Below are 57671 nucleotides of genomic sequence, written 5' to 3' on the forward strand. Positions count from 1 at the left end.
ATTTCAAGCCGGTGCCGCGCGAAATCAGGGTTTCGTCGCGCGAAATCGTATGAACATCGCGCGATTTAAGATGTATTTCGCGCGAATCAGCATATTTGCCGGGCATGCCGTACTGTTCTCCAAAATAAAAAGACTAATATGATGTTCTGATTGCATCACATTAGCCCTTTCCTTTTTCTGAATCTTATTTTGGCTCTTCACCAAAATCTATGGTTGACAAACTAGTTGTAATTATGAATTTAAGTGACCGTTGCGGAAAAACACTACGCTTTCCGCGGGCCCCGAGCTCAGCCTCCTCGAAAAAAAGAAGTTCGCTTTTTTTCTGCGGGGTCTTCCCACTGCGCTTTCCCGCAGGAGTTATCATGAACGAAACTAGCCCCTTAATCGTAAGAACGTAGATTAATTTGGTCATACTGTATTACTAGTAAAGCCAAACCAAATCAGAGCTATAATACGAAAGGAGCTAGTATGATGGAGTATATCACAAAATATGTGGGATTAGACGTGTCAAAGGAAAAAATTGCAGTCGGTGTTGCGGAAGAAGGGCGCTCAAAGGCAAGGTATATTGGAATGATTCCTTATACAGTAGAGGCAATCAGGAAATTAATAAGCAAATTAGGGATGCCGGAACAACTTCAATTTTGTTATGAAGCTGGCCCAACCGGGTATGGACTTTATCGTCTCCTGAAGAGTATGGATATTGAATGTGACGTGGTTGCACCATCGTTAATTCCTCAGAAGCCCGGTGATCGTGTTAAGACAGACAAGCGGGATGCCTTGAACTTAGCGACGCTTTATCGTTCGGGAGAGTTAACACCTATCTATGTACCAACAGAAGATGATGAAGCTTTGCGCGACCTGGTTTCGGGCACGTGAGGATGTGAAGGAAGATGAATTAAAGAGCTAAACAGCGGATTGATCAAATTTCTTTCTCAGAAAAGAGATTAAAACGCCTCAAGGTACGAAAAGGTGGACAGTAAAGTATTGGGATTGGCTGGATAGTTTAAAAATTGAACGCTCTGCCTCTCGCGTGGCATTCCAAGAATATTTGCAGCAGGTGAAGGAATGTCAGCAACGATTGAAAGTGTTAGAACAGGAGATTAAGGAACAAGCCAACGAAGGCGTCCATGCGCCAATGATTCAAAAACTCATGACTTTACGAGGTGTGGCAGTCATTACAGGCTACCAGTTTTGGTTGCGGAAATCATTGTCATTTGAACGGTTTCAAAACGCCCTAACCAATTTATGGCCTTACAATGGGAACTTGGTCCCCAGTGGAAAGTTCCAGTGGTTGACTTACGCAATTAGGAAATATCACCAGGCCAGGAAAATCGTCATGTACGGAAATTATTAATAGAGCGGCGTGGAGCTATCGTACCAGCCTGCCGTGAAAGGTTGAGCTAAAAAGAGGGCAACAAGGGACAGCCAACGAATATCCTGAATATTTCATGGAAAGCACAAAACCGCCCTGCACAAAAAATTACTTTCCGCCTATTTAGGACGTGGGAAGGGAAAGCGGAAAAGCCATCACGGCCGTTGCAAGAGAACTGGCAGGATTCATTTGGGCCATAGCCAATGAATCGGATACTGAAACTCAAGCGCATTAAGTTACGTATAAAGGCATATTATTCGGAAACTGAACTGCAGGATAATGGGAAAAGGAAAGGAATATAGGGCTTGGAGGCAAAGATAAAAACCGTAAAGGATAACGCACGACGGAGACTTGTGCTAGCCAGCCATTGGTGAACGCACGCCAGGAGTTCGTGACAGATCCTTATACGGAAAGATATAATGTGAGAACCCACGGATATCAGTCTCTTAACCGGAGCAGAGATTTTTGCCTTCATGCCGTGTATTTCTCTTCTTCACAACCTATGAAGAAAGGAGGAACTTCCATTCTTCTTAGCTTTGTATGAGTATCTCCTATATCTGAAGGATCGTCAAGGAGAGCACTTGACAATCCTTCAGATATAGGAGGAGGGTTTGGCAAGCTAAGAAGAAGGCATTAGTTTGCACATTTCTGCTTATGGCATATTACTTATTGAACAAAGGGCCCAATTCAGACCCTTCGCTTAAAGTTGTCCAAAAATCACATTCAAAAAATTGTGCGGAGGTCCTTGACAGTTTCGTTCATATCAGTCTCCGTGTTTTTCCTCGCTAGTCAGTCTTGTTACCATAGTTATCCACTAATATCAACCATAGATTTTAGTGTTGACCCTTATTTTTTCGCTTTTTTTGCCTTTATCTTTTTCTTGTTTTTCTTTTTTGGCTGTTCAGCTGAAACGAGCTCAAAATCAACGGAACGCTCGTCAATGTTCACTTTGACAACACGGACATCGACTTCTTCACCTATCCGGTACATATTGCCTGTGCGTTCACCGATCATCGCGTGGTTACGGTCATCATAATGATAATAATCATCGGTCAGATAGCTGACATGTACAAGCCCTTCGATGGTGTTTTCCAGTTCGACAAACAAGCCGAAATTAGTGATCGAGCTAATCACACCAGTATATTCTTCACCGATTTTATCCTGCATGAACTCAGCTTTTTTCAAATCATCTGTTTCCCGCTCCGCATCAACTGCTGTACGCTCCATTTCAGATGAATGACGGGCGATTTCAGGCATCCGCTCTTTCCAATGACTGATCGTCTCGCCATCTGCTTGCTTGTCAACGAGGTAAGTCCGAATCAGGCGATGTACGGTCAAATCCGGGTACCGCCGTATGGGCGATGTGAAATGGGTGTAGAACTCGGATGCCAATCCAAAATGTCCAACACTCCCAGGATCATATTTCGCCTGCTGCATCGAACGGAGCATCAATTTTGATACAATCATTTCTTCAGGCTTCCCCTTCACTTCTTCAATCACTTTTTGCAGTGCCTGAGGATGGATTTCATTAGCTTTCCCTTTAACACTGTAACCCAGACCCGCTATGAATTCGAAAAAGTGCTGGAGCTTGCTCTCATCCGGGTCCTGGTGAATCCGGTGAATGAACGGGACATCCATCCAATGGAAATGTTCAGCAACGGTTTCATTCGCTGCCAGCATGAATTCCTCAATCAGTCGCTCAGCAACCGACCGTTCGCGCAATACCACATCTTCCGGTTTACCTGTGTCATCAACAAGTACTTCCGCTTCTTTAAAATCAAAATCGATAGCACCGCGCCCCATACGTTTCGCGCGGAGTATTTCAGCCAATTTTTCCATGTTTTCAAACATCGGAACTAATGGCTTATACCGCTCACGGAGTGCCCCGTCCCGCTCAGTCAAAATTTTATTGACATCATAATACGTCATACGCTCATCTGTCTGAATCACACTCTGGAAAATTTCATGGTCCACCACTTCACCTTTCGCGTTGATTTCCATCTCACATCCGAGTGTAAGTCTGTCCACATTTGGATTTAACGAACAAATACCATTTGACAGCCGGTGCGGGATCATCGGAATCACCCGATCAACCAGATAGACACTGGTCCCGCGTTCCAAGGCCTCTTGATCGATCGGAGAATTTTCTTCCACATAGTAACTGACATCAGCAATATAAACACCCAGTTTATAATTGCCATTATCCAATTGTTTAACAGATACCGCGTCATCCAGATCCTTGGCATCCGCCCCATCAATCGTGACAATCTGTTCATCCCTTAAATCACGGCGATTTTCCAGTTCAGATGGATCGATTTCTTCAGGTGTATTAGCTGCCTGATTAAGCACCTCTTCCGGAAAGTCAACTTTGATGCCATGTTTATGAATAATCGATATGATATCAATGCCTGGATCATTCTTGTGCCCAAGGATATGAACAATTTCACCTTCCGCACTCATACGGCCTTCAGGATACTTTGTAATATGGGCAATGACCTTATGGCCGCTCACCGCACCACCATTCATGCTTTTAGGAATGAAAATATCATTCGGAATCCGTTTATCATCGGCTACAACAAAACCGAATGATTTATTGTCCTCGAATGTACCGACTACCTGATGGGTGGCGCGCTCCAGAATACGGATAACAGTGCCCTCAGGTCTGCTCCCATCAGCATTTCGCTTTTCAATTCGTACCATAACCTTGTCATTATTCATAGCAGATGCCAGGTCAGAATGATGTATATACACATCTGATTGTGCTTCATCATCCGGTATTAAAAAAGCAAATCCTTTGGCATGCATTTGAATTCTGCCACGGATCAGATTCATTTTCTCAGGCAGTCCGAAGCGATTTTTGCGGGTACGAACAAGTTCGCCCGCCTCTTCAAGTGCATTCAGCGCTTTAACCAGTTCTCTGAATTCAACCGCATCCTGTAAATTTAGCGCTTCTTCCAGTTCATCAACTGCCAATGGTTTATCATTATGTTTCTTAAAATAATCATGTAAACGTTCCTGCATTGCTTCACTCATTCTCTCACCTTCTTTCTACTGCTTATTATTCACGTTTTCCCCGTTTTATAATCATTTATTCCAGTCAAGTGATTCCAAAAATTGATAGATATCTTCAAAGAGCTCCTCTTTTTCCTTACCCATTGTAATCACATGGCCTGACTCTTCATACCATTTAATGTCTTTTTGATTGGATTCGACATTTTCATAAATATACGTCGCACTGTCTGTGTTGATCATTTCATCCTGGCGTGCCTGTACAACAAATGCCGGCGTATAAATCGTATCAATATTCCGGTTCACTTCCGTAATCAAGTCCGCCAGATCCGAGAACATATCACTGGAATTGTCAACCAATTCCTGCACTTCCTTTTCAATGGTGTCCTTATCTTTGCCTTCCAATTGTTTAAATTCTCTTGCTTTAAACTTATACCCTTTTGTCAATTCTTCCTCGTTGTCAAAAAACATCGGTGCGCACATTGGGATGATGCCTTTCACCTGTTCAGAATAGGCAAGCCGCAGCCCGAGCACACCGCCGAGCGATAAACCGGCAACCGCAATTTCCTTATATCCCAGTTCTTTCAGGTGGTTGAATGCATTTGTGACATCTTCCCACCATTCATCCGCACTCGCCTTCACCAGCTCTTCAGGCTCTTTTCCATGCCCGCGATAAATGGGGGCATGACTGGTGTAGCCTTTTTTCTCCAAAAAACGCCCAAGCATACGCACATCTGCTGAATGTCCTGTAAACCCATGTAATAACAATACCGCACGAGAACCTGCTTCAAACGTAAAAGGTTTTGGCAATTTAATTTTCACTGTAACCCATCTCCTTCTGTTATTCCTGATTCATATATTATACCTTACCCGATTATGTAGCTTCTGAAAATCAATAAACCCTTATCACTGCCCGCGATAAGGGTTTAACATTACTGCAGAATATATGCACTAAAAAATGCCAGAATAAAGAACAGTACGCCGGTGACGATTGTCGCCCGATGTAAAAAGTAGTCTGCTCCGCGTGCTTTTTGTTTACCGAAAAGCTGCTCTGCACCGCCTGAAATCGCTCCGGAAAGTCCTGCACTTTTTCCCGATTGCAATAAAATCAATACAACCATCACAATGGCGTCAATCAACAATAATATATTAATCAGACTTCCCACTTGAAATCGCACCCCCAGTTAAAAACACTGTATACCTATAGACACTTTAGCATAACCTTGTACTCTGCCGCAAGTTATCTTTTGCTTATGTTTGGTTGTATATTTTTATTTCAACATATAACTTGTAATTTGGTTAGAAATGAATGATAGCACATGGAAAAAATATTACGGCTGACTGATCATATTCGTTAAGATCGGCGGCATCAATGAATTGAACCGGGACGAAATTTATCAAACCCTTTTAGACTGGGTACATGGTTTGACAAGCAGGATTCCTTGATTTGCCCATGATTAAACGTGTAAAATGTAATGTGGAGCAAAATTTATCGAAGGGTTGGTTAAGTATATGATTCAAGGAATTGCCGCATCACATGGCATAGCAATCGCCAAGGCGTATCAGCTTGTGACGCCTGAATTAACATATGAAAAAAAATCAATCGATGATCCAAATAAAGAAACCGAGCGTCTGGAAAAAGCGCTCGCAACTGCAAAAGGCGAACTGGAAAAAATCCGGGAACACACCCGAAAAGAGATGGGCGATGAACACGCCGAAATTTTCTCAGCCCATTTACTTATTTTGGATGACCCGGAAATGATAAACCCAATTAAAGATAAAATTAAAAGCGAAAATGTTCTCGCTGAAGCCGCACTTGAAGAGACGACCAATATGTTCGTCGACATGTTCAAAAATATGGACAATGCCTATATGCAGGAACGTGCCGCTGATATTCAGGATGTGACAAAACGCGTACTGGCACACTTGCTTGGTGTCACCGTTCCCAACCCTGCACTGATTGACGAGGAAGTTATTATCATTGCCAATGATTTAACACCCTCCGATACCGCACAATTAAACCGGGAATTTGTCCGAGGGTTTGCAACGGACATCGGCGGAAGGACATCACATTCAGCCATCATGGCCAGGTCTCTGGAAATTCCTGCTGTCGTCGGTACAAAGGAAATCACTGGCTCAGTCAAACAGGATGATATGGTTATTATCGACGGGATTGAAGGCAATGTCATCGTGAACCCTACTGACGGTCAGATAGACGAATATAAAGAAAAACAAGCAACCTTCGAACGACAAAAAGAAGAATGGGCTAAATTGAAAGGCGAACCGACCATCACTGAGGATAAAGAGCAAGTAGAGCTGGCGGCAAACATCGGGACTCCGGATGATGTCGAAAGTGTGCTCACAAACGGCGGTGAAGGAATCGGATTGTATCGCACCGAATTCCTGTACATGGGCAAAAGCCAATTACCGACAGAAGATGAACAGTTCGATGCCTATAAATCCGTGCTTGAAAAAATGGAGGACAAGCCGGTTGTTGTCCGCACCCTTGATATTGGCGGTGACAAAGAATTAAGCTACTTGGACTTGCCTGATGAATTGAATCCATTTTTAGGCTTCCGGGCCATCCGTTTCTGTCTGGAAAATGAAGATGTATTCCGCACACAATTACGAGCACTGCTGCGCGCCAGTGTATATGGTAACCTGAAAATCATGTTCCCAATGGTGGCTACATTGGAGGAATTCCGCCAGGCAAAAGGCGTTCTTCTGGATGAAAAAGAAAACTTGAAAGATGAAGGCAACAGCATATCTGATAATATAGAAATCGGCATCATGGTGGAAATTCCATCAACTGCCGTCATTGCCAGACAGTTTGCAAAGGAAGTCGATTTCTTCAGTATCGGCACAAACGACCTGATTCAGTACACGATGGCAGCTGACCGGATGAATGAACGTGTTTCCTATCTCTATCAGCCATACCATCCGGCAATATTAAACCTTATCAACACAGTGATTGAAGCTGCACACCATGAAGATAAATGGGTTGGCATGTGCGGGGAAATGGCCGGCGACTCAATTGCAATCCCGGCACTGCTCGGACTGGGTCTTGACGAATTCAGCATGAGTGCCACGTCCATTTTGCCGGCCCGCACACAAATCCGCGGACTGTCCAAGGAAAAAATGTCTTCTTATAAAGACAAATTTTTATCAATGGGCACTGCTGAAGAAGTTGTCGAATTTGTGAAGGAAAAAACCGAATAATCAATACTTCAACGCTCGGAATCTTTTCAGGTTCCGGGCGTTTTTATGAGGCAGGAAAGCATAATGCTTCTTCTCATACTCACTCCGAAACAAACTCGAGCTTATCGCTAATAGACGTCCGCCCCTTATCATGGGGGATTTTCTTTGGATAGCCGATCTGCATAACGGCAGCAATTTTATCGGTGTCCTTATTAAGCCCGATATCTTCAGCAAACTTTTGATCATGCATATAGGGCGTGATTGTCCAGAGCATCCCGACTCCATACTCCCAGGCGGCAAGCTGTGCATTTTGAATAAACGCACAAACACTTGCATATTCTTCCTCATACCGGACGGGATCCTCTTCTTTTTTAAAATAAATTAATGCGTGATGCGGGATTTGTAATAAAAATTGTTTCATGGATGCTATCATTTTTTGCGACTTCGGACCATCGCCGGATTTCAACATACCAATCCGCTGATAGCTTGCTATAATGGCATCAACAAAATCTGATTTACCACCCTTCTCAAAGAGTTTTATATTCCACGGTTCTTTCATATAATGTGTTGGTGCATAAGACCCATATGCGAAAATTTCCTGCAAAATGGCTCGACTTACTTCCTCACTTTTAAAGTTATGAATGGACCTGCGTGCTTTGATGGCTGTTAGAATATCGATGGGGATCACCTCGTATCACATTTCTTCCATTATGCCATCTACTGATAAACCTGCCCAGTCATATTCGACATGAAATAATGATAGAATTGCCAATAATCAATTTCCAGTGCAATGCGGTGATGCTTTTCTTCCTCAGCCTCATTTTCCAGCACATCAACATACGGCCTGATATCGGCAATGCTTTGACCTCTTACAATACTATTGGTATCCTGAACGATATCAACAGGTAACCATCTGAATGCAAACATTTCTTCATAAACAATTGCCATGAGTGCTGCCACATCATGTAACGGACTCCCCTGTATGCTTGGATTCCGCTGTTTATAATAACGATAATAATAGTCCAGTAACGGTTTTAAAATTTTTGCGCTGCCCGCCCGATCGATATAGTCTACCATTTGCGGTGTAACAATGGCCTGTTGCGTAACATTTAACGGAACAATCGTGACACTGTCCGCATTTTTCAGAACCAGCTGTGCAGCTATCGGATCACCGTGAAAATTGGCTTCTGCTACAGCTGTGGCATTCCCCGGTACCCAAAACGCCCCGCCCATGATATAAATATGCTGTACATTTTCCATTACGTACGGATATAGAATAAACATCGTGGCAAGGGATGTTAACCTGCCTGTATTGACAATCACTAAATCCTGATCACGGTACTGGTTGATGATTTCGACAACTTCAAAAAAGTTTTCCACGATACCTTCACCATTCAGGAGCGGGGGTTCAATCGGCCCAAGTCCATATTCACCATGGATTTCAGGAACAAACTCAGGCTGTTCACCTGTCATCGGTATTTCCGCCCCCAAAATAACCCCAATATCCGGACTAATATTAAATAAATGCCTGATATAATTTACATTCGCCGCTGCCTTATCGCGTGAGACATTTCCATAATCAGCTACAACACCCACCACATCAATTGCATCATCAAACAGGGCATAAATTAACGCAACTGTGTCGTCAATACCAATATCACCGAATACCAGCACCTTTTGAGCCAATCATATCCTCTCCCAATTTTGGAATCGTTACCCAATTAACCTTATTCGCTGATGTGTTTGTCCTATACCAAAAAATGGCACCTTTCAGCTCGTACAAGGCTGTTGAGCTTAAAAAGGTGTCTTGCAGGAGTGATAATATCAGCGGAGGGTAATCCTTTCAGTGATCAACCAGCTCCAGCAGAAAGGCTTTCATATCAACAAGCCGCGGGTGTTCCGGCTTGATTGAAGTCCCGGCAATCACCAAAGGTATGAGCGTTTCTTGTCTGTGTAAAGAACCATGTGCAGCACCTCCAAGATGAAATGGTGTCGATTGTGCTTTAAATTCACAGCCTGGTTTCGCATTTACGACGATAAAATGGCCGGGCTGAGAATGCAATGCCCCATAAATGCGGGCTAAGCCGTCGGGATAATCTCCATAAAGGATTTTTTTGTCATCGGTCAACTTTAAATTCAAAAGATCAGGATCCCCTTCTATGTTCCATGTTTGCTGGTACATGTCTGAATATTCACCGTCTGGACTGTAATGTAAAGAGCCCTCCCTCATACCGGATTCGACACGAATGCCGTCATCCGCCTTCCAAGCAATGATATCAATCCGGTTATCATTCTTCAGTTGATCAGCAATAACATCTATAGGTAACTTTTTATCCAAAATATAAATATAAGCCATACGCTGATTCACACTTAAAACAATCTGGTCTTTTTTATGAATGGGTTTCTGAATTCGTGCGATACGATGTTTCTTAAATATTTTACGCAAATCAATCACGAAGTTACGATAACTGGAACCCATCGGCGCATGACCGTTATCACCCATCACCATCCATACATTCCGGTTAAGCGCTTCTTCCCAGCTTGGGTACAAATTCAACATTTTCTGGATCTGGCGGTCAATTTTGGCAATTCCCTTTATATCCATCGGTCCTTTAAAGTGAATGCGAAAATCGAGATCCTGAAAGATACAAAAAGTAAACCCCGGAAGTTTATTTCGGCGAATTAAATGACGAAGCTCCCGGCCTGTATATTTATAATTTCCGGCAGCGATTTGCGTTGCTATACTCCTTGGACGCAGTTTGGAAAAGACACCCAAGGAAAAAATGGATGGAGCTTCCGCTGTCCATTGACCATCTTTAAAATGCGTTAATCCACGAAGCAATCCGGGGACTTGCAGCTTCTGCGGTGTATTGCCACGATAAACAAAAGAATTTATGGAAGCAGATTGAATTCCCTTGTCTGCCAATTCTTCATAAATTGTCCGGACTTGACTGCTCAAATGTTCATTATTCAGCCGGTAAAGCATATCGTGAACCGTTTTTCTGAGTCCTGACTTATTCGTCTCTCTGAATCCTGTCCCATAGTTAATAATCTCGTTTTTTGAATCATCAAACCAATTTAAACCAGGGATTTTGTGCTTATCAGCATAAGTTCCAGTCAGGAGAGTGCTATCAATCGTTACGGACATTGTAGGGAATGAAGTGACCATATCGGAAATATAATTGCCATTATCCATCAAAAACTTCAATGCAGGCGCCCGTCCGGTTTGTACAGCTACTTCCAGTGGTTCAGGCATCAATGAATCGATATTTAATAAGATGACTGGTTTGGCCGATTGCAGATTCTGATTCACTTTATTTCATCCTCACTGTATGTATTATACCTCCCCCAAAACTTATTTCTGTCCAATTCCCTTTCACATATTCGTTCATTTGTCAAATAAAAAGATGGCTCCTTTTTGGATTACCATCTTTTCATAATATCCCATAATTCAGCTTTTAATGTGAATGCCTGAAATACAGCTCAGCAAACGTCAGTAAAATGCCGCCAGCATTCAACTTAATTATTGTTTCAAATTATAAAAAGCATTCAAGCCGGCATATTCACCCATGCCTGCCAGTTCATCTTCAATGCGCAATAGCTGGTTATATTTGGCAACACGGTCTGTGCGGGATGGTGCACCGGTTTTGATCTGCCCGGCATTGGCAGCAACAGCTATATCAGCAATCGTCGCATCCTCTGTTTCGCCTGAGCGGTGAGAAATGACGGCAGTATAACCGGCACGTTTAGCCATTTCAATTGCTTCGAATGTTTCGGTCAGTGTACCAATCTGGTTCACTTTAACAAGAATCGAGTTGCCGATTCCCTCTTCAATTCCACGGGATAACTTAGTAGTATTCGTGACAAACAGGTCATCGCCGACAAGCTGAACACGATCACCAATCCGGTCAGTCAACAGTTTATGACCTTCCCAGTCATTCTCATCAAGTCCGTCTTCAATCGAAATGATTGGGAATTTATTGATCAGGTCTTCATACCAATCGACCATTTCCGCTGGTGTGCGGACCACACCTTCACCTTTAAGATGATACTTACCGTCCTCATATATCTCAGAGGAAGCAACATCCATCGCCAATTTGACCTCTTCACCCGGTTTGTATCCGGCAGCCTCGATTGCTTCAACAATCGTTTCAAGCGCCTCTTCATTGGAACCGAGATTCGGTGCAAAGCCGCCTTCATCACCAACTCCCGTATTATAGCCTTTTGACTTCAGCACCTTTTTCAAGGCATGAAAGATTTCCGCTCCTGTACGCAATGCTTCCTTGAAGGTTGGTGCAGATACAGGCATAATCATGAACTCCTGAATATCAACATTATTATCTGCATGCTCACCGCCATTAAGGATGTTCATCATTGGTGCTGGAAGTGTTTTGGCATTAAAACCACCGAGGTAATTGTACAACGGCAGTTCCAGGTAGCTTGATGCCGCATGGGCAACCGCCATGGAAACACCAAGAATCGCGTTGGCTCCGAGGTTGCCTTTGTTATCAGTTCCATCAAGTTCCTGCATCACCTGATCGATTATGTTCTGCCGTGTTACATCAACACCTACCAGCTCCGGCGCAATGACATCATTCACATTTTCAACTGCTTGTTGCACACCTTTGCCAAGATAACGATCATTATCACCATCACGTAATTCAACCGCTTCATATTCACCGGTTGAGGCACCACTTGGCACCAATGCGGCACCAAAAGCACCGGATTCGGTGAAAACTTCCACTTCAACTGTCGGGTTGCCGCGCGAGTCAAGTACCTCACGGGCATAGACGTCTGTAATGTATGGCATCGAACCACTCCTTTATTTTGATAGAAAGCTTATTTTGTCACGTTTAGTCATCAGACTTTATTAACGATTCACCGGTCATTTCATCTGGTTTGCTGACACCCAATAAGTCCAGTAATGTTGGTGATAAATCCGCTAAAATACCGTCATCACGCAGTTCGGCATCCTCTTTTGTCACGATGACCGGAACCGGTCTTGTCGTATGTGTTGTCATCGGATCGCCTTCAAGTGTCACGACTTCATCCGAATTTCCGTGATCAGCGGTAATGATCGCGTTACCTCCCAATTCCAGGATCTTATCCACAACTTTGCCAAGGCATTCATCGACCGCTTCAACGGCTTTGATCGTCGGTTCCAGCTTACCGGAATGACCGACCATATCCGGATTGGCAAAGTTAAGGATAATGGCATTATGCACTTTGGAATCAAGTTCTTCCAGCAACGAATCCGTGACGTCATACACACTCATTTCCGGCTGCAAATCATAAGTAGCCACTTTTGGTGAGTCAAGCAACACCCGTTTTTCCCCCGGAAATTCATTTTCACGGCCGCCACTCATGAAAAATGTGACATGCGGATATTTTTCCGTCTCAGCTATACGCAGCTGATTCATATCATGCTGGGATAAAACTTCTCCGATCGTGTTGTCCAAGTTGACCGGATTATAGGCAACATAGCCATCAATCGATTCACTGAACTCAGTCAACATCACAAAGTCGAGATTTTTCGGCCGTTGTTCGCCCCGGTCAAAGTCACGGAAGTCATCATTGGCAAACGTCCGCGAAATTTGAATGGCCCGGTCAGGCCGGAAATTGTAAAAAATGATTGAATCTTCATCCTGAATTTTGCCGAGTGCATCACCGTTTTCATCGGTTAGAACTGAGGGAATAACAAATTCGTCATAAATGCCGTTCTCATAGGAATCATTAATCACGTCATACGGGTCTTTATAAGCCGGGCCTTTGCCATAAACCATCGCGTCATAGGCTTTCTGGACCCGATCCCAGCGTTTATCCCGGTCCATCGAGTAATAGCGGCCGGAAATGGTGGCAAACTGACCAATACCATATTCGTTCATTTTATCTTCCGTCTGTTTAATGTATTCCTTCGCCGTCTTCTGGCCGACATCACGGCCATCCAAAAAGGCGTGGACGTAAACCTTTTCCAGCCCCTGATCTTTTGCCAGCTTCAATAGTGCAAAAAGATGATTGATATGGCTGTGCACACCGCCATCAGACAAAAGGCCAAAAATATGCAGTGCCTTATCTTTGTCTTTTGCATTTTGGACGGATTTTAAGAAAGCCTCTTTATCAAAAAATTCGCCTTCTTTAATAGATAGATTGACCCGGGTCAGGCTTTGATATACAACTCTGCCTGCCCCGATATTCAGGTGACCGACTTCCGAGTTGCCCATTTGTCCTTCAGGAAGACCGACCGCTTCACCGGATGCCTGCAATTGATTATGAGCATATTTTTTCCAATAACGGTCCAAATTGGGGGTATGGGCTTGTTTGACAGCATTGCCCATCTCTTCATCACGCAGAGCTAACCCATCCAGAATAATCAATGCCGCTAATTTATTGCCGTTCATTTTGCACCTGCCTCCACAAGTTGCAGGAAAGAATCAGGTTCAAGGCTCGCACCACCGACAAGTGCGCCATCAATATCAGGCTGTTCCAGAAGCTCATCAATATTAGCCGGCTTGACACTTCCGCCATACTGTATGACCAGTTCTTCAGCAATATTTTCCGAGGTCATTTCTTTTACGATAGTTCGAATATATGTGCAAACCTGATTAGCATCCGCACTTGACGCAGTTTTTCCGGTTCCGATTGCCCAAATCGGTTCATAGGCAATAATAGTGGATGAAATTTGCTCGTCACTCAGTCCTTCCAAGCCGGTCCGCACTTGTGCTTCAATGTGACTCATGGTTTCATTGGCCTCTCGCTGTTCAAGTGTTTCGCCAACACAAACAATCGGTATCAGTCCATGGTTAAATGCTGCGTGAACTTTTTTATTCACTGAATGATCGGTCTCAGCAAAATGTTCACGACGTTCAGAGTGTCCAATCACCACGTGCGTGACACCGAGATCTTTCAGCATCGCCGGACTTACTTCGCCGGTGAAAGCACCACTGTCTTCAAAATGCATATTTTGTGCCCCAACTTTCAGGCTGCTTCCTTCCGCTTTCTTCACAAGGGATGGTAAAAACGGAAATGGCGCACATACAATCGCTTCAACGTTATCATCTTTTGGAAGGCTGCCCGTTACCGAATCGACAAATTGGTCGGACTCCGTTAATAATTTATTCATTTTCCAATTTCCAGCTATTACTTTCCTGCGCATTTATATCACCCTCTCCAAAATTATTTATCATTAAGCGCTTGGACACCCGGCAGTACTTTTCCTTCCATAAATTCAAGGGAAGCGCCGCCACCTGTTGAAACATGATCCATATCTTCGGCAAAACCGAATTTCTCCACTGCGGCAGCCGAATCACCGCCGCCAATCACCGTATACCCTTCTGTATTGGCCAGGCTTTCGGCCACCTCTCGCGTTCCACCGGCAAAAGCGTTATATTCAAACACGCCCATCGGACCATTCCAGATAATTAATTTAGAGTCTTTGACAATCTGGTCATATTTTTCCCGCGTGGCCGGTCCGATGTCCAGCGCCTCCCAGTCTGAAGGGATTTCTTTAATATCAACTATTTTGGTGTTGGCATCTTCTGAAAAATCATCCGCCACAACGGCATCTTCCGGCATTACAAAATGAACACCTTTATCTTTCGCTTTTTGCATAAATTCTTTGGCCAGATCGAGTTTGTCTTCTTCCAGCAGTGATTTGCCAATCTCATGCCCTTGCGCTTTGACAAACGTATAAGCAAGACCACCGCCAATGATTAAATTGTCAACCTTGTCCAGCAAATGGTCGATGACATTGATTTTATCTTTGACCTTGGCACCGCCAATGATCGCTGTAAACGGTCTTTCAGGGTTTTCCAATGCTTTGCCGAGAACTTCAATTTCTTTTTCCATTAAAAACCCGGCCGCGGCAGGCAATTTCTCTGCTATCCCTGTTGTCGATGCATGCGCCCGATGTGCCGCACCAAACGCATCATTAACGTAAAAATCAGCCATATCCGCAAATGCCTGTACCAGTTCAGACGCATTCTTTTCTTCACCCGGATCAAAGCGAACATTCTCGATTAATATGATATCACCATTACTGACTTGTGAAAGAGCTTCATTGACTTCTTTCCCGTAAACCGCATCCGTTTTAACAACTTCTTGTCCGAGCAGGTTACTTAACCGCTCAGCCACCGGATCAAGGCGTAACGATTCAACCACTTCACCTTTAGGACGGCCGAGATGACTTGCCAAAATAACGGTTGCCCCGTTTTCCGACAAGTATTCGATGGTCGGCAATGCGGCCCTGATACGCGTATCATCCGTCACTTCACCATTCTTCATCGGCACGTTAAAATCCACCCGGCAAAACACTTTTTTATTTTCTGCATTAAGGTCATGAAGTGTTTTTTTGTCCATGCCAAAACCTCCTGCTTAACAAATATGTATAGCTGCAAAAGCCAGCAGCCTTGCCTCATTACATTTTATATTTTATAGGCGTTCAAAGTGGAAAAGGAGAGGGATATAACCCCTCCCCCTAAACGACACTCTATTATTAGCCTTGTTTGCTGATATAAACAGCCAAGTCAACACAGCGGGCAGAGTAGCCCATTTCGTTATCATACCAGGATACAACTTTCACCATATTGTCTTCCATAATCATGGTTGACTGGGCATCAAACAGTGATGAGTACGTATTGCCTACGATATCACTGGATACGATCGGATCTTCTGTGTAACCGACGATTCCTTTCAGACCTTCTTCTTCTGCAGCAGCTTTATATGCTTCATTGACTTCTTCGCGTGTTACGTTATTTTCCAGTTCAGCGGTGAAATCAATCAATGAGCCATCCGGTGTCGGTACACGAACGGCATTTCCGTTCAGTTTCCCGTCTAATTCAGGAATGACTTTGCCGACAACTTCGCAGCACCGGTCGTTGTTGGATGATATTCTGTGCTGCTTGCGCGGGGCACGGCGTAGTCTTTATGCGGGCAAGTCAAAATCTGCTGATCATTCGTATAGAGTGCACGGTTGTCATCAAACCGCGTTTACGCCAAATTTATCATTCAATACTTTAACGAGTGGTGCAATGGAGTTTGTCGTACATGATGCATTGGAAACAATGTGGTGCTTGCTTGGATCATAATCTGTTTCGTTGACACCCATCACCATTGTCAGGTCTTCCTGCTTAGCCGGTGCTGAGATACGACTTTCTTCGCACTGCATCAAGATGTTTTCTTCGCATCATCGCTGAGTAAACGCCCGGTGGATTCGATGACGATTTCCACACCAGATCACCAGCCAAGATCAGCAGGTCGCGTTCTGAAAGCTTGGAATTTTCCTTCCGCCAACAACAAGGTTTTTGAGCCATTTTTACCGTCACTTCTTCTTCAATTGCCCATGAACGGAATCGTACTTTAACAAGTGTGCAAGCATGTCGGCATCAGTCAGGTCGTTGACAGCAACAACTTCTACCTCATCATTTTTCAGCGCCTGACGGAAAACGTTGCGGTCAATACGACACATCCGTTAATACCCATTTTCAGTGCCATGTATTTATTCCTCCTAATAAAATATATCATTATTTTTATTTAAAGGGAAGCGTTATCCCTAAATCGTTTTTGCAGCTGCCTCATCGGTTATTAAAGATTGCTTCTGCCTTGTTTGAAATAAGATGTGATCGCTTGTGCCTTTTGACTTCCCGGCCACTGTAATCACAGAATGATTTGCTTTCAGATAAATCATCAAGATGGATACCATTGTCTTTGACTTTATGACAACCTCACGGCAGCATTTGAAATAATACCGAATGCTTCACTGACAGCTTTTTCCTTCTTCAAATGTCAATAACGTCATTTCGACGTTTTTGCGCCGCTTTGCCATCGTAATCGCATCACCGATCGCATGCAGAACAATGTCCGAACCTTGATGATCTTGCAGGATCTCAATAACAGCAGGTTCTTTTCATTTGTTTTGGTACGATGACTCACTTAATATCCGGGGAACGTAAAGCAGCCGGTAATCGCCGTTTGCCTGTCTTGCCATCTTAGCAGCAATCGTATTAGCCTGGTTTCTTCCTCTTTTTCACCGATACCCTCGCTGGACCAAAGCAGGTCGTATTATCAAAAGGGGCTCATCATCTCAGCGACTGCGGCCATCGTTGTTCCGCCTGTACGGCAATTGTACTGTCCGATGAAACATTTTCCTGGTAAAGGATACACAAGCTTTTCCATTTCTTGTTTTTACCATTTCCTGCTCATCACTATTACGGGAACGATTATAATATTGTTCCAGTTGTATGTTTCCTTCATCGTTTTTTCTAAACACGGCAATTCCCATGATCTCATGCATATAAGCTGCTAATTGATCAATGACTAATTTTCCCTCTTTCGTCAATTGCATTCCTTTTGATGACATATCGATTAACCCCTTGCCTGGAAAGGACATCACTTCACCGCGCACATGCCGTTCAGTAAGTTCATACTGGCAGCCAAAGCACGCCTGCCAACCGGCTGAAGGTGTTCAACATTCTGCATGAGAACATAACGCTGCCGCATAACTTCCAGCAGATCAGGGTACAATCTCTTTTGTATATCAACCAATTCTTGCATGAAAAAGCTCCTTGTTCTGGACGCATTTTGTCCCGGAGAAATAAAATCTGTCCCACAGGCGGGCAAAAAAATTATATCGAATTGCTGTTCCCTTACATTTATTATTTATCTACATCCGTTTTTATTACAAATAAATTGTTTTTTTAAGGCTGTTTTCTAAAGATTTGTTGTTCTTGCCGCAGAGTCATCAACTGCGACACAATTCTATCGGGATTTGGGTGCTCGTCCGTCGCTGCGGAAAAATACTCCCTTTCCGCGGGGAACGCTTCAGCCTCCTCGCTCGCAAAAACCGCTCGCTGCGGGGTCTTCAGACTGTTCCTTTCCCGCAGGAGTGTCGCATTTCACCGCAGCTTAGTGTTGTGTTCTGTCCAAGCGAGAGAAAACCCGCTAACTTTTTCGTGGTTTTAAACATTCAATATGCAGAACGTCAATAACAGCGTATTTCCGGAGCGATATTAATGCACACGAATTTTTCAGTACGTCGAAAATTATATCAATTACGAGGTTAAAAACCACAAAGCTTACGAAAGGAGCCTTTTAAAAAGTAATTTAGCAACGGGCTTAATGGCTGGCTTTGCGGAGTGCTTGTTCCAGTGCATCGTAGCTGATTTGTTCGCAGTTAAGTGTTGTATCATTGATTTGGACAACGGGAATCTGCAATTGATATTTTTCCAGCCACTCATCTTTTGTATGAATATCTCTTTTTTCTATTTCAAACGGGTAATCATGACGCAATAGTTCGAGCGTAGCAAGTGCATCATCACATAAAGAACAGTTTTCTTTTGTATAAAAAATAATGTGTCGCATTCATTTTCCTCCACTATCCCGTTTTCGTTTTGTTGACGCGGCGATTCCTAATTGCTCACGATATTTCATCACCGTTCGGCGGGCAGCGTTGATACCGAATTCTTGCTGCAGCTGATTTTTGATAGCCTGATCTGAAAGCGGTTTTTGTTTATTTTCATTTTTGATTAATTCCATCATTAATTGCTTAATGACAAAAGAAGCTGTCGCCTGACCATCCTTCTGTTTGATACCGGGTTGAAGAAAGAAACGCAGTGGAATAACGCCGTGTTTTGTCTGGATATATTTATTGGAAATGGCCCTGCTGACGGTGGATATGTGCATATCCAGCTCGCCAGCAATTTCCTTTAAGGTTAATGGCTGGAGCATAAACGTTCCATGTTCAAAATACATACGTTGTTTCTCAACCATTTTTTCAATCACATTCTCAAGCGTATTGCCCCGGAATTTAATGGCCTGCTGCAGCCAGTTGACCTGATTGTATTTTTCTTTTAAAAAATCAGCAGCCTGTTTGTCATCAACTTGAAGGTTCTTATAAGACTCGCTGACTTCGATTGTTGGTGAATGCCATTTATAAAAGGAAATTTTCCAGTCGCCGTCCTTCCTCATAGATGTAGGCTTCCGGAATGATATATTCTGTCTTTTTCGCGGATAAAAGCTGACCCGGCTTAGGGTGACAGGCTTGGATTTGTTTTAATACTTCCGCTGCTTCATCTTCTGACAGCTGAAAATGATCACTGATTTGCGAAATGTCTTCCTCAGCCACCCAATCCAAATGATCTGCCAGGAGTTCCTCTAAAAAGGCGCCATAATCCGGCAGCTGCAACTGAATACATTCCTGGAGCGTCCGTGCCCCAATCCCGGCAGGTTCGAGCTGCTGAATTAACCCTAATGCTTCATCTGCCTCATCCATCGTCATATGACATTGTTCCGCCCAGGACACCACATCGATATCCAAATAGCCGTCCTCATTCAGTGAGTCGATTCCGAAATGGACAGCCTCCCGCAAATTATCGGGAACGCTGATGGCATAAAGCTGACTTTTCAGTTGCTCGTACATGGTTAATTCGGCCTGATTCATTTCACCAATTGACACGTCATTCGAATTGCCTTGCTTAAAACTGCTTATCTCATAGTCAAAATTAACTTCTTCAATTAAAGGGTTTTCTTTGGAGATTTCTTGTATATACTCAACGATTTCCACACCGGTAAATTGCAGCAATTGAATAGACTGAATAAGTGACTGATTCATTTTCAGCTGTAATGTCTGTTCCTGAACCATTGCCTGCCGCATGATGAATCTCCCCCTAATTCCTGACTAGTTCCATTTTGCCACAAAACAGACAAAAACTCACGCTCAAAAAATACCATCCCTTAGAATTTCGTGATATATGTCACATCCCGGAATTTCTCCACGTTATACAATAGAATCAAATAAACAAAGCTGGTGATCAATCATGCCATGGGAACTGCGTCAAGTACTTTTGGTCATTCATATTTTGCTTGCCATTATCTGGGTTGGCGGAATTTTGTTCATTGGCTGGGGTGTTTATCCAGCTGTACTTCAAATGAGTTTCATCCGGCAACGGCAAATGTTACTTGCGCTCATGCAATGGTCACATAAATTCCTGACGGCTGCAGGGGCCGGGGTGATTCTTACCGGGATAATGCTCGGCACTGTATTCGGCCCGATAAGTGAATGGAGTGACATTTGGGATACACGTTACGGTAATATTTGGGTGAGCGCTCTCATCATTGGGGTCATAACACTCATATGGGGCGTTTTTGTTGGATATAAGCAATCCATCAAAGTATTATCACATATTGCATTATGGCAGCAAGCGGATTCCGGTGATAAAACACCCCTGTTAAAAGCTCTAGCCAAAATCGCGTTGCTGGAATCAGTTGAGGTTGCCGGATTTATCGCACTTATTAGTTTAATGGTTTTATTATAAAGAACAAAGGGGATGAGCTGTCATGTTACAGTCTGCAGTCAATCATAAAGAGAAAATCTATTATTACCGGGCTTCATGGGTGCAATTGTTTCGCCCGATGACCCTGACCGGTACCATAACCCCCATCTTAGTTGGCACAGGGATGGCTTTCATTCAAGGTGGTATCCGAGTTGAAGTGTTTCTGGGAATGCTGATTGCAGCACTTTTAATCCAATCCGCAACCAATCTGTTTAATGATTATTATGATTTTAAGCATGGGCAGGATCAGGCTAAATGGACAACTGACTTGCATATCGCGCACGGCCCGCCACATCATATGGTACCCTATCTCGCCTTTACCATAATCGGGATTGCGATTGTGATTGGCGCTTGGCTCGCGTCGCAGAGCACCTGGTGGATTATTCCTGTTGGCGTCGCCGGCATTATATTCGGCTACCTCTATTCAGCCGGGCCGCGTCCGTTATGTTCCATCGGCTTGGGTGAAACGGTTGCCTTCACATTTCTTGGACCGGTTGTCACGATACTAAGCTACGTTGTGCAAGAAAATACGCTGGACTTTACGATCGCAGCCGTCTCTCTCCCATTTGCTTTGGTGATTGCTTCGATGATTCTGACAAACAATATACGGGATATTGATAAGGACCATCGTTTCCGCAATACACTTGCAACACTGCTCGGCCGTACGCGAGCAGTAAATTTGCTGACTGCCCTGCTGACGCTTGCCTACCTGACAATCATAAGTCTAATACTCGGAAACATTATACCGAAATCAGCCATCGTGATTGTGTTGGCCATACCTTTTGCTGCACGCCTGCGCTGGTCGTTTCGGAAAGGAGCTCCGCGCACTGATGAGCAGAACGGCATGAAATGGGCTGCCTGGCACCATTGGGCGTTTGGGTTGCTGCTTGCGATTGGGGTATGGATATAGATACTTGAACCACCGGCCACTTATCATTCTAAATGACGATTCTTTTTAATGCAGACAGCTGGAAGACCATTGTTTATGAAAATCGTAAACACCCTCCTTCTACCCCTACAATCGAAATATTTACGGATTTGGGGGCGTGAAAATAAAAAATATTTTTTCCTGAAAGACGCCACTTTTTCAGAGTTCATTTCGATTGTAGGAATGAGTAGGGGGATGAGCAGTCTTCTGGAATAGGGTCTCCGCTTCGGGAATGGTTGGAAGCGGTTATTAATAGAGTTATTAGGCAAAAAGGACCTTGAAATTACAATTTTGCGGGACTGTTAGTTTTTATACTTTCCAACAATTCTTCACTATACAATTAGATGATTACCTTTTATTTTAGACTTAACATGTTGCTATTAGGCTAGTTTTTCAATCCTAAATGGCGAAGAGCCCTTTTCTTTAATTTATTTTTTCCTTTTTCAATTCATTTTTTTGCTCAGATCGTTTTAATTTAAAAGGCATAGATAAGAATGATCATTACTGATACTCCCACAGCTAAAGCAGTGGGTCTGATCCATTGTCCTTCTTCCGACCGGCAGCCACAGGACACATTTTGCATGTGCTCGGCATTTAGGGTTGTTCGGGATACTGGGGACATTTCCTTCAGACTTTTCACGGCCAAAGCAGCTCTGCTGCCATTACGGACCGCATCTTTGACTTTCACAAGCCGGTGGTATCACACCGCCATATGTGTTGCATTAGTTTTTCACACTGATTCCCGAATTTAAAATCATTCTTTTGCCGTTTACAATAGCCCGTATTGCCTGGTCATGCAACTTTTTAAACAATGGAAAGGTTTCCTTACATTTGCTTCGATCTGGTCTGGTTCCTGACTTATTTGGCATTCATCAAATAAGAAGGCTGATATAAAGTGAAACTTCATTTCAGCGTGCGGTTCTTACCGCTGAATGTTAGTTGACAGATCGGACCTTTACGGGCAGCTGGCCCAACAGTCTTTCTTATTTAATTGTATATTGAAGTGGGGTCTTGCTGCCGTTAGGCGGGGATAAATCACGTTGTACCTTTGTATTGTCATCAATCACATGCCAGCGCTGAGACAGCGGCTTTTTGCTGTATATATTTTTAACATGACAGTACTGGCTGGCTTTGAACTTCTGAGTATTCACTTCTGCAAAGGTGCCGCCGAGGCGTATCACTTTTTCACGCAGTATGGTGATAAACATGGCCGGTGCCCGATGGCCGAGTGTTTTTCCAAAACGTTTCTTTCGTATATACTTTCCAGTTTTCCCGGATGTTTCAGTACTCTGCTTTCGTTTTTGCAGGGCTTTAAAATACATGGTTTCCGTATAAAAGTGATCGCCAAGCGTGAGAAGTTCGTTTGCTAAAGTACGGTGGGATAATTTTCGAATCACTGCTTGTTTGCCGATGCAATTCTTTTATCTTACACGATACTTCCGATAATGATTGGAAAATACCCAGGTTTTCTTTCCTTAATTTGATCGTTGCCATCTCTATTGAAATTTTGCGGGTTTGTCGCCGTTTCGAACGATCCATTTTCCTTTGATCAGTCGAATTTGACGTGATATTTTCTTGAACCTGTTCGGCTAAATTGAATAAGGCAGCTTTTGTTAATGATGACACAGCCAGGGTTGATGTGCCAATATCCAGCCCAACATTTCCTTTTCCAAGCTTTCTGATTTTGGATGGCGGATACCCGCTGATAACCAAATCAGCAAAATAGCGTATGCACCCTCTTATTTCTTTTTGAACAATACGCACAAATTTTACCCGGTATCGGTCTTGTACCGTTTTCTCTTTTCCGTCTGATATGATTGTATAGGAGAAGGGTGTTTGTTGATCCAAATGATGAAGGATTTCAGAAGCATAGGCATCGTTCTTTTTTGATTTCAGTGGCGTTGTCAAATCTTTATAACGAGAAATCATCTATAAATCGCCAGCCTGTCGTGTTGGTTTTCCCTTCAAAACTTTCCATTTCCCCTTTTCGAACAAAGCGAATATGTTTGGCCTTGCCAAATAGTTTTTACTGAATGCCAGCCAGGCACGGGAGGCTGTTTTTTTGCCGCAACAGCTTGCATTCACTTTATTATGGAAGTGCTGACGATAGGCTTTACCACGGCGTGTGAAGCAAACTCGGTCAGTCCATATTTTTTTCTTAAAAGGTGAAGTTTTTGATTGATTATTTGCTTTTCGTCAATAAGCGAGACATCATGGTCATCTTTTGCCAATTTCTTATTGACGCCATGCAGTGGCGAATGAATCGCTTATATGCCTTTCCATTTCATTGTTTATCACGTTTCAAGTATTCACCAAGAACGGTATTATATATGACCCGGCAAATTTCCAATTCATCAGTGATAACCGAAAACATTCTTGGATGATGGTCTAATTCAAGGGTTAACACAAACGTTGGGGATGTTCTTTTGGCCAATGTGGACACCTCATTAGCAAGGAACGTATGTTTCATTTTTATTATATCCTATTGACTATCAGAAAGCAAGAAATCGTTTACTAAATACACTTAATCTTTTTAACTTAATTCATTTCAGATACTTCAAGTACCACAAATCCTTCTTTGCGGTTGCTAAAATTGCTGCATAAGTACCTCTATATCCGAAACTTGTGAAATACTGTAACACTTTGCCCTGAGGCATAACCAGCCCCTATTATAACCCCAATAACAGCACCAGCAATCTTTAGTATTCTAAACATAAATAGTCCCCTTTTACAATAGAATATAGTCATTCTTGTTTCAGCCTATCCCCACATAAGTTCCCCCGGGACACATCATCATTGGCTCATGAAAAACGACCATTCTATATTAAAAAATGATTCAAATTTTCTCACCATACCTCCTTTCAAAAGTCAATATTTTGTGTAGACAGGAGACCTCCTGGCGATCCGGAGTATGCCGTTATCATAAAAAACTAATATAGGATTACATTTTCCAAAGCTTCTGGTGCTAACAAGGCAGTCACCAATGATCACAATTCTTTTTTGTGTACAAATTCTCTTACCTTAATTTTTTTCGACCGTTGATGCCCCCAGACTAGGTCGATTTAACCGAAAAATAGAAATATCATGATCCGTTTCCCCGGAAATGGATAGTTGTGATAAAACCTCCCCTACTACACTGGCAAACTTAAATCCATGTCCCGAGAACCCGGCAGCAATGGAAATATGCGCGTGTTTCGGATGTTTATCAATAATAAAGTGACCATCCGGAGTCCGTGTGTACAAACAAATAACACCCTTTTTCAAAGCTCCCGATGCTTCAGGCATGAATTGATCCAGGAACTCCCGTATATGACCTTCATCATTCTTGTTCGATCCAAATTCCCGATTCATTGTATCCGGATCGGCCGTATCAACATATTCATGTCTTCCCACTTTTACACCGCACCCGCCAAAGGTTGGAAATCCATAATATATCGCTCGGGTGCTGCTGTTTGGAACTTCTACCATTAAGGCAGGGAAGGTATTCGCATTAAACAATGATTCGTTCGCTTCAAACCAGGCGACCGGTTGACGAGACGGAACTAATGGCAGGTCAAGACCAACTTTAGAAGCCAATTTCCCACTCCAGGACCCTGCACTAATAATTAACTTATCCGAAGTAAAAGAAGAACCTTTGTCTGTATTTACCTTTACAGAATCATCATACGCCTCAATATCCTGAACTGGATCGTTTACAGAAAGTTCAGCTCCATGATATTCTGCCAGTTCCCGGTAAGCCTTGATACAATTTTCGCTAAACAAGAATCCTGAATTCGGCTCATAGAAGGCTTCATAATCATTTGGAACTTGCAGCCCCGGAAATTGCGCCATTAACTCCGAGCCAGTAAAATGTTCAACATCCAAATTATACTCTTTTCCGCTGGCAATCGCTTCATCAATAAATGGCGCATTCCCTTTTAATCCGAAACCCATAGCACCAGATTGCATGAATATTTTATGGTGCGTCTTTTTTTCCAGCTCATCCCACAAAACTTGGGAACGAAGCGCCAATGGAACATATTCTCTTCCTTCTCCGTATGCGTGTCGTATAATTCGAGTGTCACCATAGTGGCTTCCTTGATCGTGTGGCGGATCAAAGGCATCTACAAGTAAAACGTTAACACCTTGTCTGGCCAAATAATATCCAGCAGCCATTCCCATTGAACCAGCACCAGCAACAATCACATCATAATGTTTCGTCATCATAATCCTCCTCGTTTTTTTCTTTTACACACCAAATAAAGTAATCGGTTACAAAGTAATTACTATTTTTCTGCCATCCTCATATATCAAAAGTACCCCTCGACACAACATCTTCAGTATAAAATTGGGTTAATAATGCTAAACACATTAATAAAATTTAAATCGCCAAAAGAATATTCATTTATTCGCATTCTTCCTGTACCGTTGATAATTAAATGAAATATCCATTACTTCTACTCTAAATTCCCAATTGCTTTTCCAAAAAAGAATTTTTTCAAGCCATTCTAATATAAATAAATCACAACCTTTATTTTTGTTATTATTTAAATGTTTGAAATTATTGTAAAATGGTATAACCATCTTGTAAAATGATTAAAAAAGATGGCTTATATCATGCAAACTGAATGGAGGTAACTGGAAAAGATTATCGTTCAGTCCCAACGTCGGCAGATGAAGGATCCCACTGGTTGCTAAACTCTGAAGCCAGATAAGTTGGAATTACTGCGGGAGGGTTGCAAATGGAAATCAAAGACTTGCTTATTTTTCAAAGTGTTGCTCGAAATGGCAGTATTAGTAAAGCGGCAGATGAACTAAGCTATGTTCAATCGCATATAACTGCTCGAATAAAGTCATTGGAATCAAATTTGGAAACACAACTATTTCATCGCCACAGCCGAGGAACCACGTTAAACTCCGAAGGGAAAAAGCTTTTAGTGTACACAGAAAAAATTTTATCCATACTGGAAAATATGACCGAAGATTTCCAGGATTCGGATAGCCCTTCAGGTAGCCTTGAAATCGGGACGGTTGAAACGGTTATGAAATTGCCAACAATTTTATCTGCCTATCACAGAAATTATCCCAACGTTGATTTGTCACTTCGAACTGGTGTCACAGAAGAACTTATCAATCAAGTATTACAATATAAGCTTGATGGTGCATTTGTTACTGGATTTGGTACCCGTTCTGATATTGAGCAAGTTGAAGTTTTCCAGGAAAAATTAGTATTAATATCCGATAATCAAGAAATTACCTTTAACGATTTAAAAAATAAACCCCTTTTGGTTTTCAATTCGGGTTGCAGTTACCGGGACCGACTAGAAGGTTGGCTTCGTGAAGAGGGAATAGTTAACGCTAAGATTATGGAGTTCGGTACATTGGAAACCATTTTGGGAAGTGTCATATCTGGTCTCGGAATTAGTCTTTTCCCGCGATCAACCGTTTATCATTTAGAATGGATGGGGGCGATTCAATGCCATGAAATTCCAAGTCATTTCAGTAATATTACAACTGTATTTATTCGTCGGGCAGACGCCTATTTAAACAACACGATGGAAAAATTCATTGAAACTATAAATGAATATACAAATAATGATTACCATCAGACTATTGAACCAATTTTTAATGCACTTTCATCGAGACAATTATCTGTGCAGAAATAGATGGGGTCATTTTATGATTCCTTAATTTGCACCGTAACACCGAGTCACCAGCAGGTTTCTAATTTTATTACTTGCCAAAAGGGCTGAGAAGGCCTATCGAACCCTTCTCAGCCCTTTTACCCGTATTATTGTCCGGCACCAACGTTTGTGCTTTCAAAAACATCTACAGCCGCTTGAGCTACTTGACAATCATGGTCAACTGAACTTCCACTCACACCAACTGCTCCGACAACCTTTCCGTCTTGAATAAGCGGGATACCACCACCGAATACGACAATTCTTCCATTATTAGTTGTATTAAGTCCATATAGCTCTGCTTTAGGCACAGTGGCTTCAGCCAAGCTGGAAGTTGACATCTTTAGGGCAACTGAGGTCCAAGCTTTATTTTGAGCAATATCAATACTTGCAAGCCAGGCATCATCCATACGGTGAGTGGCAATCAGGTTTCCGCCTTCATCCAAAACCGTAATGACCATGTTGACGCCAATTTTTTGTGATTCTTTTTCAGCACCATCAATTAGCTGTTTTGCTAATTCCAAATTCACTTTGCTCATGATTTCATTCCTCCAATGTTTAAATAATCAGTAATTTATTGAAAAAAATTACTTTAGTAATCCGTGAGGGTCAATAACAAATTTCCGCGATACGCCGTCATCAAATTGTTTATAGCCCTCTGGTGCCTCATCCAGTGAAATCACTGTCGCGTTGACAGCTTTTGCAATTTGTGCCTTATCGTTTAAAATGGCTTTCATTAAATCTCTGTGATAGCGCATAACTGGTGTTTGGCCCGTTACAAATGTATGTGCTTTGGCGAATCCCAGACCAAAGCGAATTTTCAATGTACCTTCTTTGGCATCTTTATCTTCTGCCCCAGGGTCCCCGGTGACATATAAACCTGGAATTCCCAAACGTCCGCCTGCTCTGGTCGCCCCCATAATCGAGTTCAACACTGCAGCTGGCGCTTCTCCTCCACCTTCTCCGTGTCCACTTGCCTCGAAACCGACCGCATCAATCGCACAATCTACTTCGGGAATACCTAATATTTGCTCAAGCTGTTCTCCAAGATCATCGTGTTCCCGGAGATTTACAGTCTCACACCCGAAGCTTCTCGCCTGTGCCAAACGTTCTTCAATCATATCCCCAACAACAACCACCGATGCTCCTAAAAGTTGTGCGGAATGAGCAGCGGCCAATCCAACGGGACCTGCACCTGCAACATAAACCGTTGATCCGGGTTTTACGCCGGCACTTACCGCACCATGATAACCGGTTGGGAAAATATCCGACAGCATGGTCAAATCCAGAATTTTATCCATTGCCTGGTCTTTATCAGGGAATTTCAACAGCTGAAAATCGGCATACGGCACCATGACATATTCAGACTGGCCGCCTACCCAGCCCCCCATATCCACATAGCCATACGCAGATCCAGGACGATCAGGATTAACATTTTCACAAATATGGGTATCTTGTCTCCGGCAGCTTGGGCAACGTCCACAAGCAATATTAAACGGAACTGAAACTAAATCACCTTTTTTAATAAATTCAACATCCCGACCTGTTTCCACAACCTCACCTGTAATTTCGTGACCGAGTATAAGTCCGGATGGGGCAGTTGTTCGACCTCGAACCATATGCTGGTCACTTCCGCAAATATTGGTTGTGACAACCTTTAAAATGACCCCGTGTTCACATTTTCTTCCTACATTAAGGGGATGAACACCAGGACCGTCTTTTAATACAAGCTCTGGAAAATCAATTGATTCAACCTCTACTACTCCAGGCTTCTTATAAGCTACAGCTCTGTTAGCTACTGCCATTCATATTCCTCCTTAAAAATAACTGCTTCATAACAACAGTTTTTTGAGATGAGATATTTCTCTTTTAGGTTCCCCCTTTACAAAATATTCATTGGGTTAGTTCTTATGCTTGTTACTTACATCATAGGCGGTAGCCATAATCAGGTAAAATGATTAAAATTGATGACTGTTATCTTTAAATTTGATACCCGGTATCGTGTGCACGGCTCTTCTGCAAGGCAGCAAGAGCGCTTAAAGCAATTGCTCAAAAATTTTTAAAATCATATCTTGACATCAATATGAGTTTCTAATAAATTCGCTTTAAATAAAGTATTTAATTTTGAAAACATTGTGATAAATTTCTGTGCATCATTTAAACAATCCAATGCCAGACAGCTTTTAAGCTATTATGTAATCGCTCACTATTTCGCCGATGGGGATAAAAAATGTTTCCGAAGCGTTTGTTCAGAAGCCAACTTTCCAAGGGAGGTAAAATCAATGAATACGGGTCACTCAGCAAGTGTAAGAAAGGATTTTCAGAATTTGTTCAGCCCCTTTCAGATTGGCCGCCGCGAAGTGAAAAACCGGATAGTATCAACCGCTCATGCGCCAGGGTTTGATTCAGGTTTATTAAACAAACGCCATGTTGACTACCTTGAACGCAAGGCTGCTGGCGGCGCCGGTTTGATTATGGCCTTTGGTTCAGCAAGTGTGTACAAATATTCTTCAGCCTCGTATGGTTCAGTCAGTTTATGGGACCCTGAAAACGAACCATTATTAGAAGACCTTGCAGATAAAGTGCATGCTCACGGCGGGCTGATTATGTCTCAAGCCACCCACATGGGCAGACGGGGGGATTCTTCCATTAGCGGCCGTCCTTTACAAGCGCCATCAGCTATTTCAGAAGGGATCCATCGTGAAACACCACATGTTTTGCGTATCGATGAAATACCGCCGATCATCGATGCCTTTGCTGATGCCGCAGCAAGGCTGGAACGCTGCGGTTGGGATGGTATTGAGATCACCTCTTTTTCAGGGCATTTGATTGAACAATTCTGGAGCCCAACCATCAACAAGCGGACAGACCGCTATGGAGGTGATTTGACTGGACGCATGCGTTTTTCCGAAGAGGTGATTGAAGCAGTCGCTGAGGCCGTATCCGATGATTTTATTATTGGTTTTAGAATGACTGGCGACCCTGTTACAGACGATTTGGGACTTGACCAGGATGACATGCTCGAGATTGCCGAGAGACTTGATCGTTTGGGCCACATTGACCTGTTTCATATTTCTGGCGGAAATGCTGCAACCTATGCTGCCCAATCAGCGGTTGTTCCAGGTGATACCTTTGCACGCAGCACGTATAACCACGCGGCACATAGAATGAAAGAAAATCTCTCCGCTCCGGTATTGGTTGCTGGACGCATCCTCGACCCCAAACAGGCGGAAGATGCCCTGGTCAATGAAGACTGTGATCTGGTAGGTATGACCCGGTCCATTATCGCAGATCCGGATTTGCCTCAAAAAACAATGGAAGGAGAACTATCTAAAATCCGCCCGTGCAACGCTTGTACGGAAGGATGCATCGGCAGATTGTATATGGGCATGCCCATCATTTGCACCGTTAACCCTGCAATCAACGACAGTTCCTTAGAAAATATTAACCCGGCAGATCATATGCAGCGAATACTCATCGTTGGCGGCGGACCTGCAGGGATGGAGGCTGCACGTGTGGCTGCTGCACGCGGGCATGACGTCATGCTTTTGGAGCGCGGTGATCAGCTTGGGGGACAAATGACAGCCGCTGTAACCGCCCCCGAACGGCCGCACTATGGCAGACATATTGAGTGGCTTAAAAGGGAACTCGAGCGGCTAAATGTTAATGTGCAGCTCAAAACGGCAGTGACGCCTGACAGCCTTATCGAACTGGATCCCGATAAGGTTGTGCTTGCAACAGGATCCTATCCAGACATTCTCGCTGCAGCCGGCGACGTCACAACGCGTTGTGTGACAGATATTGCAATTCTTGAACAATCCGTATCTATTGAAAAAGGTGAGCGGGTTATGGTCTATGATCGTGAGGGAAAGTTTCGCGGAGCCAGTATAGCTAATTTCGCCGCAAATGCCGGTGCCTCTCACGTTGAATTAGTCACACCGTTGTGGTCTGTCTGTGAGGATCTCGACGCAATGCAAAAGCCGGAGTTGTATCGTCTGCTTGCCGAAAATCAAGTTGTCCTTTCACCAAACCAACAACTTGCAGGACAAAAGGATGGTTACCTCCTTTTAAATGACGTCTGGTCTGGAAACGAGCGGCTTATAGATAAGGCTGATCTGGTGGTATTCGTTGGGTATCAAACGGCAGAAGATGCGCTTTACGAGCAAGTGAAACAGGCATATCCGCAGCTTGATGTTCAAATGATCGGTGACGCGATTGCACCAAGACGTCTAAGCGATGCCATTTCCGAGGGAGTCCGTATTGGCAGCATGCTTTAATGATATTGTGTGATGGACGGAAACAACGCATGAGTATGTCATCATTACCTATTAATGTAAGCGCTTAATTAGACGATTGATTTTCAGTTCGGAAGCAAAACAGCAGTTTTTAATATGTAAAGGGGGTATGATACACAAATCCAGTGATACGGGACTGATCAAAATTTGATACTAGCTAGGCATTGTGGGTGGTCAGGGTTATTATCAAGTCTCTGATAGATCGAACGTTTGGGGTTCCGGTGGCAAGTACCGGATTCAAATGCCGATCATCATCAGTAACTTACCTTTTACAAAAATGGGAAGTCTATTCCTTTAAAACAAAGAGGAGGAAATCGGTATGGCTATTGAAGGAAAGCCTCTATCAGAGTTCAAAACGTCTAATGATTTACAGGAAGGGGGCGTGCAAAGACACGTTCCAGTCAATCTGCGTCAAAGCGGAGATAACGGCTCACGCATGCTTATATCGCAAAGAGTGCGCAAGTCTCCATTCTGGCACCTTTCCGAAGAAGCCGGGTCATGGTGCTATACGGTTTACAACAACATGTACCACCCGCGTGCCTATATTCCGATGGAGGAGGGCGGTCTTCTCAAGGAATACGAATATCTCACCGAACACGTCACCCTTTGGAATGTCGCGGTAGAGCGGCAGATCCAGGTGAAAGGCCCTGATGCCCCGAAGTTGGTGGACCTGGTGATCACGCGCTCGGTCGAGAAAGTCAAGACAGGAAAAGCCCGCTACGTTATTTTATGCAATGATGAAGGCGGCATCATTTAATGACCCGGTTCTCCTTCGTCCGTACGAAGATGTTTGTTCTCTTTATCCGACAGCGACGTGTCCGCTGTGGCTACAGGCGCTTAAATCATGAAACTTTGATGCACAGTACACGAAATCGATGTGGCCCCCGTACAAATTCAAGGACCAAAATCAACATCATTCATGGTCGATTTATTTGGCGAGGCCATTCATGACGTTCCTTACTACGGGTTGATGGAGGGGGAAGTGAATGATTGTCCCGTCATTGTGTCCCGCACGGGTTTCTCGGGTGAAGCAGGCTTTGAGATTTATCTCTATAATGTCAGCACCAATGCCGAACAGTTCTGGTATCCTCTCCTCAAGGCGGGTGAACCATACAATCTAAAAGTGATTGCTCCCGGCCATATCCGGCGACTCGAAGCGGGGATCCTTTCCTATGGACAGGATATGAACCAGGAAACCAGCCCATACCAAGTAGGCTTAGGGTGGCAAGTGGACCTGACCAAATCCCACTTTATCGGCAAAGAAGCCCTAACCCGTATCAAGAACGAAGGTGTCACTGAAAAGCTTGTCGGGGTGAAATTCGGCGGCAAAAAGATCGACTGGTACCCGGCCGATTTCTATATGGTTTACGCGGAAAACGGTTCGGAGCCGGTCGGCTATGTCACCTCTGCCTTTTACTCACCAAATCAGGGGTGCAACATTGGCTACGCAATGCTGCCCAACTTATTCAGTATGATTGGGACCAAGCTTGAAGTACACCTGCCCGAACCATATGCCAACGGGCGTGTTCCGGCGGAGGTTGCGCAAACGCCGTTCAAGGTTTCTGAAAATCCCGGGACGGGTTATACCCAGACCGGCCGAAAGCTTGAGACGTGATAATATACGATGCAGCGGGTCTGTTTGCAGACAGACCCGCTGCACGGATATTTCGCTGCCTGAGAATTGAATCACTTTTAAGGCAATTTGGCCACTGATCGTTAGAGTAATTCACAAAATCATGACGGCTCTATTACAGGTGTTTTGCGGCTTGTCTTACAATGATCATATTTAAAAGAAAGTAGGGATGACCATGATGGATCAGCAATCTGCAGCGGCTCTGTTCAACCAAACAGGGGGGCCCCGCTTTGAACTTATACCCGCTAACGGCATCGTTGAAAGGGCCATAGCGGCACTTCCTTCCCATGCCACGTTGACAATAACCTGTTCACCGACGAATGGTATCGACGCTACAATCGACACATCAATCGCATTAGCGCCTCGTTTCGCTCAGGTTATCCCCCATATTGCAGCACGGATGATCCGGAGTGAAGAACATCTTATCACAATGCTTGATCGCCTCGCTGAGCATAATGTACACGAAATATTTATCGTTGGAGGTGATCAGGAAAAACCACTGGGTCCATATCATCATGGCCTTGAATTATTGCAATCTTTAGCCACACACGAAAACGGGCTGCATCGCATCGGTATTCCTGCGTATCCTGAAGGCCACCCGCATATCGATACAGACACACTTAATCAGGATTTTGCAGCAAAAGCTCCCTATGCCCATTATGCCGTGACACAAATGTGCTTTGATCCCGGTCAGGTCCTTGCCTGGCTGCAGGAGAAGCGCGCATCCGGTCTGCAGCTCCCGTGCTATCTGGGCATCCCAGGCCCCGTGAAATTGGACAAATTACTTCGGATCGCCCCCCGTATTGGTGTCACTGATTCACTCCGCTTCCTCAAAAAAAACCTGAAATTGTCGAGGAAGCTGATGCGTGGCTATGACCCGGGCGCTTTGGTGAACGCCTATACCCCATACTTAAGTGAATCAGACTTTTGTATCGAGGGCTTTCACGTTTACACGTTTAACGAACTGGACACCCTTAAAAAAGAAGTGGGAGGTGTATAACCTTACCACATATGACGTACAAGCCGGTCCGCTTTTTTGCACCTGTCTCAGGAAACGCTACGGCTAGCCAGCTCATCTCCATAGCAAGTTTAGAATCAGCATTTATAAAGTGAGTCTCCAATCAGTGGGAGGTTTTCTTCCCCCCCACACTGATTGTTAGATGAACGAATCGAACATTTACTGGCAGTTAATCCCCCACCTAATCTTCATCGTATACGCGGTGGGGGCTTACTGCCAGTTACATGCGGGATAAAACAAAAAAGGTCACGAACGGTTATTCGCTTCAGATGACTAAAGGCGACCAATTCGTGACCAATTTTGTTTTTTAACTCTTTGAAAGTAGCGCGCCCGGGAGGACTTGAACCCCCGACTCCTGGTACCGGAAACCAGTGCTCTATCCAGCTGAGCTACGAGCGCATTTAGTAAATATTTAATTCAGACACATAGGATATTATAATACTTTAATCATAAATAGACAAGTCTTTTGAGAGGAATTATAATAAGACACTATTTTCTGACTAAAAGACTGCTGTTACGGAAGAGGTCAACCCTGATTTATATAAAGTATGAAAGGCAAGGATGCGCCCTTACCTTCCAATCACTCAATTAATGTTTCATCTTAGGATCCAACGCATCGCGCAAACCATCACCAATCAAGTTGAACCCGAGAACCACAAGCATAATACAAAGGCCAGGCGCGATCAATGTCCATGGTGCTAGCTGAATGAAATCCCTTGAAGATGCAAGCATCTCACCCCATTCAGGCGTCGGCGGCTGAGCTCCAAGTCCTAGAAAACCTAAAGCCGCTGCGTCCAGTATGGCGGTTCCAAATCCAAGGGTAGCCTGTACTATAATTGGTGCCAAACTGTTTGGCAATATATGATGGAGAATAATTCGCCCATTTTTCATACCCTGTGCCTTCGCAGCCATAATATATTCTTCCTCGCGTAAACTGATGACTTTAGACCGGACAAGGCGCCCGAATATCGGGATGTTAATAATCGCAATCGCAACCAGCGCATTTTGCAATGAAGCACCGAGGATGGCAACAATCGCAATGGCCAGAAGGATACTCGGAAATGCCAGCAATATATCAAAAATCCGCGAAATAAGCATATCAACCCATCGCCCAAAGTAGCCGGCTACAATTCCCAGTATCGTTCCAAATACCAGCGCGCCGACAACCGCAAAAAAGCCTACCTGAAGTGAAATCCTGGATCCATATGCAATCCGGGTAAAGATATCCCGTCCGACGTCATCTGTCCCCAGCCAATGTTCGGCAGAAGGTGGCTGCAGCCGATTGACAAGTTCCTGGTCATCATAGCCGGTACTTGTCAACAATGGAGCGAATATGCCAATTAAAAGAAAAATAACGATTATGACTAAACCTGCAAGTGCAAAACGATTTTTACGTAATTGTCTGAATGCATCTTTCCATGGCGACGTTTCCGGCATATTTTCCATATCAGCATGTTGATCTGCTTCTGCGGGATTCGTTACATTCTCCTCTGATTGTTTATCTTTTTCTTCTACACTCATATGAATCCCCCTAATATTTAATTCTTGGATCGATATAAGAATATAGCAAATCAACAACTAAGTTGATAATAACAAACAGAAATGCAATCACCAGAATGCCCGACTGTATGACCGGGTAATCCCTGTAATTGATCGCTTCGTATACATACCTGCCAACACCGGGCCAACTGAAAATCGTCTCGGTTAAAATAGCACCACCAAGCAGAACGCCCGTCTGCAGCCCAATCACTGTCAAAACAGGTATAATGGCATTTTTCAGCGCATGTTTATAAATGACAAAAAACTGTCCCGAACCTTTTGCACGAACCGTACGGATATAATCTGAATTCATAACCTCCAGCATGCTGGACCTTGTCATTCGGGCTATAATGGCCATCGGGATCGTTCCAAGTGCAATGCTCGGCAAAACTAAATGCTTCAACACCTCAACCGTCCTGGCAAAGTCCATATGAAGAAGGGAATCCAGCACGTAAAAATATGTAATGGGTTCCATCGGATCTCTGCTGCTTTCACGTCCATATGCCGGAAGCCAGCCGAGCTCCTGGGCAAACACCCACTGTTCCATCAATGCGAGCCAGAAAATGGGCATTGACACACCCACTAAGGCAAACAGCATAGCAAGAAAGTCAAACCAGGAATTCTGTTTCCAGGCACTAATAATCCCTGCATTAACACCTATGAAAATAGCAAAAACCATTGCAAAAAACGTTAATTCAAATGTGGCTGCTAAACGGGGTAATATTTCAGTTGAAATCTCTCCTTTAGATCTGAGCGACGTACCCAAATCGCCCTGAAGCAAGTCCGTAACATAGACACCGTATTGAATTGGATAGGGTTCATTCAAGCCCATACTTTCCTCAAGATCCTGTATGGCAGTTGCTGTTGCTGTTTCACCAAGAATAACCTGAGCAGGGTTACCGGGGATTAAATGAACGATAGAAAATGTAATCAATGTCATGCCTACCAGCACAGGAATGAGCATTAATAATCGTCGCATTGTGTAGGCAAACAATATTTTTCACCTCATTTTTTTGAAAGATGATATCAGCTGTGTTTTTTTAATAGAATTCGATTGATCATTTGGATGAAACAGGGTAGTAGGCGATAACTACTACCCTGTCGTCCTTTAATTTTCCAATTCCACTTCTGCAAGTGACTCACTTGTTGAAGGGTGTGGTACATAATTGTTAACGTAGCTTGCTGTCGCCATAACCGGCGTGGAGTGCACCAGGTTTACCATTGGCGCTTCCTCATGGATAAGGGCTTGTGCCTCTTGATAAAACGCTGCACGCTCATCCTGATCAATTGACCGTTTAGCATTGTTCAGCAATTCGTCAACATCTTCATTTTCATAGAACGTACGGTTACTGCTGCCTACATTATCACCGTGAAGCAAACTGCTCAGGAAGTAATCCGGATCGCCGTTTGTACCGGACCAGCCGAGCATGAACAATTCCTGCTCACCTTCAAGTGTTTTTTCCAAATACGGTGCCCATTCTTCACGAACAATGGAAACGTTGATACCGACTTCCGCCAGGTTATTCTGGACAATCTCAGCAACGGTTTCCGGATCAGGCATATATGGTCTTGCAACAGGCATTGTCCATAGTTCGATTTCCATACCATCTTCGTAGCCCGCTTCAGCTAATAGCTCTTGTGCTCTTTCAGGATCGTACTCATATGGTTCAACATCATCGTTATAGCCCATATAGCTCGGAGGCAACAGGTTTTTCGCCGGATTGGCATAACCTGCATACATCGCTTCAGCAATCGCATCACGATCAATAGCATGGTTTATGGCTTGACGAACCTCTACCTGATCCAGTGGCTCCTTCTGCGTATTCATCCCAACATACCCAACATTATTTTCAGCTCGTGTATACAAGTCCAGTCCTTGCTCAGCTTCCACAGTTGCGGCATCATCAGGATTCAGACCATCCATAATATCAATTTCACCGGATTGCAGGGCGATTAGACGGGCCGCGTTATCAGGGATGACCTCGAATACAACCTCGTCAACTTTGGGCTGATCTTCTATTCGATAATCTTCAAATTTACTAAGAACAATCGAATCATCTTTCGACCAGCTTTCAAATTTAAATGGACCGGTTCCAACCGGGTTTTCATTAATTTCCGGCCCGTATTCCTCAAGTGCTGCAGGAGACGTTATCGGAAAGTAAGTCATGGCCATGTTTTGCAGGAAATAACCTAAAGGCTGTTTTAGTACAAACTCGATTTCATGATCATTTACCACATTTATTTCGTCGATGACATGACCTTCGTCACCCTGGTAACCGCCAAACATTGTTCCGTACATGGAATACACATAACCTTCTTCCTCAAATGCATATTCATGATCCGGATCTGCCCAGCGTTCAAAGTTTGTTTTCACTGCTTCTGCGTTGAAGTCGGTGCCATCATGAAACGTGACGCCTTCTTCCAGATAAAATGTATAATTCAGCCCGTCATCCGATACTTCCCAGTCGTGCGCCAGACCGGGGACAATATCAAATGATTCCTTATCAAAGTCCAGCAAGCTTTCAAGGACCTGTTTTGTTACCCTGGAAGACTCCCCATCTGTCGTGCTTCCCGGGTCAAGGCTTTCAGAGTCACCACCACGCGCAAATACGAGGACGTCTTCACCATCACTGCCGCTGTCAGCTTCAGTACTGTCCCCGCTATCCCCTTCACTTTCTCCGGTTGCATCCGTTTCTTCATCACCGCTGCATGCCGCGAATAATAGCGTAAACACCAGCAATAAAACCATCAATGTCCAAAATCTGAACTTCATACTTTCAGCCCCCTGTTTAATTTTTTAAAATCCCGGTATCCGCCATGCCCATGGTAACTGATACCGCTTCCCCCTTTTCTTAACAATGCTTTCTGACGGATTAACTAGTCGATTATGATGGCACAGCATCATTATATAGATGACAGGCAACATAATGATTGTTTTCAACTTCCCGAAATTCGGGTCTCACTTGACTGCATATATCCATCGCGAAAGGGCATCTTGTATGAAATGCACATCCCGATGGCGGATCTGATGGACTTGGAACATCACCTTTTAAAATAATTCTGTCCCGCTCATAATCCGGGTCCGGATCCGGTACGGCTGACAGTAATGCCTGAGTATAGGGATGTTTTGGATTATCATAAAGTTCATCTTTGCTAGCCAATTCAGCCATACGTCCAAGATACATAACACCAACCCTGTCGCTTATATGTTTGACAACACTTAGATCGTGAGCAATAAAAACGTATGTCAAATTAAATCGATACCGCAGTTCATTCATCAGGTTCAGAATCTGCGCTTGTACTGAAACATCCAGAGATGAAACCGGTTCATCACAAATAATTAATTTAGGATTATTGGCCAGGGCCCGTGCAATACCAATACGCTGTCTTTGTCCACCGCTGAATTGATGCGGATAACGAGAGGCATGATAAGCATTAAGCCCAACGACCTCCAGTAACTCTCTTACACGTTGTTTTCGTTCATCAGCAGACGTCATCCCATGGACCAACAGTGGTTCTCCGATAATTTTTTCGACGGTATGTCTTGGATTAAGCGATGCATACGGGTCCTGAAAAATAATTTGCATATTACGCCGCAATTTCCGCATTTCTTCCCCGCTTAGCTTGGTTATCTCCTGATCCTGAAACTTGATTTCACCTTCTGTTGGTTCACTCAAACGAAGAATCGCTTTTCCTGTCGTGGACTTCCCGCAGCCGGACTCCCCGACAAGTCCAAGAATTTCTCCTTCCAGGACTGAAAAGGAAACATCGTCTACCGCTTTTACCTCTCCTACTTTTCGTCCGAAAACGCCCCCTTTAACTGGAAAATATTTTTTTAGACCGTTAACTTCCAAAAGTGGATTCTGCATGTTTTGCTGCATCCCCTTCCTTTTTGTCATATAAGAAACAGCGACTGGTTCGACTCTTCCCCAGTTCATAAAGTTCAGGTTCCTCTTTAAAACAACGGTCAAAGGCGAATTCGCAACGCGGGGCAAATTGACAGCCGGCCTTTTTCATGCCTGGTTTTGGCACCGTACCCGGGATTGAATATAGCTTCTGATCGTCACCGTGCAATGTTGGAAGTGAGCGAATCAGTCCTTTTGTATATGGGTGCTGCGGATCTTTTAAAATCTCCCGTACACTTCCTTCCTCGACGACCTCCCCGGCGTACATAACAATTACTCTTTCACACAGTTCTGCTACCACCCCCAAATCATGTGTAATCAATAATATAGCCGTATCTCTTTCTCTATTCAGATCGCGCATGATATCAAGAATTTGTGCCTGTATGGTGACATCCAATGCAGTCGTTGGCTCGTCTGCAATCAGGATGTCAGGGTCACACGACATAGCCATAGCAATCATGACTCTCTGCCGCATACCGCCTGATAATTGATGCGGATATTCATCAATCACCCCTTCCGCTCGGGGAATACCAACAAGTTTTAATAAATCAACGGACTCTTGTCTGGCTTCTTTTTTACTTATTTTTCTGTGAAACCGTATCGCCTCAATGAGCTGATTACCAATCGTAAAAAGCGGATTCAGTGATGTCATAGGTTCCTGAAAAATCATACCAATCTCATTGCCGCGGATTTGCTTCATACGTTTCTGAGCAGCGTTCACAATATTTTCATCCTTAAAATTAATAGCACCGCCGACAATTTTTCCGGGCGGATTTGGTACCAGCTGCATAACAGATAGCGAGGTTACACTTTTACCACAACCGGACTCGCCAACAATGCCAACAATTTCACCTTTATCTAAAGAGAAACTAACGCCGTTTACTGCTGGAATTTCTCCGTTATCTGTAAAAAAATGCGTATGTAAATCTTTCAATTCCAAAAGTGTTTCTTTTGGCAACTCTATCCCCCCTTTTTATATTAATGTGACTAAAATTATGATTATTTAATAAAGTAAAAAATATCTCAATATTGTAATTAACATATTATAATGAATAACGTGATAATGCAAGATTAAATTAACCGTAAAATGTATTTTATCCCCTGTAACAGGGCGACAAAGACACCTTCCTAACATGACTGCTTCTCTCTCGGACTTTCACTGATCTATTTCGATTTCTTCCGCACGTGACAGCTTCTCTCTCGGCCTTTTCCTGATCGATTTCGTTTCCTTGCGTACGTGACAACTTCCCTCTCGTGCTTTTCCTGGTCAATTTCGTTTCCTTGCGCACGTGACAACTTCCCTCTCGTGCTTTTCCTTATCGATTTCGTTTCCTTGCGCACGTGACAACTTCCCTCTCGTGCTTTTCCTGGTCAATTTCGTTTCCTTGCGCACGTGACAACTTCCCTCTCGTGCTTTTCCTTATCGATTTCGTTTCCTTCCGAACGTGAAACCTTCTCTCTCGTGTTTTTCCGGCTTGATCTCGATTCTTTACAAACGTGATAACTCCTCTCTCTTCGCACTAAAACCTCAACTGAATTGAAGTTTTACTTTATATCCTGTACCGTTCATCAAAGGGGTTCATAACAATTTTCAGTAAATGGGTTTTATCATAATCCGATTCAGGGTATGATGATATAAGTGCATACATACTGGAACCAAACTTTTATATTTGACCTTTTTTGACCTATTAGTTATGATTAAAATATCCAATGGTAGTGGATGAATTTGAATTGAAATAAGGAGGATGAAAACATATGAATTTAATACCAACAGTCATTGAACAGACAAACCGTGGAGAACGCGCATATGATATTTATTCACGTTTATTGAAAGACCGTATTATTATGCTTGGAAGTGGCATTGATGACAACGTAGCCAACTCAATTGTTGCGCAGCTTCTTTTCCTTGAGGCGGAAGACCCTGATAAGGATATTTCGTTGTACATCAACTCACCGGGTGGTTCCATTACAGCCGGAATGGCCATTTATGATACCATGCAATTCATTAAACCCAATGTGTCCACCATTTGCACTGGTATGGCAGCATCGATGGGAGCTTTCCTGCTGGCAGCGGGTGAAAAAGGCAAACGTTATGCACTTCCAAACAGTGAAGTCATGATTCACCAGCCATTAGGCGGAACCCAGGGACAGGCAACCGATATCGAAATTCACGCAAAAAGAATTATTGAAATGCGTGAGAAAATTAACAAAATCTTAGCTGACCGGACTGGACAGCCTCAGGAAGTTATTGATCGCGACACTGACCGTGATAACTTCATGTCCGCTGAAAAATCTGTTGAATACGGATTGATTGATAAAATCCTTGAAAGAAATACTGACAAAGAAAAAAATAAGTAGTATTGAGTAAGTCATAAGGGCTGCATCAAATTTGGTGCAGCCTTTTTTTATTATGTTGCTGCCTTTCCTCAAAATTTCACCTTTAGTGATACGTTCTTTCCTCACCCCCAACAAAAAACTCCAAAGCCGTATAACATCTTACAGCCTTGGAGCACTTACAAAAAGCCAATTATTTCGTAACAAACGTTATCAATGCATTAAGTGCCGTTTCTTCATCGGAACCATCTGCAATTAATTTAATCGTCTCACCTGGCGTAATTGCCAGGCTCATTAACCCCATAATGCTTTTTGCGTTGACACGTTTACCATCCTTTTCAAGAAACAAATGAGCCGTAAACCCATTTGCTTCTTTGACAAACTCTGCTGCCGGTCTTGACTGCAGACCTGATTCAAGCTCAACTTTCACCGATTGTTCCACCAAAAATCTCATCCTCCCAATTGAAATCGTTTTCACTCATTTGTCAAAAAAAGTCTTATCCCAAACTCAGATAACGAAAACTTCTGACTGCGCTTATGCAGATAGGAAAGTGCTGTGCTTTTCCTACCCGCTGAAAGCCAGCTATAAAATTTTATACCTGCTTCGGTTACCATGTTTGGCAAATTTGATTTAAATACAGATAGTATATCATACAACATGAACAAAATTAACTGTTATTCAGTTTTAGGAATGACGCCGTCCTCACGAAGTTTTTCAGCGAAGTCGTCAATTTTTTTCAAGCGGTGGTTCACACCTGATTTGGAAATCTTACCGCTTGATACAAGTTCTCCCAATTCCTTTAACGAAATATCCTGATGCTGGACACGCAATACAGCTATTTCCCTTAATTTCTCCGGAAGTGCATCAAGTCCGACCGTTTCGGATATCAAATTAATGTTCTCAATCTGACGAAATGCTGCACCAATCGTTTTATTCAAGTTAGCTGTTTCACAATTGACAAGGCGGTTCACTGAATTGCGCATGTCACGGACAATCCTGACATCTTCAAATTTGAATAAGGCATTGTGAGCGCCAATAATATTTAAAAAATCGGTTATTTTTTCTGCTTCTTTCAAGTAAGTAATATACCCTGTTTTGCGCTCGAGTTTTCTTGCCTTCAAATCATATTCGTTCATCAGTTCACACAAAGAAGCATTATGTTCCTGATACGAATTGAAAATCTCCAAATGGTATGATGATGTTTCAGGGTTGTTAATGGATCCGCCGGCCAAAAAAGTCCCTCTTAAATATGAGCGTTTACAGCAATCCTTTTCCAGATATTTTTCCGGTATTGTTCTGATAAACGTATAAGGATCCTCTACAATGCCCAGTTCAGCCAGTAATTCCTGTACACCTTTCTTCAGCCGGACAATATAGACATTATTTTTCTTCAGTTTCATTTTTTTTCGGACAAGCAACTCGACTGAAAAATCATATAATGACTTGACTAAAATATATATGCGGCGTGCGATAGCAGCATTTTCTGTTTGTACATCCAGTGTATACCTATTCCCGGACATGGACACAACCCCATTCATTCGAATAAGGGCAGCCAGTTCAGCACTTTGACAGCAAGAATCCGGCTCGATTCCTGTCAATTCTTTTTTAATTTCCGATGCAAATGACATCCCGACACCTCCCCGCTCAGTGGTCACATGCAGTTATCCCGGTGCATTATCAATCATTGAATAAAGTAATTTTGCAACCTTTTGTGTATCATGTCGTAATGTTGTTCGCGATGGATCGATTATATCGCTTTCGATAATCTCAAGTCCCATATCAAGTAATCGTTCGGTATCATAAATAACCGGAGCAGCATTCTCTTCTGCATACACTTCACGAACCCGTTTGTGAATCGGTTCGTTATGGACAACAATCGAGTTGATACAATCCGGACCGATATGGCCGCGAATCGCCTGTACGTGATCGGCAGCCGTATAACCTGTTGTTTCCCCTTCCTGTGTCATGACGTTACAGACATAAACAACATTAGCCTTTGTTTCCCCGAGTGCCACGTCAATTTGTGGAATAATCAGGTTTGGTAAAATGCTCGTATATAAACTGCCGGGTGCGACGACCACTAAATCTGCATTTTTTATAGCTTCTACAGCATCCGGAAGTGGCTGAACCGGCTGCGGACTTAAATACACACGTTCAATTTTTTTGCCGGCGAGCGGAATGTTGGATTCCCCTGATACAACGGTTCCATCATCCATTTTCGCATGCAGTGACATGCTATCATTCGAAATAGGATAGATTTCGCCTTTCACATTTAATACGCGAGATATTTCCTGGATACCCGTAAAAAAATTCCCGGTAACAGATGTCATGGCCGCCAACAGCAAATTACCCATTGAGTGACCTGACAAACCATTGCCAACTGCAAAACGGTGCTGAAATAATTCGAGAAGCATCGGCTCAGCATCCGATAAGGCAGCAATCACATTTCGTATATCACCGGGAGCAGGTATTGACATTTGGTTCCTCAGCTGTCCTGTACTTCCTCCATCATCCGCAACGGTCACAAGCGCGGTTAAATCGATCGGCAAATCTTTCAGCCCGCGTAAAAGCACCGGCATTCCTGTACCACCACCAATGACAACAACATTCGGTTTTTGTCCGTTATCCATATTAATGACCCTTTCTTTTATCAATGTCACGGTGGCTGACATGGGTAATGTAATTGGCCGAAAGCTGTTTGGCAAAATACTCAGCAATCGCTACAGAGCGATGCTGTCCACCTGTACACCCGATTCCTACAACCAGCTGCGATTTTCCCTCTTTCTTATATTGAGGAAGCATAAACTGCAGCAATTCCAGGACTTTATCATTGAATTTCTGAGTATCAGACCATTTGAAGACATATGAAGACACTTCCGAATTCAGACCGGTCAACGGCTGCATATGCGGGACATAATGCGGGTTTGGCAAAAATCGCACATCAAAAAGTAAATCCGCATCAATCGGAATCCCATATTTGTAACCGAACGAAACCATGTGAACAGAAAAGATGTCCTGTTTATCCTCTGTATAAGCTTTCAGGATTTTTTCTCGCAATTCTTTAGGCTTTAAATTGGTCGTATCGATAATGCGCTGTGCCCTGCCTCGTAATTCATCCAGAATTTTCCGTTCCTGTTTGATGCCATCCAGCGGCAAACCTTCTGATGCCAGGGGATGCGTACGTCGTGTTTCTTTATATCTTGTCACAAGGGATTCATCTTTAGCATCCAGGAAAAGAATATGTTCGTTCAGCCACACTTCTTCTCCTAATATATCCAACGATTCAAATAGCGAATCGAAAAACTCACGGCCGCGCAAATCCATCACGAGGGCAACATTCTGTATATTATTCCGTGAATCTTTCATCAGCTCTAAAAATTTTGGCAGTAATGCAGGCGGCAAATTATCAACACAATAATACCCGAGATCCTCAAAGCTTTGAACGGCGACTGTTTTTCCAGCTCCTGACATTCCCGTTATAACAACCAGTTTTGTTTCCTGTTCACTGTTTGACATGATACATTTCTCCTCTTCAATGTGAACATCATCCATCCTGTCCATAACCATCACGATAAAGTGACACTTTAACCAGAGGGCGACCAGGTTCTTTCGGTCTGCAAGCTGCAAACGAGATAAACTTTATCGTTATATAATAATATGCAACGTAACATGCTGCATTCCTATTCACTTGTTTCTTTTAAAAGAAGACAATCACTATTTCCATTATACACCCAACATGATAAAACCAACAACCATATGATTCTGCAGGTATTTAATGCATTTAAGACTCTTTTCGTAAGCTTTTGTTGTTTTTTAGCCTAGTGATCGATGTAAACTGCGACATAAGTGCTGTGTTGATTTACGTTCCGGCCAGTCGCTTTCCGCGGGCACGGCTTCAGCCTCCTCGCGGAAAACCGCCGCTGCGGGGTCTTCAGACACGTGCTGTTCCCGCAGGAGTCGACTGGCCTCCACTCCAATCAACACTCTCAAGAGAGGATTAACCAAGCAACAAAAAGTAAGATTTTTATTTGAGTTGCTTGTTTTAATGGTTAAAAAGCTAGGTTGTACCCAAAGTGAGACACAAACCAGCGGAGGAAATACGCGGAGACTCCTGCGGGAAAAGTGACCAGCGTGAGACCCCACAGGGACGAGCGATACATCCACCGAGTACGCTGCGAGTTACGAGGAGTGCTGCTTCACCGAATACACCTGCAACATGACGAGCACACCGAATGCCCGAGGGGCTCACGGGGCACCCGCGTATTTCCGGAGCGGTGTCACTTCTCTCAACTATTCTCTCTACGTCGATTTGAGAACACAGTCTTTTCAAAAAGCACAAAAAAATACAGGTGAGCGAATCACCTGCAAAGAACTAATTTATTATTAAAAGGGGGTCAATTAGTTAACTCTATTGTACCCCATAAATGTTTCGTGCGTGTTACAACAGCTTTAAAAAGTAATTACTTTCTGATTAATCGGAATTTACAATTGGCAAATCAGGATTGTGCCGCTTTTAACTCTTCATGCAAATCTTCAATATATTTTTGTGCAGTTTCGGCAGCAATACTTCCGTCTCCGGTTGCTGTCACAATTTGTCGGAGTGATTTTTCACGGATGTCGCCTGCAGCAAAAATACCCGGGATCTGAGTTTCCATGTTTTCATTTGTTGGTATATAACCTTCTTCATTCGTGATCCCAAGTGATTTGAACGGTTCATTTAACGGCAGCATGCCAATATAGATAAACACACCGTCAATCGGATGGTCGTATTCTTCTCCGGTTTTATTGTTGTGCAGGCGTACTGCACTGACCTTGCCATCCGGACCTTTTATCGTTTCGGCTTCTGTATTCCAGATAAATTCAATTTTATCATTGTCAAATGCGCGATCCTGCAGAATTTTTTGGGCGCGAAGCTTATCACGGCGGTGTACGATCGTTACTTTATCAGCAAAACGGGTAAGGTACATTCCCTCTTCTACAGCAGAATCCCCGCCGCCGATGACGAAAAGATTTTTCTCCTTAAAGAAAGCCCCATCACATACGGCACAATAAGATACACCGCGTCCGCCGAATTCATCTTCGCCCGGAATGCCAAGTTTCTTATATTGGGCGCCTGTTGCAATAATCAGCACGCGTGTATTATATTGCTTCTTACCAGCGTTAATGGTTTTGTAATCCCCGTGATCCTCGATTTCTTTAATATCGCCATAAGCATATTCAGCACCAAATTTTTTGGCATGTTCAAACATTTTATTTGATAAATCCGGACCCAAAATGTGTTCATAGCCAGGATAGTTTTCCACGTCCTCTGTGTTAGCCACCTGGCCGCCCGGGATACCGCGTTCTATCATCAATGTGTCAAGGTTTGCACGTGACGCATAAACTGCCGCAGTCATACCGGCTGGTCCGGCACCAGCAATAATCACATCATACATACGTTCATCGGCCATATTATCAGCCCTTTCTTTCACTATTATCACCTGAGCCAACTTCATCGTATAAAAAGTTTGCCGTTTAGTCTAATTTTATGCTCATCTGAGTCGCTGAGCATTTACCGCGTCCGCCATGGCCCTTCCTGATTTGCAAGTTCAGGATGTCTTTTGCACCCTTCTTTCCATAATAAAAGCGCCTTGGAAGATTCACCAAGCTGGTATGCTGTAATACTGTACCACTTATAATAGGATAAATGGTTTTTCAGCTGTTGCCCGGTCAGTCGTTTAAATCGCGAATAAGCATGATCATATACACCAGTCCGTGCTAGTGTAATGGCTGTACGCAACTTTTGCTGTTCATGAATCGGGTATACATTTAGTAATGCCTTTATATGCGTTTGGTATTCCTTTCTTCTTCCTGTTTCATAGTAAAATATTGCCAGGTTGTTGTGACAGTGCAGTGAATTAGGCTCTTCAGCGAGTGCATCAAGCTCCATTCTGATGGCATCATCGGTGTAGCCGGAAAAAAACAGAGCATGCGTATAATCATGCTTGATCAATTTGTGCTCAGGATACAAAGACATCATTTCTTCAAGTAATGGGACTGCTTTTTCCCACTCTTCTTTTTCCATATGCTGAAAAATCGTTTCCTGATAGACAAGCAATTCATCTTCTTCGTCAAATTCCCATTCATCATTTTCTTCATCACTATTCATTAAATCCAGCAGATGTTCAGCATCTTCGCGGAAATCCCCATCAGCAGCTTTATCAAGGTAGATTTCTGCATATTTTTTCGCCTCATTCAACTGCCCTAAATGTGCATAATTGTTTGCCAGCAAATAATAACAATCTGTATAGGCGTCATTTGTGGACTGAAGCACGTCATTCAACAGCTGACTCGCAGCCTGATAAGCCCCAACCTCCGTGTAGACAATCGACATCTGACATTGGTATAAAGGATTTTTCGGCGCCGCTTCAATCGCCTTGCGCAGCCATTTTATCGCAACATCGAATTTTTGTTTCTGGAAGGCTTCAACACCTTTTGTAAAATAAAAATCACCGTCCGGAATAAAGGGGATAATATTCTCCTTATACCCGTGTATATCGTTTTCTGATTGCTGCATACAGTCATCCCCTTTATTGTCGAATCTCATCGAACAAAGTATATCATAGTTGTCTTACGAATAATATAGAATAAAAAAAGAAAAAGCAGTTCGTTTTGGCTACCCCTCCGAACTGCTTTTTCCTGATTCAATTTTAATTCGCTTCGATTTTCGTTCGTGCTCATATCGAACAACTTGATCAGTTCAGAGGTTGCATTTGTTTGGACATCCAGTTTAACCGCCATTTGAACAAGTGTTTCCTGCCTGCGTTTTCACTAAATACCAGCACAGCATCCTTTTGGGGGGCTGGAGGCCGTGCTGAGACTCGCAGCACAGCTGGCAGTACACAAACGGGATTTGAGGGCAGAAAAATCATGCTCATTCCTGTCTTAAGAACTCTCCAGAACTTCTGTATAATAATCTACAGCGATTTTTTCAAATAATTTCCAACCAAAACGCATTAAACATTTTAGTTTTCCCCCAGTTTCCCCTATCACTCAACCGGGTTGACAGCTTCATGCAGTAATTGCTCCAGTTCATCGGTGTAGCTTTGTTTCTGATCGCCGCTCCATTGCAATGTTTTGCTCATATAATCAATAACGTTATCTTTATGGGTTTTGACAAATTCAATATCAAAAAATAGCGCCCCAGTCCGGCGTACAAAGAAGTCAACCGGTTTGTACGTCATTTCATACTCAAGTGCGTATAACAGTTCCGCAAACACAATCAGTTCGATACCGGCTTCATGAGCACGTGAACTTTCATGCTGATACAGTTCAAAAATCCGGTCAACATTCGCACCGTATTTTTGGATGAGAAAAATGACGGTTTCTTCGTCAATGCCTAAATTAGCCGCCTTTATCATTTTTTGTTCCTTGAATCGTTCAAATCCTTTTGAACCGCCAACCTCTCCGCCGGAAATCGGTAAATGTTCCGTTTCCGATTCAGAATACAAAATGCCATCCTCTTCTTTTATCTGCTTTACAATTGTATCAACTGCATTTTCAGCCATTTTGCGGTAGCCGGTCAGTTTCCCGCCGGCCATCGATATCAGTCCTGAATTTGAAATGAATATTTCATCTTTCCTGGAGATTTCATCAGAATCGTCTTTGTCTTCTTCAGCAATTAGCGGCCTCAATCCGGCATAGCTTGAATCAACATCATCTTTTGTCATATCAAGTGATGGAAACATGTAATTGATTGCATCCAGTAAATAATCCCGATCATCTACCGTCATTTGCGGATTCACAATATCGCCTTTGTAGCTTGTATCCGTCGTTCCAACATACGTTTTCTTATTCCGTGGGATGGCAAAAATCATCCGCCCGTCCGGTGAATCAAAGTAAATTGCTTGCTGCAGCGGAAAGCGTTTTTTCGGAAACACAAGATGAACGCCTTTTGTCAGATGAAGTGATTTTCCTTGTTTGGATCCGTCTATTTCCCGAAGATCATCAACCCAAGGACCGCCCGCATTGACGATTTTCTTGGCATATACATTATGACGGCCACCTGTGATTTGGTCTTCCACAACAACGCCAATGATTTTGCCATCATCATAAATAAAATCAACGGCCTTTGCATAATTCAAGGCATGAGCACCTTTTTCAACCGCTTTTTTCAGGACCTCGATCGTCAGCCGGGCGTCATCTGTTTTGTATTCAACATAATAGCCGGCACCTTTCAGCTCATCATTTTTAATGAGCGGTTCTTTATTGAGTGCTTCTTGCGGGCTTAGCATTTTCCGTCGTTCTCCTTTTTTAACGCCTGCCAGAAAATCGTAAGCACGCAGACCAATATTTGTCGTGAACGGCCCAAATGTACCACCTTTATAAAATGGCAGCATCATCCACTCCGGCGTTGTGACATGGGGGCCGTTCTCATAGACGATTGCCCGTTCCTGACCAACTTCAGCAACCATTTTAACCTCGAATTGCTGCAAGTAACGAAGCCCGCCGTGGACTAATTTTGTGGACCGGCTGGATGTCCCGGCAGCAAAATCCTGCATTTCCACCACAGCTGTCTTCAGCCCGCGTGTAACCGCATCAAGTGAAATACCCGCACCGGTGATCCCGCCGCCGATGACGAGCAAATCCAGTGGTTCCTGCTCAATTTGCCGGAAAATATCATCCCGCTGGTGACTTGAAAAGATTGACATATTTACTCACTCCTTGTCGTCTCGATCAATCAACTATTTAAAATAGCTACTAGGTTGTTACATGTATTCCCGAAAAAAAGAAACCGCAAAATAGACTAATGAAAAAGACTTCATCAGTTCTTTTGCGGTTTCTCCATTTCTCCGGCACAATTATTAACTTGATTCTATCATAGCATACTATCACGAACTGTGTATAATCATTTGCACATATCGTCATTAAGCCTTAGCTGAACGCTTTCGTTACAGCATCAGCAACTTCTTTTATATTTTTAGCCATGCCGGATTCAACAGCCGCTACATACGCTCCTTCCACCAATGGCGCTTCCATAATCCTGACATCAACGGCTTCTGTCATCTCTGCGGCCATTTCCGCATTCATTTGTGCACTGCCAATATCATAGAACACTAATACACCTTGACCATTATTGGCACGATCGATCGCTTGCTGTATCTTTTCAATACTTGTACCGACAGCATTTTCATCCGTTCCGCCGGCCGTTTCAATCGGGACGTCTTTGATAACTTGACGGATCATATCTTTTGTTCCATCAACTATTTTAGGACTGTGGGAAATGAGCACGATACCAACATAGGCCATGGTTTATGCCCTCCTTTTTAATGACGTCTGCCAGTGCCTGAAAAATATAGTACGATGACGCAGAACCTGGATCAACATGGCCGACTGACCGTTCCTTAAAATAGGCTGCTCGACCTTTCGTTGCCGTCATATCCGTCGTCCGTTCCATCGCTGCTTTCGCTTCTTCTGCAATTTTATCGGCATTGAAATCCGCTTCTTGTTTGAAGTGATCCACCATCTGCGACCATACATCAACAAGTGTTTTTTCACCTTCTGTTGCTTTCCCTCGTTGTTTGATACCGTTGACAGCTTCTTCCAACCCGTTTGTGAACGTTTCATGATCAAGCGGGTCATGTCCTTTAACCGCGGTTGACAATTTCAAAAATGCAGTCCCGAATAACGGGCCTGATGCACCGCCAATCTTGGACATGAGGGTCATGGCTGTATCTTTTAATACATCCGAACCGCTTGTATAATTCTGTTCTGCTATTTTGGCAGCTGCTTCCTGAAATCCGCGGGCCATATTAATGCCATGGTCGCCATCGCCGATCTTCTGGTCAAGGGTCGTGAGATATTCTTTATTCGCTTGAATGTATTCATTTGATATTTCAATCCATGCAACAACATCTTGTGCATTTAATTCCATGTTAAAACCCCTTTCTCAGATGCGAAAAGCTGGTGCATGTGATGGTTCATCGAGCAGTGTTTTTAATTCATCATCGAGTTTTAATAAGGTAACGGAACAACCTGCCATTTCCAAAGATGTCATATACTCGCCGACAAATGTTTTATAAACATTAATCCCTTTTTCCGCCAGTATTGCCTGTACCTTTTTGTTAACAATATAAAGTTCCATCTCCGGGGTAGACCCTAAACCATTTACCATCACTGCTGCTTCACCGGTGAAATCAAAATCGTTAAGCACTTTTTCGGTAAGTTCATTTGCGATGTCATTAGCAGTTGCTATCTCTTTTCGTTCGATACCTGATTCACCGTGAATGCCGATCCCGATTTCCATTTCATTTTCATCCAGCTGAAAACTCGGTTCCCCTGCAGCAGGCACTGTGCATGGGCTCAACGCCATTCCCATGGAGCGGACGTTTTGAATCGTTTTTTCAGCAGCTGCTTTCACTTCTTCCAATGACCTGCCTTTTTCAGCTTTTGCCCCGGCTATTTTATGAACAAATATGGTTCCTGCAATCCCTCTTCTTGAAGGCTGGTCCCCTGCAGCTACATCATCTTTCACGATCACTTTGTCCACGGTAATGCCTTCTGCTTCAGCAAGTTCCTGTGCCATTTCAAAATTAAGCACATCGCCCGTATAGTTTTTGATAACCAAAAGTACACCGGAACCACTATCAGCAGCCTTAATGGCTTCAAACACCTGGTCAGGTGCCGGGGACGTGAAAACTTCGCCGGCAACAGCCGCATCCAGCATCCCTTTACCTACATATCCGGCATGAGCGGGTTCGTGACCACTCCCACCGCCACTGACGATCCCCACCTTATTCGCTATTGGAGCATCCTTTTTTGCAATCACTGTTGTCCCGGACAGCTGTTTCAATTCATTAGGATAAGCGGCAGCCAAACCTTCTGTCATATCCTGTAAAACCTGATTCGGATCATTCAAAATTTTTTTCATACTGCTTCCTCCATTAAATCATTTATCTAACGAACGGAAGAGAGATCAACCATACCCTTTGTAATAGTGATCTCCCCTAACAAATGACTATTTAAACGTTCTTGCTGCTTCGACAGCCTTCTTCCACCCGGCATAAAGTTCATCACGCTTTTCTTCTTCCATATTGCCGTTAAATGTGCGTTCATTCTGCCATTGACGAGCAATTTCATCTTTATCTTTCCAGTAACCGACTGCTAACCCAGCGAGGTATGCTGAACCTAAAGCGGTTGTTTCCTGAATGACAGGCCGTTCAACCGGTACACCAGCCATATCACTCTGGAATTGCATTAAAAAGTCATTTTTAACGGCACCGCCATCAACACGCAATGTTTTCAAATCAATTCCCGAATCCTCTATCATTGCATCCAGAACATCTTTGGATTGATATGCCAGGGACTCAAGCGTCGCACGGATCATATGCTCTCTGGTTGTCCCGCGCGTGATACCGAAGAACGCCCCGCGTGCATCACTGTCCCAGTACGGTGTTCCCAGTCCGACAAAGGCCGGCACCATGTATACACCGTCTGTCGAGTCAACCCTTGTGGCATACTCCTCACTTTGCGGTGAATCATCAATAATTTTCAGCCCATCCCGAAGCCACTGAATGGCCGAGCCTGACACAAAAATACTGCCCTCCAAAGCGTACTCGACTTTACCATCGACGCCCCATGCCAATGTCGTAAGCAAGCCATGGTCAGATTGGACGCCTTCTTCTCCTGTGTTCATCAGCATGAAGTTACCGGTACCGTATGTGTTTTTCACCATGCCTTTTTCAAAACAGGCCTGACCGAACAAAGCAGCCTGCTGGTCACCGGCAATACCGGCAATCGGAACTTCTTGACCGAAGAAATGATAATCTACAGTGTGAGCGTAAACTTCAGAAGACTCCCGAACTTCCGGAAGCATGCTCTTTGGAACGCCTAAAATATCAAGCAGCTCATCATCCCACTTAAGATCATAGATGTTGAACATCAATGTTCTGGAGGCATTGGAATAATCAGTAATATGTGTTTTGCCGCCGGAAAGCTTGTAAACAATCCATGTATCCATTGTACCAAATAACAATTCATCATTTTCGGCTTTTTCCCGGGCTCCCTCAACGTTGTCAAGAATCCACTTGACTTTCGTACCGGAGAAATAAGCATCAATTAATAACCCCGTTTTATTTCGAATGATATTCTGATAACCCTGTTCAGCTAATTCTTTGCAGATGCCATCTGTCTGGCGGGACTGCCAAACAACTGCCTTGTAAATTGGCTTACCGGTATTTTTATCCCAAATTACCGTTGTTTCACGCTGATTGGTGATACCAATTCCCGCTATTTGTGAAGGGTCCACATCCGCCTTACGCAAGACCTCCGAGATACAGGACAGGACAGATGTCCAAATTTCGTTTGCATCATGTTCGACCCAGCCCGGATGCTGGAAAAATTGTTCAAACTCTTTTTGGGCTGTTTCGACTATTTCCCCGCTATGATTGAACAAAATTGCCCGTGAACTTGTTGTACCTTGGTCTAATGATAAAATAAATGTTTCACTCATCGTGTTATCCTCCCTTAAACAGTTATGTTCTATACAATATTTTCCTCTACTTCATCTGCTACTGTTCTTCCTTTTCTTAACTCTGCATTTGCCGCTCCAATTAAAATAATGGCTACTATTGCACTTACTACCCAAAATACCACCGAGTACTCACCTAAAAACATGGCATTGTAAAACACCGCTCCATAAATCCCGCCTAAAATCGGACCGGCAACCGGGATCCAGGCGTAGGCCCAATCAGATCCGCCTTTTCCCGGAATCGGCAGCAAAGCATGGGCAATTCTCGGACCGAGGTCACGTGCCGGGTTAATCGCATAACCAGTCGCACCACCTAATGACATTCCGATCGCAACAATCAACAGACCGACAATCAATGGATTCAAGCCTTCAGAAAATTCATTCGCACCGATAAACATAAGCCCGAACAAGAGAACAAATGTGCCAATCATTTCACTGACCAGATTGGAAAAAGGACTTCGAATGGCTGGTGTCGTTGAAAACACATCCCGTTTTGCTACTTTATCCGTTGTTTCTTTCCAGTGCGGCAAATAATTAAAGAACACTATAACAGCACCAATAAAAGCACCAATCAATTGAGCACTTATATACATCGGAACTTTCGGCCATGGAAACTCACCTGCAGCGGCGAATCCCAATGTTACAGCGGGATTAATATGTGCATCTGTGACCAGGCCGGCCGCGTATACCCCCATTGTAACACCAAGACCCCAGCCAATCGTGATCAATACCCATCCGGTACCTTCTGCCTTTGATTTTTTCAGAACAACTCCGCCAACCACACCACCACCTAAAATAATCAGAACCATCGTCCCAATTATTTCAGCTAAAAACTCGGACATATTTAACACTCCTTTAACTGCAATATCAACCTTGCAAACAAGTAATGATGGTCGCTAAAAAAGACCCACACCGCAATAGATATACTTTTACCCGGGAAAGTACTATTGCAGCGTGGGTCTCCATGTCTCCACCACGTTCTTAACTTGTTGGAAACAATTCTACCCCAAAATGTAAACGCTGTCAACAGTTGTTTACATTTTTTTATTTGTAGAAATTATTTAGTTTCGCACCAATCCGTGCGGGTCAATGACAAATTTCTTTGATGCCCCGCCATCAAATTGTTTATAGCCTTCAGGAGCCTCATCAAGTGAGATTAACGTGGCATTGACAGCCTTGGCAATATTAGCTCTCCACTAAAATCGCCTTCATCAAATCACGATGTATTTCATAACAGGCGTTTGTCCTGTCACAAACGTATGCGCTTTAGCAAAACCCAAGCCAAAGCGAATTTCAGCGTGCCCTCTTGCGCAATCTTTATCTTCTGCACCTGGATCCCCTGTTACATACAGTCCAGGAATCCCTAATCGTCCTCCCGCTCGTGTTGCTCCCATAATCGAGTTCAAAACAGCAGCAGGTGCTTCACCGGCGCCTTCACCATGACCGCTCGCCTCAAAGCCGACCGCATCGATGGCACAATCGACCTCAGGAATTCCTAAAATTTGTTCAAGCTGTTCACCAAGATCATCATGGTCGCGTAAATTAACTGTTTCACATCCGAAACTTCTTGCCTGTGCTAAACGTTCTTCAATCATGTCACCGACAATAACAACTGATGCCCCCAGGAGCTGAGCAGAATGAGCTGCTGCTAATCCTACCGGCCCGGCACCAGCGACATAAACCGTGAACCTGTTTTAACGCCTGCACTTACTGCACCATGGATATCCGGTTGGAAATATCCGAAAGCATCGTTAAATCAAGAATTTATCCATTGCCTGATCTTTATCAGGAAATTTCAGCAACTGAAAATCTGCATATGGCACCATCACATATTCAGACTGGCCACCAACCCAGCCGCCCATGTCTACGTATCCATACGCTGACCCCGGACGATCAGGATTCACATTTTCACAAATATGTGTATCCTGTCTCCTGCAGCTTGGACACCTGCCGCATGCAATGTTAAACGGGACTGATACCAAATCACCTTTTTTAATAAATTCGACATCACTGCCTGTTTCAACAACTTCCCCCGTAATTTCATGACCCAATACCAATCCGCTCGGTGCCGTTGTCCTGCCTCTGACCATATGCTGATCACTGCCGCAAATGTTTGTTGTAACGACTTTCAGAATGACACCATGGTTACATTTTCTGCCGACATTCAGTGGGTTGACCCCCGGACCATCCCGCAAAATCAATTCCGGATAACTTGTATCCTGTACATCTACCTCGCCGGGACTGACATAGACTACCGCTTTGTTACCACCCATACCAACCACAACTTCCTTTAAATTTAATGTGTACATGTCTAAGCACCTATAATCTATGAAAAATATAATCAATCATGCTGGAAAGCTCTCGACAAGCAGGATATCGTTGATTATATTCCAATCACTAATGTCTAGGATACAATAAGCAACCTGCGCTTAGACTGATGGGAGTTTGCCAACAGTGTCTGAATTTGCCTCAAATACCATCAGGATTCTCAAGCCCGGTAACATCACTGGTTACACCTGCCATCGGATACATCTCTTTCAGCAACCGCCGCATAATCTTTCCACTCACCGTTTTTGGCATAGCCTCGACAAACCAAACGAATTGCGGTCGGGCAAATTGACCGATGCTATCCACGAACCCGTTGCCTCAATTTGCTCCCGCAGATCATCTGCTGCAGCTGCTGATTCTCTCCCAACGTCGCAAATACAACCGGCACTTCACCTTTAATTTTATCCGGAATACCGATAACCGCTGTTTCAGATACGGCATCACTTTCCAAAATGGCATTTTCCATCTCCATCGTACTCAGGCGATGCCCTGAAACATTAAAGGCATCATCCGAACGGCCAACAACCCAGAAATAGCCATCTTCGTCTTCCAAGGCAATGTCACTGGCAAAATAAGCGCCTTCCACCTGGCTGAAGTATTTTTGGTAATAACGTTCAG

48 protein-coding genes, 1 tRNA gene and 4 pseudogenes (2 of these 53 cut by a window edge) are annotated in these 57671 nt (G+C 43.6%); 10 read left to right on the forward strand and 43 right to left on the reverse strand.

Annotation, left to right across the window (positions count from 1 at the left end; genetic code table 11):
• Nucleotides 1-106, reverse strand: partial view of a hypothetical protein gene (locus Len3610_RS09930; protein ID WP_176447807.1) — the 5' portion only. Its footprint begins 149 nt before the window's first position; only the first 106 of its 255 coding nucleotides appear in the window; it begins with the start codon at nucleotides 104-106; its stop codon lies off the left edge, out of view.
• A gap of 362 nt (nucleotides 107-468) precedes the next feature.
• On the opposite strand from Len3610_RS09930, the gene Len3610_RS20870 reads away from it, so the two are divergent.
• Entirely contained in the window at nucleotides 469-876 is a 408-nt protein-coding gene (locus Len3610_RS20870) for an IS110 family transposase (protein ID WP_255259864.1), read from the forward strand.
• A 1342-nt stretch (nucleotides 877-2218) separates the two neighbouring features.
• Here Len3610_RS20870 and rnr read toward each other — a convergent pair.
• From rnr to secG, 3 genes are all read right to left on the reverse strand, one after another.
• Nucleotides 2219-4405, reverse strand: a complete 2187-nt coding sequence (rnr, locus tag Len3610_RS09940; protein WP_176447808.1) for a ribonuclease R — start codon at nucleotides 4403-4405, stop codon at nucleotides 2219-2221.
• A gap of 51 nt (nucleotides 4406-4456) precedes the next feature.
• Entirely contained in the window at nucleotides 4457-5203 is a 747-nt protein-coding gene (locus Len3610_RS09945) for an alpha/beta hydrolase (protein WP_176447809.1), read from the reverse strand.
• 110 nt (nucleotides 5204-5313) lie between these two features.
• The gene (gene secG / locus Len3610_RS09950; protein ID WP_176447810.1) at nucleotides 5314-5547 is read right to left on the reverse strand and encodes a preprotein translocase subunit SecG; all 234 of its coding nucleotides are present in this window, start codon (nucleotides 5545-5547) and stop codon (nucleotides 5314-5316) included.
• Between the two features lie 346 nt (nucleotides 5548-5893).
• Here secG and ptsP point away from each other — a divergent pair, with 346 nt between their 5' ends.
• Nucleotides 5894-7600: a phosphoenolpyruvate--protein phosphotransferase gene (gene ptsP / locus Len3610_RS09955; protein WP_176447811.1), complete on the forward strand. Its 1707-nt coding sequence runs from the start codon at nucleotides 5894-5896 to the stop codon at nucleotides 7598-7600.
• A gap of 79 nt (nucleotides 7601-7679) precedes the next feature.
• On the opposite strand, the gene Len3610_RS09960 is transcribed toward ptsP, so the two are convergent.
• The 12 genes and pseudogenes from Len3610_RS09960 to Len3610_RS20880 form a co-directional block, all read right to left on the reverse strand.
• Complete coding sequence (locus Len3610_RS09960; protein WP_176447812.1) at nucleotides 7680-8267, reverse strand: nitroreductase family protein; 588 nt, start codon at nucleotides 8265-8267, stop codon at nucleotides 7680-7682.
• Between the two features lie 29 nt (nucleotides 8268-8296).
• Nucleotides 8297-9265 carry a nucleoside hydrolase gene (locus Len3610_RS09965; RefSeq protein WP_176447813.1) on the reverse strand — a complete coding sequence of 323 codons (969 nt, stop codon included), beginning with the start codon at nucleotides 9263-9265 and terminating at the stop codon, nucleotides 8297-8299.
• A 157-nt stretch (nucleotides 9266-9422) separates the two neighbouring features.
• Nucleotides 9423-10892 carry an alkaline phosphatase family protein gene (locus Len3610_RS09970; RefSeq protein ID WP_176447814.1) on the reverse strand — a complete coding sequence of 490 codons (1470 nt, stop codon included), beginning with the start codon at nucleotides 10890-10892 and terminating at the stop codon, nucleotides 9423-9425.
• 210 nt (nucleotides 10893-11102) lie between these two features.
• Nucleotides 11103-12389, reverse strand: coding sequence for a phosphopyruvate hydratase (gene eno / locus Len3610_RS09975; RefSeq protein WP_176447815.1), 1287 nt, complete (start codon nucleotides 12387-12389; stop codon nucleotides 11103-11105).
• Nucleotides 12390-12432: 43 nt separating this feature from the next.
• Nucleotides 12433-13977: a 2,3-bisphosphoglycerate-independent phosphoglycerate mutase gene (gene gpmI, locus Len3610_RS09980; RefSeq protein ID WP_176447816.1), complete on the reverse strand. Its 1545-nt coding sequence runs from the start codon at nucleotides 13975-13977 to the stop codon at nucleotides 12433-12435.
• Nucleotides 13974-14732, reverse strand: coding sequence for a triose-phosphate isomerase (tpiA, locus tag Len3610_RS09985; protein ID WP_176447817.1), 759 nt, complete (start codon nucleotides 14730-14732; stop codon nucleotides 13974-13976). Before tpiA ends, gpmI begins: the two co-directional genes overlap by 4 nt.
• 20 nt (nucleotides 14733-14752) lie before the next feature.
• A complete protein-coding gene (gene pgk, locus Len3610_RS09990; protein WP_176447818.1) occupies nucleotides 14753-15934 on the reverse strand; it encodes a phosphoglycerate kinase in 1182 nt (393 codons plus the stop codon).
• Between the two features lie 136 nt (nucleotides 15935-16070).
• Nucleotides 16071-17068: pseudogene (gap, locus tag Len3610_RS09995) on the reverse strand (type I glyceraldehyde-3-phosphate dehydrogenase).
• 589 nt (nucleotides 17069-17657) lie between these two features.
• Nucleotides 17658-18127, reverse strand: a pseudogene (locus tag Len3610_RS21800) (hypothetical protein).
• 561 nt (nucleotides 18128-18688) lie between these two features.
• Nucleotides 18689-18934 carry a glutaredoxin family protein gene (locus Len3610_RS10015; protein ID WP_176447821.1) on the reverse strand — a complete coding sequence of 82 codons (246 nt, stop codon included), beginning with the start codon at nucleotides 18932-18934 and terminating at the stop codon, nucleotides 18689-18691.
• Nucleotides 18935-19540: an RNA polymerase factor sigma-54 gene (locus Len3610_RS20875; RefSeq protein WP_255259865.1), complete on the reverse strand. Its 606-nt coding sequence runs from the start codon at nucleotides 19538-19540 to the stop codon at nucleotides 18935-18937. It abuts the gene before it with no gap.
• Nucleotides 19503-20225: an RNA polymerase factor sigma-54 gene (locus Len3610_RS20880; protein ID WP_255259866.1), complete on the reverse strand. Its 723-nt coding sequence runs from the start codon at nucleotides 20223-20225 to the stop codon at nucleotides 19503-19505. Before Len3610_RS20880 ends, Len3610_RS20875 begins: the two co-directional genes overlap by 38 nt.
• A gap of 163 nt (nucleotides 20226-20388) precedes the next feature.
• Between Len3610_RS20880 and Len3610_RS10025 the strand changes: the two genes are divergently transcribed.
• Both Len3610_RS10025 and Len3610_RS10030 read left to right on the forward strand, forming a co-directional pair.
• Nucleotides 20389-20886 carry a hypothetical protein gene (locus Len3610_RS10025; protein ID WP_176447822.1) on the forward strand — a complete coding sequence of 166 codons (498 nt, stop codon included), beginning with the start codon at nucleotides 20389-20391 and terminating at the stop codon, nucleotides 20884-20886.
• Between the two features lie 22 nt (nucleotides 20887-20908).
• Nucleotides 20909-21814 carry a prenyltransferase gene (locus tag Len3610_RS10030; RefSeq protein WP_176447823.1) on the forward strand — a complete coding sequence of 302 codons (906 nt, stop codon included), beginning with the start codon at nucleotides 20909-20911 and terminating at the stop codon, nucleotides 21812-21814.
• 1001 nt (nucleotides 21815-22815) lie between these two features.
• Here Len3610_RS10030 and Len3610_RS10035 read toward each other — a convergent pair.
• From Len3610_RS10035 to solA, 4 genes are all read right to left on the reverse strand, one after another.
• Nucleotides 22816-23154, reverse strand: a complete 339-nt coding sequence (locus tag Len3610_RS10035; RefSeq protein ID WP_176447824.1) for a hypothetical protein — start codon at nucleotides 23152-23154, stop codon at nucleotides 22816-22818.
• Nucleotides 23144-23761: a hypothetical protein gene (locus Len3610_RS10040; protein ID WP_176447825.1), complete on the reverse strand. Its 618-nt coding sequence runs from the start codon at nucleotides 23759-23761 to the stop codon at nucleotides 23144-23146. Before Len3610_RS10040 ends, Len3610_RS10035 begins: the two co-directional genes overlap by 11 nt.
• A gap of 355 nt (nucleotides 23762-24116) precedes the next feature.
• Entirely contained in the window at nucleotides 24117-24302 is a 186-nt protein-coding gene (locus Len3610_RS10045; protein ID WP_176447826.1) for a hypothetical protein, read from the reverse strand.
• Nucleotides 24303-24853: 551 nt separating this feature from the next.
• The gene (gene solA / locus Len3610_RS10050) at nucleotides 24854-26038 is read right to left on the reverse strand and encodes an N-methyl-L-tryptophan oxidase (RefSeq protein WP_369693663.1); all 1185 of its coding nucleotides are present in this window, start codon (nucleotides 26036-26038) and stop codon (nucleotides 24854-24856) included.
• Nucleotides 26039-26553: 515 nt separating this feature from the next.
• Between solA and Len3610_RS10055 the strand changes: the two genes are divergently transcribed.
• Nucleotides 26554-27477, forward strand: a complete 924-nt coding sequence (locus Len3610_RS10055) for a LysR family transcriptional regulator (protein ID WP_176447827.1) — start codon at nucleotides 26554-26556, stop codon at nucleotides 27475-27477.
• Between the two features lie 125 nt (nucleotides 27478-27602).
• Here Len3610_RS10055 and Len3610_RS10060 read toward each other — a convergent pair whose 3' ends face one another.
• Entirely contained in the window at nucleotides 27603-28031 is a 429-nt protein-coding gene (locus Len3610_RS10060; RefSeq protein WP_176447828.1) for a GlcG/HbpS family heme-binding protein, read from the reverse strand.
• 48 nt (nucleotides 28032-28079) lie between these two features.
• Complete coding sequence (gene fdhA / locus Len3610_RS10065; protein ID WP_176447829.1) at nucleotides 28080-29297, reverse strand: formaldehyde dehydrogenase, glutathione-independent; 1218 nt, start codon at nucleotides 29295-29297, stop codon at nucleotides 28080-28082.
• A gap of 477 nt (nucleotides 29298-29774) precedes the next feature.
• Between fdhA (Len3610_RS10065) and Len3610_RS10070 the strand changes: the two genes are divergently transcribed.
• The 4 genes and pseudogenes from Len3610_RS10070 (at nucleotide 29775) to Len3610_RS10080 (ending at nucleotide 34420) form a co-directional block, all read left to right on the forward strand.
• Nucleotides 29775-31769, forward strand: coding sequence for an oxidoreductase (locus Len3610_RS10070; protein WP_176447830.1), 1995 nt, complete (start codon nucleotides 29775-29777; stop codon nucleotides 31767-31769).
• A 541-nt stretch (nucleotides 31770-32310) separates the two neighbouring features.
• Nucleotides 32311-33000 (forward strand): annotated as a pseudogene (locus Len3610_RS20885) (hypothetical protein); the annotation flags it as partial.
• A gap of 147 nt (nucleotides 33001-33147) precedes the next feature.
• Nucleotides 33148-33402 (forward strand): glycine cleavage T C-terminal barrel domain-containing protein, encoded by a 255-nt coding sequence (locus Len3610_RS20890; protein ID WP_255259894.1) that lies wholly within the window; start codon nucleotides 33148-33150, stop codon nucleotides 33400-33402.
• 193 nt (nucleotides 33403-33595) lie between these two features.
• The gene (locus tag Len3610_RS10080) at nucleotides 33596-34420 is read left to right on the forward strand and encodes a methylenetetrahydrofolate reductase (protein WP_176447831.1); all 825 of its coding nucleotides are present in this window, start codon (nucleotides 33596-33598) and stop codon (nucleotides 34418-34420) included.
• Between the two features lie 343 nt (nucleotides 34421-34763).
• Here Len3610_RS10080 and Len3610_RS10085 read toward each other — a convergent pair.
• The 6 genes from Len3610_RS10085 to Len3610_RS10110 all read right to left on the reverse strand — a co-directional run bounded on the left by Len3610_RS10085 (nucleotide 34764) and on the right by Len3610_RS10110 (nucleotide 40840).
• A tRNA-Arg gene (locus tag Len3610_RS10085) sits at nucleotides 34764-34837 on the reverse strand.
• 189 nt (nucleotides 34838-35026) lie between these two features.
• Nucleotides 35027-35884 (reverse strand): ABC transporter permease, encoded by an 858-nt coding sequence (locus Len3610_RS10090; protein WP_176449623.1) that lies wholly within the window; start codon nucleotides 35882-35884, stop codon nucleotides 35027-35029.
• A gap of 85 nt (nucleotides 35885-35969) precedes the next feature.
• Nucleotides 35970-36971 (reverse strand): ABC transporter permease, encoded by a 1002-nt coding sequence (locus Len3610_RS10095; protein WP_176447832.1) that lies wholly within the window; start codon nucleotides 36969-36971, stop codon nucleotides 35970-35972.
• Nucleotides 36972-37085: 114 nt separating this feature from the next.
• A complete protein-coding gene (locus tag Len3610_RS10100; RefSeq protein WP_176447833.1) occupies nucleotides 37086-38750 on the reverse strand; it encodes an ABC transporter substrate-binding protein in 1665 nt (554 codons plus the stop codon).
• A 112-nt stretch (nucleotides 38751-38862) separates the two neighbouring features.
• Nucleotides 38863-39846 (reverse strand): ABC transporter ATP-binding protein, encoded by a 984-nt coding sequence (locus Len3610_RS10105; protein ID WP_176447834.1) that lies wholly within the window; start codon nucleotides 39844-39846, stop codon nucleotides 38863-38865.
• A complete protein-coding gene (locus Len3610_RS10110) occupies nucleotides 39821-40840 on the reverse strand; it encodes an ABC transporter ATP-binding protein (protein ID WP_176447835.1) in 1020 nt (339 codons plus the stop codon). The genes Len3610_RS10105 and Len3610_RS10110 overlap by 26 nt, the downstream gene beginning before the upstream one ends.
• 797 nt (nucleotides 40841-41637) lie before the next feature.
• On the opposite strand from Len3610_RS10110, the gene clpP reads away from it, so the two are divergent.
• On the forward strand, nucleotides 41638-42240 hold the full coding sequence (gene clpP / locus Len3610_RS10115) for an ATP-dependent Clp endopeptidase proteolytic subunit ClpP (protein WP_176447836.1): 603 nt from the start codon (nucleotides 41638-41640) through the stop codon (nucleotides 42238-42240).
• Between the two features lie 169 nt (nucleotides 42241-42409).
• Here clpP and Len3610_RS10120 read toward each other — a convergent pair whose 3' ends face one another.
• The 15 genes and pseudogenes from Len3610_RS10120 to Len3610_RS10185 form a co-directional block, all read right to left on the reverse strand.
• A complete protein-coding gene (locus tag Len3610_RS10120; protein ID WP_176447837.1) occupies nucleotides 42410-42661 on the reverse strand; it encodes an HPr family phosphocarrier protein in 252 nt (83 codons plus the stop codon).
• 230 nt (nucleotides 42662-42891) lie between these two features.
• Nucleotides 42892-43845, reverse strand: a complete 954-nt coding sequence (whiA, locus tag Len3610_RS10125; RefSeq protein ID WP_176447838.1) for a DNA-binding protein WhiA — start codon at nucleotides 43843-43845, stop codon at nucleotides 42892-42894.
• 33 nt (nucleotides 43846-43878) lie between these two features.
• Nucleotides 43879-44847: a gluconeogenesis factor YvcK family protein gene (gene yvcK, locus Len3610_RS10130; protein WP_176447839.1), complete on the reverse strand. Its 969-nt coding sequence runs from the start codon at nucleotides 44845-44847 to the stop codon at nucleotides 43879-43881.
• A 1-nt stretch (nucleotide 44848) separates the two neighbouring features.
• Complete coding sequence (gene rapZ, locus Len3610_RS10135) at nucleotides 44849-45733, reverse strand: RNase adapter RapZ (RefSeq protein ID WP_176447840.1); 885 nt, start codon at nucleotides 45731-45733, stop codon at nucleotides 44849-44851.
• A 980-nt stretch (nucleotides 45734-46713) separates the two neighbouring features.
• The gene (gene trxB, locus Len3610_RS10140; RefSeq protein ID WP_255259867.1) at nucleotides 46714-47688 is read right to left on the reverse strand and encodes a thioredoxin-disulfide reductase; all 975 of its coding nucleotides are present in this window, start codon (nucleotides 47686-47688) and stop codon (nucleotides 46714-46716) included.
• Nucleotides 47689-47768: 80 nt separating this feature from the next.
• Complete coding sequence (locus Len3610_RS10145; protein ID WP_176447842.1) at nucleotides 47769-48773, reverse strand: tetratricopeptide repeat protein; 1005 nt, start codon at nucleotides 48771-48773, stop codon at nucleotides 47769-47771.
• A gap of 472 nt (nucleotides 48774-49245) precedes the next feature.
• Entirely contained in the window at nucleotides 49246-50907 is a 1662-nt protein-coding gene (locus tag Len3610_RS10150; protein ID WP_176447843.1) for a glycerol-3-phosphate dehydrogenase/oxidase, read from the reverse strand.
• A 223-nt stretch (nucleotides 50908-51130) separates the two neighbouring features.
• The gene (gene dhaM, locus Len3610_RS10155; protein WP_176447844.1) at nucleotides 51131-51505 is read right to left on the reverse strand and encodes a dihydroxyacetone kinase phosphoryl donor subunit DhaM; all 375 of its coding nucleotides are present in this window, start codon (nucleotides 51503-51505) and stop codon (nucleotides 51131-51133) included.
• Nucleotides 51465-52130, reverse strand: coding sequence for a dihydroxyacetone kinase subunit DhaL (gene dhaL, locus Len3610_RS10160; protein WP_176447845.1), 666 nt, complete (start codon nucleotides 52128-52130; stop codon nucleotides 51465-51467). The genes dhaM and dhaL overlap by 41 nt, the downstream gene beginning before the upstream one ends.
• A 15-nt stretch (nucleotides 52131-52145) precedes the next feature.
• Complete coding sequence (gene dhaK, locus Len3610_RS10165; protein WP_176447846.1) at nucleotides 52146-53126, reverse strand: dihydroxyacetone kinase subunit DhaK; 981 nt, start codon at nucleotides 53124-53126, stop codon at nucleotides 52146-52148.
• An 87-nt stretch (nucleotides 53127-53213) separates the two neighbouring features.
• Nucleotides 53214-54707: a glycerol kinase GlpK gene (gene glpK / locus Len3610_RS10170; protein ID WP_176447847.1), complete on the reverse strand. Its 1494-nt coding sequence runs from the start codon at nucleotides 54705-54707 to the stop codon at nucleotides 53214-53216.
• A gap of 29 nt (nucleotides 54708-54736) precedes the next feature.
• The gene (locus Len3610_RS10175; protein WP_176447848.1) at nucleotides 54737-55567 is read right to left on the reverse strand and encodes an MIP/aquaporin family protein; all 831 of its coding nucleotides are present in this window, start codon (nucleotides 55565-55567) and stop codon (nucleotides 54737-54739) included.
• A gap of 219 nt (nucleotides 55568-55786) precedes the next feature.
• Nucleotides 55787-56998 (reverse strand): annotated as a pseudogene (gene fdhA, locus Len3610_RS10180) (formaldehyde dehydrogenase, glutathione-independent).
• A 196-nt stretch (nucleotides 56999-57194) separates the two neighbouring features.
• Nucleotides 57195-57359 (reverse strand): hypothetical protein, encoded by a 165-nt coding sequence (locus Len3610_RS20895; RefSeq protein WP_255259550.1) that lies wholly within the window; start codon nucleotides 57357-57359, stop codon nucleotides 57195-57197.
• On the reverse strand, nucleotides 57352-57671 hold the end of the coding sequence (locus Len3610_RS10185; protein WP_255259551.1) for an acetate--CoA ligase. It continues 1459 nt past the right edge of the window; 320 of the gene's 1779 nt are visible here — the last part of the coding sequence; the start codon falls outside the window, past its right edge; it ends in the stop codon at nucleotides 57352-57354. The genes Len3610_RS20895 and Len3610_RS10185 overlap by 8 nt, the downstream gene beginning before the upstream one ends.

Origin of the sequence: Lentibacillus sp. CBA3610, from assembly GCF_013373365.1 — a bacterium.
In the GTDB taxonomy this organism is placed as follows: domain Bacteria; phylum Bacillota; class Bacilli; order Bacillales; family Amphibacillaceae; genus Lentibacillus.

Excerpts from the sequence above, each read along its gene's own strand:
- Len3610_RS10045 (WP_176447826.1), bottom strand. The coding sequence starts at position 24,302 with ATGAAACATACGTTCCTTGCTAATGAGGTGTCCACATTGGCCAAAAGA.
- eno (WP_176447815.1), bottom strand. The coding sequence starts at position 12,389 with ATGCCATACATTACAGACGTCTATGCCCGTGAGGTACTTGACTCGCGC.
- rnr (WP_176447808.1), bottom strand. The coding sequence starts at position 4,405 with ATGAGTGAAGCAATGCAGGAACGTTTACATGATTATTTTAAGAAACAT.
- Len3610_RS10060 (WP_176447828.1), bottom strand. The coding sequence starts at position 28,031 with ATGAGCAAAGTGAATTTGGAATTAGCAAAACAGCTAATTGATGGTGCT.
- Len3610_RS10035 (WP_176447824.1), bottom strand. The coding sequence starts at position 23,154 with ATGTATTTTAAAGCCCTGCAAAAACGAAAGCAGAGTACTGAAACATCC.
- Len3610_RS10080 (WP_176447831.1), top strand. The coding sequence starts at position 33,596 with ATGATGGATCAGCAATCTGCAGCGGCTCTGTTCAACCAAACAGGGGGG.
- solA (WP_369693663.1), bottom strand. The coding sequence starts at position 26,038 with ATGATGACGAAACATTATGATGTGATTGTTGCTGGTGCTGGTTCAATG.
- Len3610_RS10070 (WP_176447830.1), top strand. The coding sequence starts at position 29,775 with ATGAATACGGGTCACTCAGCAAGTGTAAGAAAGGATTTTCAGAATTTG.
- Len3610_RS10090 (WP_176449623.1), bottom strand. The coding sequence starts at position 35,884 with ATGGAAAATATGCCGGAAACGTCGCCATGGAAAGATGCATTCAGACAA.
- dhaL (WP_176447845.1), bottom strand. The coding sequence starts at position 52,130 with ATGGAATTAAATGCACAAGATGTTGTTGCATGGATTGAAATATCAAAT.
- Len3610_RS10015 (WP_176447821.1), bottom strand. The coding sequence starts at position 18,934 with ATGCGACACATTATTTTTTATACAAAAGAAAACTGTTCTTTATGTGAT.
- Len3610_RS10055 (WP_176447827.1), top strand. The coding sequence starts at position 26,554 with ATGGAAATCAAAGACTTGCTTATTTTTCAAAGTGTTGCTCGAAATGGC.
- ptsP (WP_176447811.1), top strand. The coding sequence starts at position 5,894 with ATGATTCAAGGAATTGCCGCATCACATGGCATAGCAATCGCCAAGGCG.
- Len3610_RS20875 (WP_255259865.1), bottom strand. The coding sequence starts at position 19,540 with ATGAGGAAGGACGGCGACTGGAAAATTTCCTTTTATAAATGGCATTCA.
- Len3610_RS10040 (WP_176447825.1), bottom strand. The coding sequence starts at position 23,761 with ATGATTTCTCGTTATAAAGATTTGACAACGCCACTGAAATCAAAAAAG.
- tpiA (WP_176447817.1), bottom strand. The coding sequence starts at position 14,732 with ATGCGCAGGAAAGTAATAGCTGGAAATTGGAAAATGAATAAATTATTA.
- glpK (WP_176447847.1), bottom strand. The coding sequence starts at position 54,707 with ATGAGTGAAACATTTATTTTATCATTAGACCAAGGTACAACAAGTTCA.
- Len3610_RS10025 (WP_176447822.1), top strand. The coding sequence starts at position 20,389 with ATGCCATGGGAACTGCGTCAAGTACTTTTGGTCATTCATATTTTGCTT.
- Len3610_RS10105 (WP_176447834.1), bottom strand. The coding sequence starts at position 39,846 with ATGCAGAATCCACTTTTGGAAGTTAACGGTCTAAAAAAATATTTTCCA.
- pgk (WP_176447818.1), bottom strand. The coding sequence starts at position 15,934 with ATGGACAAAAAAACACTTCATGACCTTAATGCAGAAAATAAAAAAGTG.
- clpP (WP_176447836.1), top strand. The coding sequence starts at position 41,638 with ATGAATTTAATACCAACAGTCATTGAACAGACAAACCGTGGAGAACGC.
- gpmI (WP_176447816.1), bottom strand. The coding sequence starts at position 13,977 with ATGAACGGCAATAAATTAGCGGCATTGATTATTCTGGATGGGTTAGCT.
- rapZ (WP_176447840.1), bottom strand. The coding sequence starts at position 45,733 with ATGTCAAACAGTGAACAGGAAACAAAACTGGTTGTTATAACGGGAATG.
- Len3610_RS20870 (WP_255259864.1), top strand. The coding sequence starts at position 469 with ATGATGGAGTATATCACAAAATATGTGGGATTAGACGTGTCAAAGGAA.
- fdhA (WP_176447829.1), bottom strand. The coding sequence starts at position 29,297 with ATGGCAGTAGCTAACAGAGCTGTAGCTTATAAGAAGCCTGGAGTAGTA.
- Len3610_RS10030 (WP_176447823.1), top strand. The coding sequence starts at position 20,909 with ATGTTACAGTCTGCAGTCAATCATAAAGAGAAAATCTATTATTACCGG.
- Len3610_RS20880 (WP_255259866.1), bottom strand. The coding sequence starts at position 20,225 with ATGCGGCAGGCAATGGTTCAGGAACAGACATTACAGCTGAAAATGAAT.
- Len3610_RS20890 (WP_255259894.1), top strand. The coding sequence starts at position 33,148 with ATGGTTTACGCGGAAAACGGTTCGGAGCCGGTCGGCTATGTCACCTCT.
- Len3610_RS10150 (WP_176447843.1), bottom strand. The coding sequence starts at position 50,907 with ATGTCAATCTTTTCAAGTCACCAGCGGGATGATATTTTCCGGCAAATT.
- yvcK (WP_176447839.1), bottom strand. The coding sequence starts at position 44,847 with ATGGATAACGGACAAAAACCGAATGTTGTTGTCATTGGTGGTGGTACA.
- Len3610_RS10175 (WP_176447848.1), bottom strand. The coding sequence starts at position 55,567 with ATGTCCGAGTTTTTAGCTGAAATAATTGGGACGATGGTTCTGATTATT.
- dhaK (WP_176447846.1), bottom strand. The coding sequence starts at position 53,126 with ATGAAAAAAATTTTGAATGATCCGAATCAGGTTTTACAGGATATGACA.
- Len3610_RS10100 (WP_176447833.1), bottom strand. The coding sequence starts at position 38,750 with ATGAAGTTCAGATTTTGGACATTGATGGTTTTATTGCTGGTGTTTACG.
- whiA (WP_176447838.1), bottom strand. The coding sequence starts at position 43,845 with ATGTCATTTGCATCGGAAATTAAAAAAGAATTGACAGGAATCGAGCCG.
- dhaM (WP_176447844.1), bottom strand. The coding sequence starts at position 51,505 with ATGGCCTATGTTGGTATCGTGCTCATTTCCCACAGTCCTAAAATAGTT.
- Len3610_RS10145 (WP_176447842.1), bottom strand. The coding sequence starts at position 48,773 with ATGCAGCAATCAGAAAACGATATACACGGGTATAAGGAGAATATTATC.